Source organism: Streptomyces sp. 7N604, from assembly GCF_052245475.1.
In the GTDB taxonomy this organism is placed as follows: Bacteria; Actinomycetota; Actinomycetes; order Streptomycetales; family Streptomycetaceae; genus Streptomyces.
In genome coordinates this window covers 1-55220 of record NZ_JBQQBX010000026.1, presented here as the reverse complement: position 1 = coordinate 55220, position 55220 = coordinate 1, and the positions used below count along the sequence as shown (strand labels likewise).

Annotated in this window: 55 protein-coding genes, 1 tRNA gene and 1 pseudogene (1 of these 57 running past the window's edge); 29 read left to right on the top strand and 28 right to left on the bottom strand. The window is 69.6% G+C overall.

The features are described 5' to 3' along the window. Positions 1-624: the 3' portion of a class E sortase gene (locus tag ACTWP8_RS26840; protein WP_443324687.1), read on the top strand. Its footprint begins 105 nt before the window's first position; the window shows 624 of its 729 coding nt (coding positions 106-729); its start codon lies off the left edge, out of view; its stop codon occupies positions 622-624. A gap of 127 nt (positions 625-751) precedes the next feature. On the opposite strand, the gene ACTWP8_RS26835 is transcribed toward ACTWP8_RS26840, so the two are convergent. From ACTWP8_RS26835 to ACTWP8_RS26805, 7 genes are all read right to left on the bottom strand, one after another. Beyond that, complete coding sequence (locus ACTWP8_RS26835; protein WP_443324686.1) at positions 752-1390, bottom strand: class I SAM-dependent methyltransferase; 639 nt, start codon at positions 1388-1390, stop codon at positions 752-754. A gap of 158 nt (positions 1391-1548) precedes the next feature. Further along, complete coding sequence (gene pknB, locus ACTWP8_RS26830; protein ID WP_443324685.1) at positions 1549-3561, bottom strand: Stk1 family PASTA domain-containing Ser/Thr kinase; 2013 nt, start codon at positions 3559-3561, stop codon at positions 1549-1551. Positions 3562-3728: 167 nt separating this feature from the next. Further along, positions 3729-5186, bottom strand: a complete 1458-nt coding sequence (locus ACTWP8_RS26825; protein WP_443324684.1) for a peptidoglycan D,D-transpeptidase FtsI family protein — start codon at positions 5184-5186, stop codon at positions 3729-3731. After that, positions 5183-6574, bottom strand: coding sequence for an FtsW/RodA/SpoVE family cell cycle protein (locus tag ACTWP8_RS26820; RefSeq protein WP_443324683.1), 1392 nt, complete (start codon positions 6572-6574; stop codon positions 5183-5185). Before ACTWP8_RS26820 ends, ACTWP8_RS26825 begins: the two co-directional genes overlap by 4 nt. A 22-nt stretch (positions 6575-6596) precedes the next feature. Beyond that, on the bottom strand, positions 6597-8141 hold the full coding sequence (locus tag ACTWP8_RS26815; protein WP_443324749.1) for a protein phosphatase 2C domain-containing protein: 1545 nt from the start codon (positions 8139-8141) through the stop codon (positions 6597-6599). Between the two features lie 141 nt (positions 8142-8282). Then, positions 8283-8804: an FHA domain-containing protein FhaB/FipA gene (locus tag ACTWP8_RS26810; protein ID WP_443324682.1), complete on the bottom strand. Its 522-nt coding sequence runs from the start codon at positions 8802-8804 to the stop codon at positions 8283-8285. 10 nt (positions 8805-8814) lie between these two features. Next, positions 8815-9648, bottom strand: a complete 834-nt coding sequence (locus tag ACTWP8_RS26805; RefSeq protein WP_443324681.1) for an FhaA domain-containing protein — start codon at positions 9646-9648, stop codon at positions 8815-8817. A gap of 424 nt (positions 9649-10072) precedes the next feature. On the opposite strand from ACTWP8_RS26805, the gene ACTWP8_RS26800 reads away from it, so the two are divergent. Further along, positions 10073-10159: transfer RNA gene (locus tag ACTWP8_RS26800), tRNA-Leu, on the top strand. 196 nt (positions 10160-10355) lie between these two features. Here the strand turns inward: ACTWP8_RS26800 and ACTWP8_RS26795 are convergent. After that, the gene (locus ACTWP8_RS26795; protein WP_443324680.1) at positions 10356-11267 is read right to left on the bottom strand and encodes a hypothetical protein; all 912 of its coding nucleotides are present in this window, start codon (positions 11265-11267) and stop codon (positions 10356-10358) included. 340 nt (positions 11268-11607) lie between these two features. Here ACTWP8_RS26795 and ACTWP8_RS26790 point away from each other — a divergent pair, with 340 nt between their 5' ends. Next, positions 11608-11754 carry a hypothetical protein gene (locus ACTWP8_RS26790; protein WP_443324679.1) on the top strand — a complete coding sequence of 49 codons (147 nt, stop codon included), beginning with the start codon at positions 11608-11610 and terminating at the stop codon, positions 11752-11754. Between the two features lie 24 nt (positions 11755-11778). After that, positions 11779-12246 (top strand): helix-turn-helix domain-containing protein, encoded by a 468-nt coding sequence (locus ACTWP8_RS26785; protein WP_443324678.1) that lies wholly within the window; start codon positions 11779-11781, stop codon positions 12244-12246. Between the two features lie 175 nt (positions 12247-12421). Here the strand turns inward: ACTWP8_RS26785 and ACTWP8_RS26780 are convergent, their stop codons facing one another. The 4 genes from ACTWP8_RS26780 to ACTWP8_RS26765 form a co-directional block, all read right to left on the bottom strand. Continuing rightward, positions 12422-12931, bottom strand: coding sequence for a hypothetical protein (locus ACTWP8_RS26780; RefSeq protein WP_443324677.1), 510 nt, complete (start codon positions 12929-12931; stop codon positions 12422-12424). A gap of 1192 nt (positions 12932-14123) precedes the next feature. Further along, positions 14124-14702: a hypothetical protein gene (locus tag ACTWP8_RS26775; RefSeq protein ID WP_443324676.1), complete on the bottom strand. Its 579-nt coding sequence runs from the start codon at positions 14700-14702 to the stop codon at positions 14124-14126. Between the two features lie 326 nt (positions 14703-15028). After that, on the bottom strand, positions 15029-15763 hold the full coding sequence (locus ACTWP8_RS26770) for a DUF1775 domain-containing protein (protein ID WP_443324675.1): 735 nt from the start codon (positions 15761-15763) through the stop codon (positions 15029-15031). Between the two features lie 57 nt (positions 15764-15820). Then, positions 15821-16540: a hypothetical protein gene (locus ACTWP8_RS26765; RefSeq protein WP_443324674.1), complete on the bottom strand. Its 720-nt coding sequence runs from the start codon at positions 16538-16540 to the stop codon at positions 15821-15823. A 400-nt stretch (positions 16541-16940) separates the two neighbouring features. Here ACTWP8_RS26765 and ACTWP8_RS26760 point away from each other — a divergent pair, with 400 nt between their 5' ends. Further along, positions 16941-18944: a copper resistance CopC/CopD family protein gene (locus ACTWP8_RS26760; RefSeq protein WP_443324673.1), complete on the top strand. Its 2004-nt coding sequence runs from the start codon at positions 16941-16943 to the stop codon at positions 18942-18944. Positions 18945-19001: 57 nt separating this feature from the next. On the opposite strand, the gene ACTWP8_RS26755 is transcribed toward ACTWP8_RS26760, so the two are convergent. Continuing rightward, a complete protein-coding gene (locus tag ACTWP8_RS26755; RefSeq protein ID WP_443324672.1) occupies positions 19002-20090 on the bottom strand; it encodes a cation diffusion facilitator family transporter in 1089 nt (362 codons plus the stop codon). Between the two features lie 75 nt (positions 20091-20165). On the opposite strand from ACTWP8_RS26755, the gene ACTWP8_RS26750 reads away from it, so the two are divergent. Beyond that, positions 20166-20525 carry an ArsR/SmtB family transcription factor gene (locus ACTWP8_RS26750; protein WP_443324671.1) on the top strand — a complete coding sequence of 120 codons (360 nt, stop codon included), beginning with the start codon at positions 20166-20168 and terminating at the stop codon, positions 20523-20525. Between the two features lie 15 nt (positions 20526-20540). Here the strand turns inward: ACTWP8_RS26750 and ACTWP8_RS26745 are convergent, their stop codons facing one another. Both ACTWP8_RS26745 and ACTWP8_RS26740 read right to left on the bottom strand, forming a co-directional pair. After that, positions 20541-20711: a hypothetical protein gene (locus ACTWP8_RS26745; protein WP_443324670.1), complete on the bottom strand. Its 171-nt coding sequence runs from the start codon at positions 20709-20711 to the stop codon at positions 20541-20543. Positions 20712-20737: 26 nt separating this feature from the next. Further along, positions 20738-21424: a class I SAM-dependent methyltransferase gene (locus ACTWP8_RS26740; RefSeq protein ID WP_443324669.1), complete on the bottom strand. Its 687-nt coding sequence runs from the start codon at positions 21422-21424 to the stop codon at positions 20738-20740. A gap of 87 nt (positions 21425-21511) precedes the next feature. Between ACTWP8_RS26740 and ACTWP8_RS26735 the strand changes: the two genes are divergently transcribed. The 5 genes from ACTWP8_RS26735 to ACTWP8_RS26715 all read left to right on the top strand — a co-directional run bounded on the left by ACTWP8_RS26735 (position 21512) and on the right by ACTWP8_RS26715 (position 26187). Continuing rightward, the gene (locus ACTWP8_RS26735) at positions 21512-22171 is read left to right on the top strand and encodes a TetR/AcrR family transcriptional regulator (RefSeq protein ID WP_443324668.1); all 660 of its coding nucleotides are present in this window, start codon (positions 21512-21514) and stop codon (positions 22169-22171) included. A gap of 65 nt (positions 22172-22236) precedes the next feature. Then, the gene (locus ACTWP8_RS26730; RefSeq protein ID WP_443324667.1) at positions 22237-22674 is read left to right on the top strand and encodes a hypothetical protein; all 438 of its coding nucleotides are present in this window, start codon (positions 22237-22239) and stop codon (positions 22672-22674) included. A 120-nt stretch (positions 22675-22794) separates the two neighbouring features. Next, complete coding sequence (locus tag ACTWP8_RS26725) at positions 22795-23895, top strand: PLP-dependent cysteine synthase family protein (protein ID WP_443324666.1); 1101 nt, start codon at positions 22795-22797, stop codon at positions 23893-23895. Then, positions 23892-25166 carry an MDR family MFS transporter gene (locus ACTWP8_RS26720; protein ID WP_443324665.1) on the top strand — a complete coding sequence of 425 codons (1275 nt, stop codon included), beginning with the start codon at positions 23892-23894 and terminating at the stop codon, positions 25164-25166. Before ACTWP8_RS26725 ends, ACTWP8_RS26720 begins: the two co-directional genes overlap by 4 nt. 262 nt (positions 25167-25428) lie before the next feature. Beyond that, positions 25429-26187, top strand: a complete 759-nt coding sequence (locus ACTWP8_RS26715; RefSeq protein ID WP_443324664.1) for a beta-glucanase — start codon at positions 25429-25431, stop codon at positions 26185-26187. A 268-nt stretch (positions 26188-26455) separates the two neighbouring features. On the opposite strand, the gene ACTWP8_RS26710 is transcribed toward ACTWP8_RS26715, so the two are convergent. Then, the gene (locus ACTWP8_RS26710) at positions 26456-26791 is read right to left on the bottom strand and encodes a hypothetical protein (RefSeq protein ID WP_443324663.1); all 336 of its coding nucleotides are present in this window, start codon (positions 26789-26791) and stop codon (positions 26456-26458) included. A gap of 591 nt (positions 26792-27382) precedes the next feature. Here ACTWP8_RS26710 and ACTWP8_RS26705 point away from each other — a divergent pair. After that, the gene (locus ACTWP8_RS26705; RefSeq protein WP_443324662.1) at positions 27383-28036 is read left to right on the top strand and encodes a class I SAM-dependent methyltransferase; all 654 of its coding nucleotides are present in this window, start codon (positions 27383-27385) and stop codon (positions 28034-28036) included. Between the two features lie 153 nt (positions 28037-28189). On the opposite strand, the gene ACTWP8_RS26700 is transcribed toward ACTWP8_RS26705, so the two are convergent. Then, entirely contained in the window at positions 28190-28600 is a 411-nt protein-coding gene (locus tag ACTWP8_RS26700; RefSeq protein WP_443324661.1) for an FxLYD domain-containing protein, read from the bottom strand. A gap of 131 nt (positions 28601-28731) precedes the next feature. Here ACTWP8_RS26700 and ACTWP8_RS26695 point away from each other — a divergent pair. Then, positions 28732-29526: pseudogene (locus ACTWP8_RS26695) on the top strand (IS5 family transposase). A gap of 168 nt (positions 29527-29694) precedes the next feature. Here the strand turns inward: ACTWP8_RS26695 and ACTWP8_RS26690 are convergent. After that, positions 29695-30666 carry a GNAT family N-acetyltransferase gene (locus ACTWP8_RS26690; RefSeq protein ID WP_443324660.1) on the bottom strand — a complete coding sequence of 324 codons (972 nt, stop codon included), beginning with the start codon at positions 30664-30666 and terminating at the stop codon, positions 29695-29697. Between the two features lie 648 nt (positions 30667-31314). Here ACTWP8_RS26690 and ACTWP8_RS26685 point away from each other — a divergent pair. The 5 genes from ACTWP8_RS26685 (at position 31315) to ACTWP8_RS26665 (ending at position 34660) form a co-directional block, all read left to right on the top strand. Then, on the top strand, positions 31315-31548 hold the full coding sequence (locus ACTWP8_RS26685; RefSeq protein WP_443324659.1) for a hypothetical protein: 234 nt from the start codon (positions 31315-31317) through the stop codon (positions 31546-31548). 127 nt (positions 31549-31675) lie between these two features. After that, positions 31676-32017 (top strand): hypothetical protein, encoded by a 342-nt coding sequence (locus ACTWP8_RS26680; RefSeq protein WP_443324658.1) that lies wholly within the window; start codon positions 31676-31678, stop codon positions 32015-32017. A gap of 85 nt (positions 32018-32102) precedes the next feature. Continuing rightward, positions 32103-33359 carry a DUF7224 domain-containing protein gene (locus tag ACTWP8_RS26675; RefSeq protein ID WP_443324657.1) on the top strand — a complete coding sequence of 419 codons (1257 nt, stop codon included), beginning with the start codon at positions 32103-32105 and terminating at the stop codon, positions 33357-33359. Positions 33360-33365: 6 nt separating this feature from the next. After that, positions 33366-33929, top strand: coding sequence for a hypothetical protein (locus ACTWP8_RS26670; protein ID WP_443324656.1), 564 nt, complete (start codon positions 33366-33368; stop codon positions 33927-33929). Beyond that, complete coding sequence (locus ACTWP8_RS26665) at positions 33926-34660, top strand: ABC transporter ATP-binding protein (RefSeq protein ID WP_443324655.1); 735 nt, start codon at positions 33926-33928, stop codon at positions 34658-34660. The genes ACTWP8_RS26670 and ACTWP8_RS26665 overlap by 4 nt, the downstream gene beginning before the upstream one ends. A gap of 227 nt (positions 34661-34887) precedes the next feature. Here the strand turns inward: ACTWP8_RS26665 and ACTWP8_RS26660 are convergent, their stop codons facing one another. Then, positions 34888-35406 (bottom strand): hypothetical protein, encoded by a 519-nt coding sequence (locus tag ACTWP8_RS26660; RefSeq protein WP_443324654.1) that lies wholly within the window; start codon positions 35404-35406, stop codon positions 34888-34890. A 430-nt stretch (positions 35407-35836) separates the two neighbouring features. Here ACTWP8_RS26660 and ACTWP8_RS26655 point away from each other — a divergent pair, with 430 nt between their 5' ends. Next, positions 35837-37654, top strand: coding sequence for a sensor histidine kinase (locus tag ACTWP8_RS26655; protein WP_443324748.1), 1818 nt, complete (start codon positions 35837-35839; stop codon positions 37652-37654). Positions 37655-37683: 29 nt separating this feature from the next. Continuing rightward, positions 37684-38337 carry a response regulator gene (locus tag ACTWP8_RS26650; RefSeq protein WP_443316169.1) on the top strand — a complete coding sequence of 218 codons (654 nt, stop codon included), beginning with the start codon at positions 37684-37686 and terminating at the stop codon, positions 38335-38337. Between the two features lie 154 nt (positions 38338-38491). Here ACTWP8_RS26650 and ACTWP8_RS26645 read toward each other — a convergent pair whose 3' ends face one another. Further along, a complete protein-coding gene (locus ACTWP8_RS26645; RefSeq protein ID WP_443324653.1) occupies positions 38492-39142 on the bottom strand; it encodes an FMN-dependent NADH-azoreductase in 651 nt (216 codons plus the stop codon). Between the two features lie 107 nt (positions 39143-39249). Here ACTWP8_RS26645 and ACTWP8_RS26640 point away from each other — a divergent pair, with 107 nt between their 5' ends. The 4 genes from ACTWP8_RS26640 (at position 39250) to ACTWP8_RS26625 (ending at position 42974) form a co-directional block, all read left to right on the top strand. Further along, positions 39250-39621 carry a winged helix-turn-helix transcriptional regulator gene (locus ACTWP8_RS26640; protein ID WP_443324652.1) on the top strand — a complete coding sequence of 124 codons (372 nt, stop codon included), beginning with the start codon at positions 39250-39252 and terminating at the stop codon, positions 39619-39621. 171 nt (positions 39622-39792) lie between these two features. Further along, positions 39793-41385, top strand: coding sequence for a DUF2252 domain-containing protein (locus ACTWP8_RS26635; protein WP_443324651.1), 1593 nt, complete (start codon positions 39793-39795; stop codon positions 41383-41385). Positions 41386-41733: 348 nt separating this feature from the next. Beyond that, positions 41734-42546 carry a J domain-containing protein gene (locus ACTWP8_RS26630; RefSeq protein WP_443324747.1) on the top strand — a complete coding sequence of 271 codons (813 nt, stop codon included), beginning with the start codon at positions 41734-41736 and terminating at the stop codon, positions 42544-42546. An 83-nt stretch (positions 42547-42629) separates the two neighbouring features. Continuing rightward, positions 42630-42974, top strand: a complete 345-nt coding sequence (locus ACTWP8_RS26625) for a rhodanese-like domain-containing protein (RefSeq protein WP_443324650.1) — start codon at positions 42630-42632, stop codon at positions 42972-42974. A 60-nt stretch (positions 42975-43034) separates the two neighbouring features. Here ACTWP8_RS26625 and ACTWP8_RS26620 read toward each other — a convergent pair whose 3' ends face one another. The 6 genes from ACTWP8_RS26620 to paaA form a co-directional block, all read right to left on the bottom strand. Then, complete coding sequence (locus tag ACTWP8_RS26620) at positions 43035-44183, bottom strand: acyl-CoA dehydrogenase family protein (protein ID WP_443324649.1); 1149 nt, start codon at positions 44181-44183, stop codon at positions 43035-43037. Between the two features lie 118 nt (positions 44184-44301). Beyond that, positions 44302-45411 carry a 1,2-phenylacetyl-CoA epoxidase subunit PaaE gene (paaE, locus tag ACTWP8_RS26615; RefSeq protein ID WP_443324648.1) on the bottom strand — a complete coding sequence of 370 codons (1110 nt, stop codon included), beginning with the start codon at positions 45409-45411 and terminating at the stop codon, positions 44302-44304. After that, positions 45412-45939, bottom strand: coding sequence for a 1,2-phenylacetyl-CoA epoxidase subunit PaaD (gene paaD, locus ACTWP8_RS26610; RefSeq protein WP_443324647.1), 528 nt, complete (start codon positions 45937-45939; stop codon positions 45412-45414). Beyond that, complete coding sequence (paaC, locus tag ACTWP8_RS26605; RefSeq protein WP_443324646.1) at positions 45933-46634, bottom strand: 1,2-phenylacetyl-CoA epoxidase subunit PaaC; 702 nt, start codon at positions 46632-46634, stop codon at positions 45933-45935. Before paaC ends, paaD begins: the two co-directional genes overlap by 7 nt. Further along, complete coding sequence (paaB, locus tag ACTWP8_RS26600; protein WP_443316178.1) at positions 46631-46939, bottom strand: 1,2-phenylacetyl-CoA epoxidase subunit PaaB; 309 nt, start codon at positions 46937-46939, stop codon at positions 46631-46633. The genes paaC and paaB overlap by 4 nt, the downstream gene beginning before the upstream one ends. Then, positions 46936-47880: a 1,2-phenylacetyl-CoA epoxidase subunit PaaA gene (paaA, locus tag ACTWP8_RS26595; RefSeq protein ID WP_443324746.1), complete on the bottom strand. Its 945-nt coding sequence runs from the start codon at positions 47878-47880 to the stop codon at positions 46936-46938. The genes paaB and paaA overlap by 4 nt, the downstream gene beginning before the upstream one ends. A 208-nt stretch (positions 47881-48088) precedes the next feature. Here paaA and ACTWP8_RS26590 point away from each other — a divergent pair, with 208 nt between their 5' ends. From ACTWP8_RS26590 to ACTWP8_RS26580, 3 genes are read left to right on the top strand one after another with little or no spacing between them, the layout of a single operon-like run. Then, the gene (locus ACTWP8_RS26590; RefSeq protein ID WP_443324645.1) at positions 48089-48766 is read left to right on the top strand and encodes a DUF5819 family protein; all 678 of its coding nucleotides are present in this window, start codon (positions 48089-48091) and stop codon (positions 48764-48766) included. Beyond that, positions 48763-49983, top strand: a complete 1221-nt coding sequence (locus ACTWP8_RS26585; RefSeq protein ID WP_443324644.1) for an HTTM domain-containing protein — start codon at positions 48763-48765, stop codon at positions 49981-49983. The genes ACTWP8_RS26590 and ACTWP8_RS26585 overlap by 4 nt, the downstream gene beginning before the upstream one ends. Continuing rightward, entirely contained in the window at positions 49980-50684 is a 705-nt protein-coding gene (locus tag ACTWP8_RS26580; protein WP_443324643.1) for a TrmH family RNA methyltransferase, read from the top strand. The genes ACTWP8_RS26585 and ACTWP8_RS26580 overlap by 4 nt, the downstream gene beginning before the upstream one ends. 33 nt (positions 50685-50717) lie before the next feature. On the opposite strand, the gene paaN is transcribed toward ACTWP8_RS26580, so the two are convergent. Continuing rightward, positions 50718-52400, bottom strand: a complete 1683-nt coding sequence (gene paaN, locus ACTWP8_RS26575) for a phenylacetic acid degradation protein PaaN (protein ID WP_443324642.1) — start codon at positions 52398-52400, stop codon at positions 50718-50720. 123 nt (positions 52401-52523) lie between these two features. Between paaN and ACTWP8_RS26570 the strand changes: the two genes are divergently transcribed. Together ACTWP8_RS26570 and ACTWP8_RS26565 are read left to right on the top strand one after the other, a co-directional pair. Beyond that, positions 52524-54047, top strand: a complete 1524-nt coding sequence (locus ACTWP8_RS26570; RefSeq protein ID WP_443324641.1) for a 3-hydroxyacyl-CoA dehydrogenase — start codon at positions 52524-52526, stop codon at positions 54045-54047. Continuing rightward, a complete protein-coding gene (locus ACTWP8_RS26565; RefSeq protein ID WP_443324640.1) occupies positions 54044-54664 on the top strand; it encodes a TetR/AcrR family transcriptional regulator in 621 nt (206 codons plus the stop codon). The genes ACTWP8_RS26570 and ACTWP8_RS26565 overlap by 4 nt, the downstream gene beginning before the upstream one ends. Before the next feature lie 12 nt (positions 54665-54676). Here the strand turns inward: ACTWP8_RS26565 and ACTWP8_RS26560 are convergent, their stop codons facing one another. Continuing rightward, positions 54677-55087, bottom strand: a complete 411-nt coding sequence (locus tag ACTWP8_RS26560; RefSeq protein WP_443324639.1) for a VOC family protein — start codon at positions 55085-55087, stop codon at positions 54677-54679. Between the last annotated feature and the right edge of the window lie 133 nt (positions 55088-55220).

The window sequence follows — 55220 nt, the reverse complement described above, 5'->3', positions numbered from 1 at the left end:
CTCATCACGGCGGGCCTGGTGCTCGCCCTGTTCGTCGTCTACTCGCTGTGGTGGACGAACGTCCTCGCGGACCGCGATGCCGCGAAGAAGGGCGACGAGGTCCGCGACCGCTGGGCGGCGAAGGGGCCGGGCGAGCTGGACACCAAGGACGGGATCGGCTTCCTTCACGTCCCGGCGATGAGCAGCGGGGAGGTGCTGGTCACCAAGGGGACGGGCACCAAGGAGCTCAACAACGGTGTGGCCGGGTTCTACACCAAGCCCGTGAAGTCGGCGATGCCCTGGGACAAGAAGGGCAACTTCACGCTCGCCGCACACCGGGACGGGCACGGCGCGAAGTTCCACAACATCGACAAGATCGGCGAGGGCGACGCGGTGGTCTTCGAGACCCGCGACACCTGGTATGTCTACAAGGTCTACGCGACGCTGCCGGAGACGTCGAAGTACAACGTGAAGGTGCTCGACCCCGTACCGAAGGAGTCGGGCAGGAAGAAGGCCGGCCGCTACATCACGCTGACGACCTGCACGCCGGTCTTCACGTCGAAGTACCGCTACATCGTGTGGGCGGCGCTGGAGCGCACGGAGAAGGTGGACGCGGACCGCACGCCGCCCAAGGAGCTGCGCTAGGCACCGTCCGATGGGTTATGCCGAGCATTCCACGGCACGGTGACCGTTGCCGCCGTGCGTCTTTGGCTCCGCTCGTGCCCCCCGGACAGTCCTTCAGTGGCACGCCATCACCCCCTGTCCACCGGATCTACTGTCTGCGCATCAGCAGATGGCCCCGGCGGTACCGCTCCTCCTCGCGGGGCTCGCGAAGCATCCGGCCGACTTCGGCGAACCCGGCCGCGCGGGCCAGGCCGGCGAGGTCGTCGATCGGCCACCGGTAGGCTGTCGCCACCTTGTGGTCGAACGCTGCTACCGGCCCGCCCTCAGCCTCGAAGAAGGCAAGCAGGAGCGTGCCGCCCGGGGTCAGCACACGGCGGAACTCGGCGAAGCAGGACGGTATTTCCTGTGGCGGAGTGTGGATGACCGAGTACCAGGAGACGATGCCGCCCAGCTTGCCGTCGGCCAGGTCCAGGGCATCCATCGAACCGACCTCGAACCGCAAGTCGGGGTAAGCCTCGCGGGCAAGATCGATCATCACCGGCGACAGGTCGACGCCGAAGACGTCCAGTCCCAGGTCCCGCAGGTGCGCCGTCACATATCCAGGGCCACATCCCAGCTCGGCGACGGGCCCGCCATCAGCGGCCCGCGTTAACTCGGCGAACGCAGCGAGCACCGCGCGATCCAGCGGAAAATCGTCGAGCCCATTGCGGGCGACATGGGCATGGCGGACAGCGACGGCGTCGTAGGCATCCGCTGTCGCACGGAGGTACGAGGAGGGTTCAGTCACAGGGGACGACACTAGAACCTTCGCGATCGGGTACAGCGACTGACCCGGCAGACAGGCCCTGGCAGCCGTACGTACGCCGAAGGCCCCGGCTCCCACTCGCGTGGAAACCGGGGCCTTCGCCGTGCCGTACGGACAGGCGGGCGGGCGGTTGCCGGCCGTCAGTCCTTGCTGCGGACGGTGCCGGTCGGGCCGCCGAAGATGCCGCCGTCGTCGCCGCCCTCGTTGTCACCGTTCCCGTCGACCGTGGTGATGTTGACGGTCGTGCCCTTGGCCACCGGGCTGCCGCCCTGCGGGTCGGTCACGACCACCGTGGAGTTGTCCTCCTGCGGGCCGGTGATGGTCCCGACCGTGAGGCCTGCGTCCTCGATGGCCTTCCTCGCGTCCTTGAGCTTCTGGCCGACCACCTGAGGGACCTGGGTCTGCTCGGCGGCCTTGGCGACCTGGAGGACGACCCTGGACTCCGGCTTGACCTCCGTGCCCGCGGTCGGCGTCTGTTCCACCACGGTGCCTTCGGCGACACCCTGCTGGTCGACGTCGGTCCTCGTGACCTGCAGCCCCAGCGCCTCGAGCTGGGCCTTCGCCTCTTCGAAGGTCTTGGTGGTCACCGGAGGAACGGTGACTGTCTCCTTCTTCTTGGCGACCGTGAGCGTGATCGTGGCCGTCTTCGGCTTCTTGGCGCCCGCCTTGGGGGTCTGCTTGAGCACAACGCCGGGGGCCCGGTCGGACTCGATCGACTTCGTCAGGATCTGGTCGCGGTCGAAGCCCTTCCTCTCCAGACGGTCCCTGGCGTCCTCGATCGGCAGGTCCTCCACGTCCGGGACGGGAATCAGCTCGGGCCCCGAGCACAGCGTGACCGTGACCGTCTCGTCCTTCGCGATCCTCGAGCCCGCGGCCGGGTCCTGCTTGGTGATCTGGTTCTTCTTCTGGTCCTCGCAGGGAATGGGGTCCCCGTCGTCCTCGACGACGAAGCCGCCGCTCTCGCCCTGCTGCTGGGCGTCGTCCAGGGTGTCGCCGATGAAGTTCGGCACCTCCACCCGGTCGGCGGGGCTGTCGCTGCCGAACAGCTCACGGCCGATGAAGATCGCGCCGACGAGCACCAGTATGCCCGCGACGACCAGCAGGATCGTCGAGGTGCTGCTCTTCTTCTGCCCGCCGCCGCGGCGCCGGTCCGGCCGCTCGTCGTAGCCGAAGCCGCCGTCGTCCTCGCGCATGGGCGGCAGCATGGAGGTCTGCCCGCCGGCCTCCTGCGCGCGCAGCGCGGTCGTCGGCTGGTCGTCGCCGTAAGCGCCGTAGCCGACCGCGCCCAGGGCCGCCGTGGCCGCCACGGGCTGCTGCCCGTCGAGGGCCGCCTCGATGTCGGCGCGCATCTCGTCGGCGCTCTGGTAGCGGTAGTCCGGGTCCTTCACCAGCGCCTTGAGGACGATCGCGTCCATCGCCGGGGAGATCTCCGGGTCGTACACGCTCGGCGGCTGGGGCTCCTCGCGGACGTGCTGGTACGCAACGGCGACCGGTGAGTCGCCCACGAAAGGCGGCCGTACGGTGAGCAGCTCGTACAGCAGACAGCCGGTGGAGTACAGGTCCGAGCGGGCGTCGACGTTCTCGCCCTTGGCCTGCTCGGGGGAGAGGTACTGGGCGGTGCCGATGACGGCCGCGGTCTGCGTCATGGTCATGCCGGAGTCGCCCATGGCGCGCGCGATGCCGAAGTCCATGACCTTGACCTGGCCGGTGCGCGTCAGCATGACGTTCGCCGGCTTGATGTCGCGGTGCACGATCCCGGCCCGGTGGGAGTACTCCAGCGCCTGAAGGATGCCAATGGTCATCTCCAGCGACCGCTCGGGCAGCAGCTTTCTGCCGGAGTGCAGCAGCTCGCGGAGGGTCGACCCGTCCACGTACTCCATCACGATGTACGGGATCGAGACTCCGTCGACGTAGTCCTCGCCGGTGTCGTAGACCGCGACGATCGACGGGTGGTTGAGCGAGGCGGCCGACTGGGCCTCTCGGCGGAACCGGGCCTGGAACGACGGGTCGCGGGCGAGGTCCACCCGCAGCGTCTTCACAGCCACGGTGCGGCCGAGGCGCGTGTCATGGGCGAGGTACACCTCGGCCATGCCTCCGCGGCCGAGCACCGAGCCCAGCTCGTACCGGCCGCCGAGGCGACGCGGCTCTTCCATAGCTTCTCCAGCCCTCTTCCGTCATTCCCACGCACCGGTGGGGTCCGGCGGTGTGCTGCTCGGGCATACCGTACCCGGCACGCCGCGGTGGACCCGGCCAGCTGCCGTTACCTGATACAGGACCGGTACTGTCACAAGGGCAGTTCGGTTCAGCGGTGTGACCGGGCTCACTTCTCGCTGTTGATTACCGCCTCCATGACGTCCTTGGCGATCGGGGCGGCGAGACCGCCGCCGGAGATGTCGCCGCGATCGGCGTCGGAGTCCTCGACGACGACCGCGACCGCGACGGGCGAGCCCTCGTCGGTCTTGGCATACGAGAGGAACCAGGCGTACGGCCTCTCGCTGTTCCCCACGCCGTGCTGGGCCGTACCGGTCTTGCCACCCACAGTCACGCCCGGCATCTGGGCGCCGGAGCCGGTCCCCTCCTTGACGACGGTCTCCATGGCGTCCTGAATCTGCTGGGCGTGCTCCGGTGAGAGGGGTTCGCTCATCTCCTCGGGCTTGTGCTGCTCGACCACGTTGAGGTTCGGGGCCTGCAGCTGGTCCACCATGTACGGCTTCATCAGCTTGCCGTCATTGGCGATCGCGGCGGTCACCATGGCCATCTGCAGCGGTGTGGCCGAGGTCTCGAACTGGCCGATGGAGGACAGAGCGGTCTGCGGCAGGTCCATCTTCGTGGAGAAGGCGCTCTTCACCGCACGGACCGGGGTGTCGATCTCGGGGTTGTTGAAGCCGAACTTCTCGGCCGTCTCGACCATCTTGTCCCGGCCGAGGTCGGAGCCGATCTTGCCGAAGGTGGTGTTGCAGGAGACGCGCAGGGCCTCGCGGATGCTGGCGTTCTTGCAGGGAAGGTCGCCGTGGTTCTTCAGTGGGGTGCTGGTGTTCGGCAGGTTCCAGGGCAGCGGCGAATCGGTCTTCGCGTCGATGTCGTCGTACAGGCCGTGCTCGAGGGCGGCGGCGGCTGTGACCACCTTGAAGGTCGAGCCGGGCGGGTAGGCCTGCTTCAGAGCCCGGTTGAGCATGGGCTGGTCTTTGTCGTTCAGCAGCGACTTGTAGGCCGCGCCATCGTTCATGCCGGCGATCGTGGAGGGGTCGTACGACGGGGTGCTGGCCAGCGCGAGGATCGCGCCCGTCTGCGGGTCGATGGCGGCGACGGCGCCCTTCTTGTTACCGAGCCCCTTGAAGGCCGCCTTCTGCGCCGCGGAGTCGAGGGTGGTGACGACCCGGCCGCCCTTCTTCTGCTTGCCCGTGATCATGTCGATCGTGCGGTTGAAGAAGAGTCGGTCGTCGTCACCGGTGAGTATGCCGTCGTTGAGCTTCTCGAGCTGATTGGCGTCGTACACCTGGGACGCGTAGCCGGTCACCGGCGCCCACATCGGGCCGTTCTTGTACGTGCGCTTGTACTTGAAGTCGCCGGTGTCGGTCGTCGTCGAGCCGGTGATCGCCTTCCCGTCGACGATGATGTCGCCGCGCGGCACGCTGTAGCGGGTGATGGCGACACGACGGTTGTTCTTGTCGTTCTTGAGCTCGTCGGCCTGGACGAACTGAACCCAGTTGACGCGGACCAGCAGGGCGAGGACGAGCAGGCCGCAGAAGATCGCGACCCGGCGGAGGGGCTTGTTCACGGTCGGACCACCTGGGTCATCTCGGCGTCGGTGGACGGGGCCGGGGCGGGGGCCGGCCGGCGCGCGGTGTCGCTGATGCGCAGCAGGACGGCGACGAGCGCCCAGTTCGCGACGACGGACGAACCGCCCTGCGCGAGGAACGGCATGGTCATACCGGTCAGCGGGATCAGGGCGGTGACGCCGCCCGCGACGACGAAGACCTGGAGCGCGAAGGCGCCGGACAGGCCGACGGCGAGGAGCTTGCCGAAGGGGTCACGGGCGGCCAGGGCGGTCCGCATGCCGCGCTCGATCAGCAGCGCGTAGAGGATGACGATCGCCATCATGCCGGTCAGGCCCAGCTCTTCGCCGACGGTGGCGAGGATGTAGTCGCTCTTCGCGCCGAGGCCGCCGATGAGCCGCGAGTAGCCCTGGCCGAGGCCGGATCCGAGGATGCCGCCCGAGCCGAACGAGTACATCACCTGCGCGGTCTCGGTGACGGCGCCGTCGATGGTGGCCAGCGGGTTGAGCCAGTTGTCGACCCGGGCGCCGACGTGGGTGTTGAAGGAGGCCACGAAGACGGCGCCGCCGGCGGAGAGCAGCAGGCCGAAGACGATCCAGCTGGTGCGCTCGGTGGCGACGTACAGCATGACCACGAAGAGGCCGAAAAACAGCAGCGAGGTGCCCAGGTCGGTCTCGAAGACCAGGATCATCAGGCTGATCGCCCAGATCACCAGGATCGGGCCCAGGTCCCGGCCGCGCGGCAAGTACATGCCCATGAAACGGCGGCTGGCGAGCGCGAGGGCGTCGCGCTTGACCATCAGGTAGCCGGCGAAGAAGACCGTGATGATGATCTTCGCGAACTCGCCGGGCTGGATGGACCCGACGCCGGGGATGACGATCCAGATCTTCGCGCCGTTGACGGCGGGGAAGAACATGGGCAGGGCCAGCAGGACCAGCGCCACGGCCATGGAGATGTAGGTGTAGCGCTGCAGTACGCGGTGGTCCTTGAGGAAGGCCAGAACGCCGAGGAAGAGCGCGATGCCGAGCGTCGACCACATCAGCTGGCCGGGGGCCTTGGGACCGCCGAGCACCTCGGTGGTGACGAGCGGCTCCTGGTCGAGCCGCCAGATCAGCACCAGGCCGAGGCCGTTGAGCAGCGTCGCGAGCGGAAGCATCAGCGGGTCGGCGTACGGGGCGAACTTGCGCACCATCAGATGCGCGACGCCCGCGAGGAGGCCGAGCCCGAGGCCGTAGCCGAGCATGCCCGCGGGCACGCTCTCCTCCTTCGCCAGGCCGACGTTGAGGTAGGCGAAGACGGGGATCAGCACGGCGAAGACGAGCAGGGCGAGTTCGGTGTTGCGCCTGCTCGGTGCTCCCACGGAGCTGATGGTGGTCGTATTACTGGTCATGGCTTGGATGGCCCCCTACCGGCTACTGCTGGGTGCTATCGCACTGCTTGGCCAGCTGCTTCTCTTCCTCCGACAGCGTGGGGCCGGGTGTCGGAGTGGCGCTGGGCTTGGTCGGTTCCTCCGCGCGCGTGACGGGCGTGCTGCCTGTCGAGCCGCCGGCCTCGCCCTGCTGCTCGCCCGGCTTGGCCTGCTGGTCCTCGGCCTTCTCGCGCTGTTCTGCCTGCTCCTTGGCGGCCTTGGCCTGCTCGGCGCGCTTGTGGCAGGCACCGGCCTGCTTGCCGAGGTCCTCGACCTTGTCCTTGGCCTGGCCGAGGCTGCCGACCGCGATCGTTTCCTCGACCTGCTTGCGCTGGTAGGCGGGGAGGTACTTGAGTTCGATCTCGGGGTGGTCCTCGTGCACCTCGTTGAGGCTGATCCAGGCCAGATCCTGGCTGATGCCCTGGTAGAGCGCGACGTGCTCGCCCTTGGCGCCCACGTAGTACTGGGTCTGGGTCCAGCGGTAGCCGCCGTACCCGGCCGCGCCGACGAGGCCGAGCGCGAGCGTGATGATCAGGGACCGCTTGAGCCATCTGCCGCGGCGGCCCGGCTTGATGAAGTCCTCGTCGGTGTACGTGCCGTAGCCGCCGTCGCTGAGTCCCGCGATGCCGGGGTCGCCGCTGCCGGGCGGGCCGAAGCCGCCGGCCGCGGAGCCGGGCGCCTGTGACGGGACGCCGCGGCCGAGCCCGGCGGCGCGTCCGGCCGGGGTCTCCATGGCGCCGTTGTCGCCCAGGTGCTGCGGGTTCTCCGCGACCGCGCCGACGACGACCGGGGTGTCGTTGAGCTGCCCGGCGAGGGTGTCGCTGTCGTCCACGTCCAGGACGTCGGCGACGATGCAGGTGATGTTGTCGGGGCCGCCGCCGCGCAGCGCGAGCTGGATGAGCTCCTGCACGGTCTCGTGGGGGCCCTGGTAGCCGGCGAGGGTGTCCTCGAGCGTCTGGTGGCTGACGACGCCGGAGAGGCCGTCGGAGCAGATGAGGTACCGGTCGCCGGCCCGGACCTCACGGATGGAGAGGTCGGGCTCGACGTGGTCGCCGCTGCCCAGCGCGCGCATCAGCAGGGAGCGCTGCGGGTGGGTGGTGGCCTCTTCCTCGGTGATCCGGCCCTCGTCGACGAGCCGCTGCACCCAGGTGTGGTCCTGGGTGATCTGGGTGAGGACGCCGTCACGCAGCAGGTACGCGCGGGAGTCGCCGACGTGGACCAGGCCGAGCCGCTGGCCGGTCCACAGCAGGGCGGTGAGCGTGGTGCCCATGCCCTCGAGCTGGGGGTCCTCCTCGACCATGACGCGCAGCTGCTCGTTGGCGCGCTGCACGGCGCTGCCGAGAGAGGTGAGGATGTCGGAGCCGGGCACGTCGTCGTCGAGCTGGACGAGCGTGGAGATCACCTCGGAGCTGGCGACCTCGCCGGCGGCCTGGCCGCCCATGCCGTCGGCGATGGCGAGGAGGCGGGGGCCGGCGTAGCCGGAGTCCTCATTGCCTTCGCGGATCATGCCTTTGTGCGATCCGGCGGCGAAGCGCAGTGACAGACTCATGCGCACCTCGCCGGTCGGCTCGGGGTACATCCGCACGGTGCCCACCCTCCGGTCGGGAGCGCGCTCACGTCTGCCGCGCCGGCTGCCGGAAAGGCTGCCGGCGCGGCCAGGGCCCGCTCGCTCCGCTCGCTCATTCTCGTACTACTTCCGCAGCTCGATGACGGTCTTGCCGATGCGGATCGGCGCACCCAGCGGAATCGGTGTCGGGGTGGTGAGTCGGGTCCGGTCGAGATACGTGCCGTTGGTGGACCCGAGATCCTCGACGATCCATTGGCCGTCACGGTCCGGGTAGATCCTGGCATGCCTGCTCGACGCGTAGTCGTCGTCCAGCACGATCGTCGAGTCGTGTGCCCGGCCAAGGGTGATCGTCTGGCCCTGGAGGGTGACCGTGGTGCCGGTCAGGGAGCCTTCGGACACCACGAGCTTGGTGGGCGCTCCGCGGCGCTGGCGGCCGCCGCCCCGGTTGTTCGACGGCGCGCGCTGCTGCGGGGGCTGCTGGCGGCCGGCGGGCTGCCGGGCCTGGCCCTCCCCGCGGCGCGCGGCGCGCTGGGTTACGCGCGTGCCGAACAGATCGCTGCGGATGACCTGTACGGCCACGATGACGAACAGCCACAGTACGGCGAGAAAGCCCAGCCGCATGACCGTCAGGGTCAGCTCTGACATTGCCCCCGCTTCACCCTTCGGCTTGCCGGTAAACGATGGTGGTGCTGCCCACGACGATCCGCGAGCCGTCGCGGAGCGTAGCGCGGGTGGTGTGCTGTCCGTCCACCACGATGCCGTTGGTGGATCCCAGATCCTGGATCGTCGAGGGCGTTCCGGTCCGGATCTCGCAGTGCCGGCGGGAGACTCCGGGGTCGTCGATCCGCACGTCGGCCTCGGTGCTGCGGCCCAGCACCATCGTCGGCCGGGAGATCTGGTGGCGGGTGCCGTTGATCTCGATCCAGCGGCGGGTCTGCGCGCTCGGCATCGGGCCCGCACTCGCGCCGGGCAGCCGGGTCACCGGGGCAGGCCCTCCGGCGCGGGCGGCGGGCGGCGGCGCGGCGGGCATGGGCGGGGCGCCCGCGGGCTGCGCGGGGTAGCCGCCGGGGCGCTGGGCCGCGGCGGGGCGCCTGCCCTGCGGGGCCTGGGACTCGCTCGAGGCGAGCGTGCGGCTGCGCACCCGGTACAGCCCGGTGTCCAGGTCGTCCGCCTTCTCCAGGTGCACCTTGATCGCGCCCATGAAGGTGTAGCGCTGCTGCTTCGCGTAGTCGCGCACCATGCCGGAGAGCTCGTCGCCGAGCTGGCCCGCGTACGGGCTGAGGCGCTCGAAGTCCGGCGCGCTCAGCTCGACGATGAAGTCGTTGGGGACCACGGTCCGGTCGCGGTTCCAGATGGTGGCGTTGTTGTCGCACTCGCGCTGAAGTGCTCCCGCGATCTCGACGGGCTGCACTTCCGATTTGAACACCTTGGCGAAGGTGCCGTTCACGAGACCCTCGAGACGCTGCTCGAAGCGCTTCAGTACTCCCACGGGGCACCTCCTTCCCTGATGCGTTCCTCGAAGCCGTCCTGGTACTGCTTACTGATCGTATCCACGAGCCGCAAACACAAGTGGTTCCACTTCCCACCCCCGCCGTCGAGTGTCGCCCCTCACAGGCTGATCCGGGACGGGCCACACCGGATGGTAGAGGCCATCCCCGGAACAGTGTCGCGCAATCGCGGCGGTACGCGGGCCCACGGGGCGGGTACGGGGTGCCCGCGCTGCTCATCGGGCTGCTCCGAGGGCCGCTCCCGGGCTGCCCGCGGGCCGCCCCGGGGCCGCCCGTACGGCCTGGGAATAGGCGTGTGAACCCACCCCTGCCAGCGTGCTAACCTTCTGGATGTCGGAAGGCGCTCCCACGCGACACGGACGGATCGGTCCGGGGAATGTGAGAGAGCCGGACGACAACACCCATGCGCGGGTGGCGGAATAGGCAGACGCGCTGGATTCAGGTTCCAGTGCCCGAAAGGGCGTGGGGGTTCAACTCCCCCCTCGCGCACCACGAGGTACCGACGAAACGGGTCGTGGCCAGTGACGAAAGTCCTGGCAGGGCCCGTTTCTCGCGTTCCGGGGCGGCTCTCCTGGCAGGCCGGGCGGCTTGCGGGCGGTTCCCGCGCAGCAGGGCCCCGGGCAGTGAGATGGCTCACTGCTGGGGCCCTGCTGCGTCTTGTGGATGTTCTGCGACGACTGCTGTGAGGCTAGGCGGCTGGTGCCATGTAGCCGGCGGGAGTCCAGTTAGCCAGGGGTTTGGTCTTGCGGCGGTGGTGGGTGCGTCGGCGGGGCCGTTCGCCGCCGAGGGCCAGGGTGTCCAGCCACTTTATGATCTTTCGCCGGTTGGCGTGGGCGAGCTGGTAAGCGAGAAGGATGGTCTGGGCTGCGATCCCGCGGATGCGGCGGGAGCCGGCGGCCTCGATCCCTTCGGCCAGGGGGTCCTTTGCGTAGCCGTTAGAGCCCTCGACGCTGTTGCGGAGCCGGAAGTAGATCTTCTGCCATTCCTGGCCGCCGTACTCGTGGGCTTGCCAGTGCTTGGCGCCCGCTTCGGGGGCCACCGTCACGGTGCGCTGGCGGCACACTTTGACGGCTCCGGCTGGGTTGGGTTCGGGGTCGACGAGGGGGAGGTGGATGCCACGGCCGAGGGTGTGGGGCTTGAGGGGGCACTGGGCCTTGCCTGCTTCGGCGGGACACATCATGCGCTGGTGGCCCTCGTCGTCGGGGTTCTCCTTCGGCATGAGGCGGTAGGGCTTGCGGGCGGCGATGTACCGGGTCCAGGTCTCGCGGTCGATCCGGTCGGCGTGCAGGTCGATGGTGGCGTTGATGAGGGGCTGGGGCATGGAGGGGCAGTACCAGGTGCCCTCGACGAGGATCGCGCCCTTGGTTTCGGCCTGCTTGCCGAGCTGATCGGCGCGGTAGTCGTAGACGGGCTTGTAGCCCATGGCGCGGATGGGGAGTTGCCATTCGCCGGGTTCGGAGTTGTTGTACGCGCGGTCTCCTGTGAGGTAGCCGGGTTTGTAGCCGCGCTCGCGGAGCCGGGTGAGGATCTTCAGGCCGTTGGAGCCGGGGCTTTGGCCGGGTTTGTCGAGACGGACGCCGAGAACGAGGGCTGGAAGCACGTCGGGGTTCGGGGTGTTGTCCTCTTGGAGTACGGCGTCGTGTTCGGTGTCCCGCGTGACGATCAGGTGGGCGTCGCAGCCGAAGAGGTACTTCCTTCAGCGAGGTCTTCTTCTTGCGTTCCGTCGTGGCTCGCCGCTCCTTCGATGCTGGCTTTTGAGCGCGCATGGCCTCGGCAACGGGGGCGCTGTCGGGGTCGCGGTGGTCGCCGTCTCGTACGTACCAGCCTGCGTCAGGGTCGGTGGCGAGCTCGGGGCCGTTGGTGCGTCGGCCGCGTGCGTAGGTGCGGATGGGGGTGGCGTCCACGCCCAAAGACACTCCTGTGAGCTCGGTCAGTAGATCATGCAGCGGCCGCACGGAAGCGTCGAGGAGAAACTCGGTGTACCGGGCGAGCCGGTGCTCCCGCGCGGCCAGGTCCTCGGTGTCTGCATCCGCGAGAAGACGCTCGGCCTCCTCGCGGGAGAGGTGCTTGTTGGCCGGCAGGGGTGAGGGGTCCATCGCTTTCTTTATGGCGTGGAACATGCGGCGAACTACGGCGTAGGCCGCCTCGAAGCCTTGGTCATGATCTGGGTATTCGGGGATCTCGAGGAGGGAGCGCGTGTGCGGGCTGGTGCCGAAGAACAGGATGTCGGTCGCACGTTCCAGCACGACCCGGCCGTCGTTGGCCTGGGTGCAAAGGTGGAGACCGCCCCAAGGAGATGCCCGTCGACTGCCCCGCGCGACTACCGCGTCAGCGGCGTGTGGCCTAGGGCCGTCTTGATGGACCATCACGGGGCGCGAGTCGCTCAGGCTCTGGCCGCGCGTCTCCAGTCGGCGATCGATGAGCGCGGCTGGTCGGTGGCTGAGCTGTCGCGACGCAGTGGGGTCGCCCGGTTCACCATCGCCAAGGCGTTGGCTGGGGAGGCGTGGCCTGATCTGCTCACGATCGCCAACCTGGAGAACGCGTTGGGTGCGGATCTCTGGCCGGGCCGGGATGTGTGAGGTCCCCGCAGTGCTCGTCCACGGTGAGTGAGTCGCTCGTGGTCGATGGAAGCAGGGCTGTTCGACGCTGAACACGGAGATGGTCATCCCTTCGGGCGAAGGGCAGGATCAATTCTCGTGGCGCGTCAAGCGAGGCGATAACGTGACAGCGGCACGAGTGATCCGGCGCCTATGGCTAGGTTTTCGGAATTCGCTGCCATCGGCCGACACTTGGGCCTGCAAGCTGGGTGGCGGCCAACCCTTTTGAGGGATGGCTTTCCGATGTGCGATCTCTAGAAGGCCTGACGGCCCTCTCCGGTGCTTGGTGGGCATCCTCGTGCTTGAGCACTGCCCCAGCCCGCATCATTTCGTCCAGGGCGACGCGCACACTCTTAAGCTGCGGGTCATTCAGTCCATCGGCCACATGCCTAGCCTTCCAGCGGCGCTGCGGGTCCTGGGCCAGCAGAGAGAGAATCCGCTCCTTGCGCGTCAGCTTCGCGTCTCCGCTTCTCCCTCCCTCCTGCCGGCGGTCGTTGCCGTCCCCGCTGGGGTGGGACCGCCGGGGGTCGGGGACCCCATTCCGCTGCCAGTTCTGCAAGGTGTCCTTGCACTTCTGGACCTGGCGCGTGAGTCGCAGTACCTGCCGCACCTCGTAGAGCTCCCGCTGGAGCTCCTCTTCCCTCTTCTCGAGCGTCTGGGTATGCATACCAAGATCCCCTGCAACTCATCCCAAGGTAGATTTCCGAGCATTGCCAGACCGTATCCAAGGGTCCAGCAATACCGCCCTCCCTGCAGGGGGTATTTCACTCGAATGATCTACCTCGATAATTATGCACTTCTGCCACGTTCGGGGCGTTATCGAAAATCTACGATATGCGTGTCAGGGGGCCTGTGTTCCGAGCTGAAATGTTTCCCTGTAGCGCGCGTGGTGGCAGGGGTGTATTCGAATATGGGGGGTGGGCGGCGTCACTGTTTTACTGACGCCCATACTTGGCTGAACCCGGTTCCCAATTTGGGAACCGGAGTGCAGGGGGTAAGTCGAAATAAGCCCTTGGCGGGGTTGATAGGCAGTGCCGGGGTGACGAAATTGGGGCCCCACAGATGGCGGGGCGCTCGCGCGAGGTGTGGGAAGCAGGCAGGGCTGACCATGCGTCAGGGATAGGTGTACCTCGCCTTGAGCGCTGCATCTCGACGCCGTGCGCCGTCGCCTTCCTGCATGGAGCGAGAAGCGCAGGTCGTCTGCGGGGTGGCGGGCGAGGCAGCAGCCGGTCCTCATATACCCCCCAGAGAGGGTGTAGGCCTGACGGCATGGGAGACGAAGCCCTGGCACATTGCCCGAATTGCCAGCAACGGCGGGCCTGGTGAGCGGCGGATGACTCGCTCCTGAACGGATCCCGACTGCGTCAGGTCCTGTCAGGTACGGGCAGGGGTAGGGCGCGGCGTTCTCGCGTTGCCGTGCAGGTATCGCGGCGGGTACGGGCTGCGGCCGCATGGCGCCGAGCGCTACCTCGCGGCACTGGCGGACGCACTCGCCGCAGGGACGGAGATGGCTGCCGCGCCCTGTGAGATCAGGCGGATCCGGGGTGCAGCCTTGAGTAAGCCGGATCCAACCCCTGTCTCTTCGGGAAAGCGAGGTGGCACGCGGTGTGCGCGCCGACCGTAGCGGGCAGCGGAGACTATGCCCTGGCCTCGCCGAACGCCTGGCCCCGCCAGTGGCAGGCCTGAGCGACTGCTGCCTGGCACCCGAGCTGTACTACCCAGGTCGTCTGACGAGCTCGACCGTGCTGCTGAAGAGCCTGGACCGGGGCCACGAGCCTGAGAGTGACACCGTGTGCGAAGCGCTGCGCGACGCCGTCCGCAGCGTTGGGCAACTGAAACGACCGCGCCTCGGAGCCGTCTCACTCACAGCCCGCGGCGCGCGGGACATCCGTTCCGTGCTTCGCGAGAGCGCACAACGTCTGGAAGGAGAGCTTCCAGGTATCGCCCTGCAGCACGGATTTCCCCGGGCCGCTGGGGCGTACCGACCGACTGTCGAGCGAGAGCGTGTAGGTCACCTCGGCATCGATCGGGGACGTGAACTCCACTGATCCGACGGTGGCCCGGAGCTTCCCCGCGTGCTCGTCTTGGGCGAAACCCCGCACCATCAGCTCGTACTGCGCGCCGTCCTCGAGCACTTCGGCCTTCTCCTTCACCGAAGTCTGCGGGTCGAAGAACGTCTGCCAAGCCTCCCTGACGTCCGCCTCGGCCTCCGCTGGATCCTCCGGCGCGGTGGCGGTCGGGGTAGGGGAGACGGACGTCGCCTCGGACGGCGGTGAGTCTGTCGGCTTCGTCGTCTCGGCAGTCCTGGTGACGGATGGCGTCTGCGTGGGCCCCGGCTCCCGGTCCCCGTCGCCGTCCCCGCAGGAGACCACGCCGACGAGCAGCGCGGCCACGGCTGCAGCGCATACGCCCGCACGTCGGTTCGCCGCAGGTGTCATGTTCTCCACCTTTCGGTGTCGCCTTCGGCAGGGCTACCCGCTGCCCGTGCTTCGATGCCCCGGCTGCACGGTGGCCGGAGGGCTCTTCCGCTGCTCGGCCCAGGCGGGTGTACTGGAGGCCGCGGTACTCGCGCCTTTCTGCGCGCCGCCCGGCATACAAGAGGATGGTCCCCATGAGTCCATCGGTCCGTCGCGTCGTGCTCGCCGTAGCCGTGCTGGCCGCGGCCATCATCGCCCTGGCCGGAGGAACCTGGCTCATCGGCCAGTTCTGAGCGCGCCGGCTGCCTCGCGGCCAACGGTGTGTCGGGGCGACGGGGCAGCCCCCGTCAGGAACCTTCTGCTGCGTTACGGCGCTTCCACCACCACAGGCCGCCGATGAGCGCGAGCAGGACAGCTCCGACGGCCACCGGAAGCGCGGCGGGTGACCCGTCGTCCTTCTTCTCCTCCGCGGCGTTCGCGCCTTGCGCGGCATCGTCGGCGTTGGAGGGCGAGGTCTCTGTTTCGCTCGGAGTCGGGGACGGCGACTTTGCGGTGGGGCTCGGGTCGGCGGGTTTGGCGTCCGGTGCCGCGGGCTTCAGTTCGAGGATGGGTGCGGAGTTGCCGTGCCCGTGGCCGCTGGACTTCTCCAGCTCGATCCAGCGGTCCACCCGCCCGTCGCTGTAACTCTGCAGGGTCTTGAAGGCCAGGGACTTCGCCTCCGGCAGCTGCCGGATCGTGACGGTGTATTCGGCGTCCTCGCCCTTGGCGAGGGCAGGACCGGAGACGGTGTAGCTGTCGTCGTTGCGGGTCAGCTTCCAGCCCTTGGGCCCCTCGCCGTACGTGACGTCGTCGGGGGTAATGCCCTCGGGGAGAAAGACCTGCAGCTTGGTGATGCCTGCGCTGCTGGACTCCGACTCGGCCACGAAGGTGAGTGTTACGTCCTCGGCCAGGGCGCGGGCGTCCTTCGCGGACACCTCCACGTGCGCGAAGGCAGGGGCGGCGAGGGCGAGGGCGAGCGAAAGAGCAACGGTGGTGACGGCGGCGAACCGGCGCACAGCGCGTGCGCGGGTGGTGCGGGACAAGGGAACTCCCATGGGACGTGAGGTGGTTCCCAGGCCGACGGATGCCACCGGCCCGGGTTATGCGGCGAGGTCGAATCCCGCCGCAGGGGGGCCTCGCCGCACCACTGCGTACGTCAGTGCCACAGCCGTACGCCGTGGCGGCCGTGCTCGCGCCCGTGTCGGCCGCAGGAGACGGCGGCAGACGGTCGGCCGTACCGGTGTCAGCCGGTGCCACACCGCCATCAGGGCCGTGCCGATGGACTGCCGTGCGGCGCGCGCCAGGCGGGGCGCCGAACGGCACGCGGCGTCCGTACGGTGCAGGCACCAGCCCACGATCAGTGCCGCGGCGGTGTGCGCAGCCACCATCGCCGGACCGTGGTGCCCGGCGTGCCACGCCTCGTGAGCGTGGAGTGGAGCCTGGTGGACCAGCCCATGACCGACGTGACCGGCGTGTCCGGCGGGCGGGTGTCCGGCGGCGTGTGCAGAAAGCGCAGATTCACTGAGCCGTGCCAGCCAGAAATGCAGGCCCGCCTGGGTGCCCGCGGTGGCAAGAGCCACTGCGGGCAAGGACCGGAGAGCGCGGGCAAGGGGAGTACTGAGCGCGAAGAGCAGCCCCGCCGCGAGCATCGCGTCCTGCCATGGCACCGGGCCGCCGGACACCAGGTGGTGTCCGGTGACGGCGAGGACGACGCTGACCACGGTGAACACCGACGCCCGGGCAGCGCAGACCCGCGCACCGCCGGCCGACCAGCCGTCGGCCCGGCGCGCTGCGCGGGCAATGGAGAGCGTCCACGACATGGCCGCTCCATCATGAGGCATCCCCACGGGCCCCAGCGGCGCCCTGGACGAACGCCCGTAATGTCCGCGAGCCGTTCCCCTAGGGAACGTGTTCGGGGGGCAGTCGGGTCTGCGGCACACCTGTACCAAGCCCCGAGCCGGAGTTCCCGTCGCCGCCGCCGATGCGGCTGCCAGCGCCTCCCGCATCACCGCGCGGCTGTTTCGTGGGCTGCCAATGACTGCATGCGGACCCGGCGGCACCTGAACTGAACCGGGATCACTCCCGTACCCAAAACCGCGTCCCGTCGTACACCGCTGGACCATCGCCGATCCACATCCCCCAGCGGACCGGCTTCCCTAGGGCAGGCGTTCGTGCGCGCTGAGGTGAACCGACCAGCCGAACCTTCGAGGAGGCAGACCGATGCCCCTGACCACGACACCACGCCGTGGGCACAGGGCAGGGGGCGTGCTCGTCATGCTCTGCGCTGTCTTCGGCCTCGTAGCCTGGGTCCTGGCGGGCTCGGCATCCGCGCATGCCAAGGTACGTGCCACTGAGCCGGCGCAGGACGCGGTGCTCACCAATCCGCCCCGGCAGGTGTCGATCACCTTCACCGAGCCGATGACCCTGTCCGACGACTCCATCAGGGTGTTCGCCCCGGACGGCCGACGCGTGGACACCGGGACCACCGGTCACCTCGCAGGCGACCGCGCTACCGCCCGCGTGGCACTCGGAAGGGATCTGCCCAAGGGCACGTTCACGGTGTCGTGGAAAGCCACTTCCGCCGATGGCCATCCCATCGGGGAGGCGTTCGTCTTCTCCGTCGGCAAGCCATCACCCTCGAGTGTCGAACTCCCCGACGCGTCCCCGGGCAAAGGCGTGGCAGGCACGCTCTACGACATCAGCCGTTACGTCTCCTGCGCCGGCTATGCGCTCCTGGTCGGCACGAGCGCGTTCCTTCTCCTGTGCAGGCCGCGCCGGGCAGCCCGGCACGCGTTGCGCAGGCTGCTGCAAACCGGCTGGTCCGCCCTGCTGCTGTCCACGATCGCCCTGCTGATGCTGCACGCCCCCTACATCTCGGGCAACGGGCTGGGCGAGGCCGTGGACCTGTCGGCGATACGGAACACGCTGGACACCAGGCAAGGCACGGCCCTTGTGACGCGACTGCTGCTCCTCCCCGGCGCGATCGCGTTCCTCGCCGTACTCGCCGCAACGTCTCCACGCCAAGCCGCCGAGAACGCCGCCGACCAGCACAGCGACACAACCGTCGGTCCCAGTGACGGCGTGGGCGCTCCGGACGCCGCACCACCTGGCCCGCGCCGGGCACTGACCGGAGCCGGTGCGCTGCTCGCCGCCACGCTCGCGGGTACCTGGTCCGCGGCCGGTCACGCTTCGACGGGCATCCAGGTGGCGCTGGCGGTGCCGGTGGACGCCCTGCATCTGCTCGCCATGGCCGTGTGGCTGGGCGGCCTGGCCGCCATGCTCACCCTAATGTTCCGGGCACCCGCCGCAGCGGGCCTCGGCGCAGACATCGTGTCTCGCTTTTCCCGGATGGCCTTCGCCGCCGTGGTGATCCTCGCGGTCACCGGCGTCTACCAGTCCTGGCGGCTGATCGGTTCGTGGGATGCGCTGCTCTCCACTGCGTACGGCACGTTGCTGCTGGTCAAAGTCGTCGGCGTGGGGGCCATGCTGGCCGCGGCCGCGTACTCGCGCCGCTGGACGGCCCAACTGCGCCCAGTCCGCCCGCAGTCGACCCCACATGTTTCACGACAGGAGTCCGAGCGGACGCTGGAGCCAGTCGCTGCCACCGCTTCTTCGCCGTCCAGTAACGCCGACCGCGGGCCTGGGCCTGCGCGGCAGACGGCAGAGCTTTCCGACACTGTTGCCTCGACCGCAGGGGATCACGACAGGGCGTCGCTGCAGCGGCGTCTCCGTCGGTCTGTAGGAGTCGAAACCGTCATCGCTGTGGCCGTACTGGCAGTCACCGTCTGGCTCACCAGCACCGAGCCGGGGCGCCCAGCGACGCAGAATGCGGCCGCGCCGGGCACCGGTACGCCGGGCGCGCCTCCCGCGGGTGGCTTCGGCCTCGTCACGTTCACGGTTCCCTTCGACACCGGTGCGGCCGACGACACCGGCAAGGGGAAAGTAACGGTCAATCTCAGCCCGGGCCGCACCGGTCGGAACGACCTCCAGGCGCTCGCCCACGGTCCCGACGGCGGCATCACGACCGTACCCGAGATGCGGATCACCTTCACCAACACCACAAAGAACATTGGCCCGCTGGACGCGAAGGTCAAGAATGTAGGGGGGTACTGGGAGGCCGGAGACCTCCAGCTCCCCACGGCCGGCGACTGGGAGGTCGCCGTCACGGTGCGTACGTCGGAGATCGACCAGGCCACCGAAACCAAGACCGTGAAGATCGGCTAGACCTGAACCGTGCTCACATGGGCAGTAGCAGCGTCCTGACCACGCGCCCCTGCGCGGTCAGGCGGCGTGGTGTGCCAGCTCGGCGTGCGGGTCGGCCGCGCCCGGAGCCGGGGCCGGGTCGGCGTGCACCAGCGCGGCGGTGAGCCGGGGCACCGCGTGCAGCAGGGCGTGCTCCGCCTGTACAGCGACCTGATGGGCTTGTCGTAGGTTCAGCTCCCCGTCGACGACGACGGCGACCTCCGCGCGTAGTCGGTGCCCGATCCAGCGCAGCCGCAGCTCGTCCACGCCCCGTACGCCGGGGACCTCGAGGAGGGCGCGTTCGGCAGCGTCGACCAGGGTGGGGTCGACGGCGTCCATCACCCGGCGGAACACCTCGCGGGCGGCGTCCCGCAGTACCAGCAGAATCGCTGCGGTGATGGCCAGGCCCACGATCGGGTCGGCAAGCCTCCAGCCCATTGCGGCTCCGCCCGCCCCCAGCAGCACGGCCAGCGAGGTGAATCCGTCGGTACGGGCGTGGAGCCCGTCGGCGATCAGGGCGGCGGAGCCGATCTGCCGTCCGACGCGGATGCGGTAGCGGGCCACCCACTCGTTGCCGATGAAGCCGACCACGGCCGCGGCGGCGACCGCGGGCAGGTAGCCGATCTCCCGCGGGTTGAGCAGCCGGTCGATCGCGGTCCAGGCGGCGAAGGCGGCGGAGGCGGCGATGGTGAGCACGATGACGATCCCGGCCAGATCCTCGGCCCGCCCGAATCCGTAGGTGAACCGGCGCGTGGCCGCGCGCCGGCCCAGGACGAATGCGACGCCGAGAGGGAGGGCGGTCAGCGCGTCGGCGGCGTTGTGCACGGTGTCACCCAGCAGGGCCACCGACCCGGACAGGACCACAACCACAGCCTGCGCCACCGCCGTTGCCCCGAGCACAACGAGGGATATCCACAATGCCCGCATGCCCTGCGCCGAGGACTCCAGGGCGCTGTCGACCTTGTCCGCCGACTCGTGCGAGTGCGGCCGGATCACGTGCCCGGCCTGATGCCGCCATCGGGCCCAGCGGCTCGCGTCGCGGCCCCCGCCATGTCCGTGTCCGTGGTCGTGGTCGTGCCCGTGGTGCTGGTCGTGGGAGTGGTGGGTCTGCGGGTGCTGATCGCTCACGAGGATCGCCTTCCGACACGCGGGCAAGACTGAACGGGGGTGGACACGGGGTTCGCCCAAGGCCATTATGTGCGTATGAGCGCACGCATGCACCTATCAGGTGCGCATGGCTCGCACCCGCGAGACCCGGGCGCCGAGCAGTTCGCCCGCGCCGCCGAGGTTCTGGGCTTGCTCGCGGACCGCACCCGCTTGGCGCTGCTGCACGCCCTCGGTAAGGGCGAGGCGGATGTGACGACGCTGACCGATGCCGTCGGTGCCGCCCGCCCCGCAGTCAGCCAGCACCTGGCCAAGCTGCGACTCGCCGGTCTGGTCACCGCCCGGAAAGAGGGCCGCCGTGCCGTCTACGCCTTGACCGATGGGCACGTTCGCGGCTTGGTCACCGAGGCCCTGAGCCACGCCGATCACGAGGTCTCCGGGATTCCCCGCCACGACTGAGCGCGGCCGTCCCCCTTATTCGGACGCGGGACCGGATCCGCTCCGCACCAGCCAGCGGCGGCTCACCAGTGCGGCCCCGAGGTGGGCGGTGAATCCGGCGGCGACCATCCCGAGACCGGCCTGCGAACTGACCCACAGGTGCACCGCGATACCGGCTGCCAGCAGGAGCGCGAAAGCGATGCGCAAGATCCGGTTCAACCGAAGTGCCCGCCTCACCGCGCCGCTCCTGCAGCATCGGAAGCCGAAGCCTCTGGCCGCGAGGCCTGCACATAGCGAAGCCACGGGTGGATGTCTCCGCGCGCGTGCACGGTGAACCCGGCCTCGCCGATGAGGCCGTCGAGGAGGTTCACCGGATTGTGTTCCATGGCCGGACCGGCCAGCGCACCGACCAGGTGGCGGCCGATCCGGCTGCGTGGGGGACGGAAGTCGGCCACCAGGAGGCGCCCGCCGGGGCGCAGTACACGGAACATCTCCCCCAGGGCGGTGGGCTGGAGTTTCGCAGGGAGGTGATGGAGCATCAGGCTGGATACCACGACATCGAAGGAGCCGTCCCGCGCGTCGAGGGCTTCGGCGGTGCCAAGGGCGAACGAGCAGTGGGCGTTGCGGTTCTTGCGGCGCGCGTATTCGATGACCGTCGGCGAAGGGTCGATACCCACCGTGCTGCCGTCAGGGGCCACAGCGGCAGCCACCAGGCGGGTCAGGTAGCCGGGACCGCAGCCGACGTCGAGCACGCGGTCTCCCGGACGGGCGCCGCTCAGTGCGACCAGGCCGGAGAAGACTCGCCGTCTGCGGCCTCCGAAGAACAGTGTCCCCAGCGCCTCGTATGCGCGGGCGGGACCGATCGTGATCCCCGGCGTGGTGGCCTGCGGATCTCCATGCAGAAGCCGTCCGAGAGCCATGCCCTCCTCCTTAACTTAGTTACGACTAAGAAGCTCCCTAAGCTTAGTCACGACTAAGTTAAGTCGGCAAGGGTCTACGATGCGTTCGTGAACCCCTCACGATCCGCCGCCCGGGAGCAGAAGCCCCGGGTGCGGCTGCCTGCGGAGCAGCGGCGGGAATCAATCCTGGTCGCGGCCACCGAGGTCTTCGCCGAGTCCGGATACCGGCGGGGGAAGGTTTCCGCCGTGGCTGCCCGGCTCGGGGTGAGCGAGCCCGTGGTCTTCCAGAACTTCGGCTCGAAAGCGGCGCTGTACTCGGCCGTCCTCGATCGCGCCGTCACCGAGGTGTGTGGCACGCTCGCCGCAGCGGTCGACCGAGGTGTGGCGGTCTCGCGGCTGCTGACGGAGTTCCTGGACCCGGCGCATGTGGAACGGTTCCACGCCCCGGGGTCGCTCGGCTTCCTCTTCGCCGATGCCTCCTCGCTCACCGCAGAACCCGGAGTCGGTGACGCCGCCCGCCATGCGCTGCAGAGGTTCGCGGAAGCGTTCGCTGACCTGCTCCGCCGGGGGCAGGGGAGCGGTGACATCCGAACGGACCTGGACCCCGTAGCAGGCGCCTGGTGGCTGCTGTCGATGCTGTCCACCCGCACGTTCCGGGCCGCGGTCATGCCGGATCGGGACGCTGTGGAGGGACGGCTGACTTCGATGACGCTGGGCGCGTTGACCGCGCCGGGATCCGCCCAGGGACCGGCCCGCGGCCGGGGCTAGTCGATGGCCAGACGAGTGGGCTAATGGGTGAGCCCAGGAGCGAAACGTCCGATAACGTGCGCTTTGTGCATGATCGCGATCGCAGAGGGTTCCTGGCGCTGGTGCTGGCGCTGCTGGCGGCCTTCTGCTGCACCGCGGCAGGCTCGCCCGTACATGTGCACACCCTCCCCCACGGGCACGCCCCTTCGTACGGGCACACCCACGAGCACGAGCATGAGTACGAAGATGGGCCTCGCGATGACGACTCAGCCGACGTCGACATCCCGGCGGACCCCGCCCCGCACCAGCCCGGCGACCACTGCTCCCGGGAACCTTCGCAGCCGTCATGGGAGCATGCGGGCCACCGCACGGTGCTGAATCCCGCAACGCTGCCCGCACCTGTCGCGGATGTATCCGCCTCGCCCGAAGCCGGGCTCGGGTCAGGGCAGCTCGCCTTTGTTAGCGGGGCGCCCATAACCGCGGGCCAATCCGCACAGTCCCATCTCTGCCTCTGGCGCATCTAGAAGACAGCCGTCCGGACCGGCTCGTCGGTCCCTCACCCCTGCCTGCCCTCCGCCCCAGGCGCCCGGGGTGAGTCGCTGCTGTCCTACGGCGATCTCCTCGAACCAGAAGGCAGTCCCCTCATGAGTAACCTCTCCACCGCTCTGCTCTCCCGCGGCGCGGGCCGCGCGCTCGCCGCCGCTGTCGGCAACACACCCGTCCTGCGGATCGGGCACCCCTTCGCCCCGGCAGGACGGGGCTTTTGGGCCAAGCTCGAAGGCTTCAACCCCGGCGGGCTCAAGGACCGCGCGGCCCTGCACCTGGTCGCCCGCGCCCGCGAGCGGGGTGACCTGCGGCGCGGCGGCACGATCGTGGAGTCCACCAGCGGGACCCTGGGCCTCGGGCTCGTCCTGGCAGGCCGGATCTACGGCCATCCGGTCACCGTCGTCACGGACTCCGGCCTGGAACCGGACGTCCATCGTCTCCTGCGCGCTCACGGCGCCCGGGTCGAGGTGGTCACCTCGCCGCATCCCACCGGGGGCTGGCAGGAGGCCCGGAACATGCGGGTACGCGAACTCGTTGCCGAACATCCCGGATCGTGGTGCCCCGACCAGTACAACAACCCCGACAATGTCGATGCCTACGCGCCGCTGGCCCACGAGCTGCTGGCTCAGCTTCACCGCGTGGACGTCCTGGTGGTCAGCGTCGGGACGGGCGGGCACTCAGCCGGCGTCAGCCGGGTTCTGCGGGCATGCTTCCCCCGCCTGACCGTCATCGGGGTGGATGCCACCGGTTCGACGATCTTCGGCCAGCCGGCCCGCCCCCGGCTCATGCGTGGGCTGGGCAGCAGCATCCATCCGCGTAACGTCGCCTACGAGCAGTTCAGCGAGGTTCACTGGGTCTCGCCTGGGGAGGCCGTCTGGGCATGCCGCCAACTGGCGCGCTTCCACTGCGCCTCCGGGGGGTGGAGCGTCGGCGCCGTAGCAGTGGTGGCCGGCTGGGCGGCCCGCAGCTACCCCGCAGGGACCCGCATCGCAGCGATCTTCCCGGACGGCCCCCACCGCTACCTGTCCACCATCTACAACGACGACTACTGCACAGAACACGACCTGCTGGCGGTTCAGCCCGCAGAGGAGCCGGAGGAGTTCAAGCAGCCGGACGAGGGCGAGGCCCTCCGCTGGACCCGCTGCCTGCAGGTCGTCGACCCCCTCGCCTCCCCCGGTGCGACGGAGGCCGGCCGATGACTACGGGAATCCTCCGCCAAGCCCGCTCCTATGACCGCAGCGTCCAGCTGCTGCTCCTCAATCAGTTCACGATCAACCTCGGCTTCTACATGCTGATGCCCTATCTGGCGCAGCACTTGTCCGGCGAACTCGCGCTGGCCGGCTGGCTCGTCGGGCTGATCTTGGGCATGCGCAACTTCAGCCAGCAGGGCATGTTCCTGCTTGGTGGCAGCCTGGCCGACCGGTTCGGCTACAAGCCGCTGATCGTGGCCGGCTGCACCCTGCGCACGGTGGGGTTCGCCGCCCTCGGAGTTGTCGACACAGTTCCCGGTCTGCTGGCCGCCTCCGCGGCCACCGGCTTCGCCGGGGCCCTGTTCAACCCAGCAGTACGCGCCTACCTGGCCCGCGACGCGGGCGAGCGCCGGGTCGAAGCCTTCGCGCTGTTCAACGTCTTCTACCAGGCCGGAATTCTCGCCGGACCGCTCATCGGACTCGCCCTGACCCGGGTCGACTTCCGCCTCACCTGCCTGGTCTCCGCCGCGGTCTTCGCGCTCCTCACCCTGGTGCAGATCCGCGCCCTCCCGCAGGCGCGGGGCGCGGAGACCGGCCCGCGCGAGAGCCTGGCCCGGCAATGGCGTCAAGTGCTGACCAATCGGTCCTTCCTGCTGTTCGCCGCCTCGATGACCGGCTCGTACGTGCTGTCCTTCCAGGTCTACCTCGCCCTGCCGATGACCCTGCGGGACACGGCCCCCGACGAGACCACCGGCACGATCGGCATCGGCGCCCTGTTCGCCGTATCCGGACTGACCACCATCCTCGGCCAGACCCGTATCACGGCATGGTCCAAGCGACGATGGTGCGGGGACCGGGCCATCAGCTACGGCCTGGCGCTGATGGGTGCCGCCTTCCTGCCACTCGTGCTGCCCGTGCCCACCACCGGGCCGATGCGCTGGATCGGCACCCTGGCACCCGCGACCATCTGCGGCCTCCTTCTCGCCCTGGCCACCATGCTCGTCTACCCCTTCGAGATGGACACCATCGTCGCCCTGGCCGGGGACCGGCTCGTCGCCACCCACTACGGCCTGTACAACACCGTCTGCGGCATCGGCATCACCGCCGGCAACCTCTTCACCGGTGCCGCCTTCGACGCCGCCCGCCACGCGGGAACCCCCGCCCTCCCCTGGCTGCTCCTGACCATCCTCGGCCTGGTCTGCGCGGGCGCCGTCCACCTCCTGAGCAGATCCGGACGCCTGACGCCACAACGATGGAAACCGGCTGCCGCGACGGCATAACAACCGCGGCCATCGCGCTCGGCACCAACGGCCCGTCCCCACCCGCCGGCCCAACGCGCCATTGGTTCGCACACTCACGGCATACGACGGCCTGTTCGTGGCCGGGGCACCTGCCCGGGGCCGTCGCCCGCGGGCGTGGGCCGTACCGACATCGTCCGCGTCCTTCATCTGCCTGGCGGATAGCCGGCGTCCAGCCCGTTCCTGAGCCACTCGCGGCCGACGGGACAGGCTCGGCCCGGGAACAACCGAAAGGGAAAACATCATGCTCAATCGCGCAAACGCGCTGATCGGACGGATCAGACAGAACCGCAAGTCCAGCCCCACCGTTCTCACTCCAGCACGCCCGGCCCCGCCATCGCGAACACTGGCCTTCACAGCCGACTTCTCCTCGCAGGACCAGTGGGCCGCGAGCAGTTCCTGGGCCTCCCCGGATCAGGTCCCGACGGCAGGAGGAGCCGGAGACAACCGGCTCGACCACCGGGTGACCGACCCCACGTACTCCCGCAGAGGGACCTTCAAAGCGACCCGGCGCGGCAACGGCACGTGGCGGACGGGCCTGCTCACCACCGAAGGCAGCAATGAGGGATTCACCGTACGCACCAGCGACGTACTCAAAGCCCGGGTACGACTCCCCAGCAAACTGGGCGCATGGCCCGCGATCCGCACGTGGCGGGACGGCGGCAACGAGATCCGGATCTTCGAGTATCACCCGGACCATCCCACGGTGCTGGAGTTCTCGAACGAGGTGAACGGCGGCGGGTACGCCTACTCGAACCCATCGATCCAGCCAGGCGCATTGGTCGACCTGCAAGTCGAGTTCGGCGCCGAGTCGGTCATCTGGTGGGTGAACGGAATCCGAGCGCACTCGGACGTCGGAGGAGTCGGCATCGATTGGTTCGCTCACCTGATCGTGAACCTCTCGGTGTGCGCGGGGAAGCACCACCCTGCACCGGAACAGTCCGTGTCGTGCATGTCCTACAAGGTCGATCACCTACGCGTGTACCGGCCCACACTCTGCTGAGCACAAACACAGGATCGGCGCCGTCCGGCAGGCATGACGCACAGCAGCTGTGACGAGTTCGCGCAGAGGCGTCGGGGACGACGACCGCCGCGCGGCTGTGCTTCTCCCACAGGGAGGCGAAGGATGGTGATGCGCTCGGCCGCGGCAGGGAGGAAGTCGCCGGTGCCGGCAGGTGGGATCGATGGTCGTGTCGTGCAGGCCGCGTTACGGCTCTGCTGCGCACCAGTGCCGCTGGATGGTGCGGCTCAAGGCAAGAGGCGCAGCGCCATCAGGGCCACGGCCGCCTGAGGGCCGTTCTGCGCGACTCCCCGCGCAGGCGCATGCGGTCGATTCCGGCACGGGTAGCGGCGTTGTCCAGTGATCGCAGCGCCAATAGGAGGAAGCCGATGTCGTCGAGCAGGATCGGATCCGGCAGCAGATCGACCGGGAGTACCAAGTAGCCGACCGCTGCCCAAAAAGCCACCTTGCCCGACGCAGGAATACCCGCCTCGCGCAGGAGTCTGCGGGTGCGTAGGAGCCGTAGCAGCAACTTCACAGCGACCAGCACGGTGACAGCCACCACCACTGTGGCGGCGAGCAGCCACGCCATGCCTTTCCCGCTCATGCAGTTCCTTCCTCGTCGTGACCGGCTTCTCGGCAAGGTTGCACAGGGGCTTCCGCTTTTGCGGCCTGGGCACACCGAGACCGCGGTCGGTTCGGTCGCCGAGAGCCGCCGTAGCGTTCGGAACTTGTCCGGCCCTGATCGACCGGCGAGGGGCTCGCTCGCTGGCCTCGTCCGAGTCGCGCGACCTGGAGCCACCTGGGTGACTCATGGTCAGCGCAGGGTCCGGGCGTCATGCCCGACGTCTCCTGCATTCGGCCTGATTGAGGAGCGGCCATGAGGCGCGAGTCGAGAATCTCCCGTGCCTCTTCGGGCGTCTGCGCCGCGACGGGCTGCCAGATCATGGCCCAGTGCGCTGTAAGTGTTCGCCAGAAGCGGTGACCGCCCTCGGGAAGGAATCGCATGGCCAGCTGGCGGTCGTGGCCGAACACGCCGTGACCCTTGCCGTGCCCCGGCTGGCTGCTGCGACTGTGCATACCGGCCAAAGCCCGACCGGCAGCGACCCGGAGGCCTTCGCGCACCACGCCAGTCGGCCGAATCGTCCGGCCCAGGTGGCGGGCGGTGCTGTCAGTGACAGCTGAAAGGCTCAGCCGCATGACGAACTCCGATGCCATCACCGCCTATTGGGACGCTGCCGCTCCCAGTTTCGACGACGAGCCGGACCACGGCCTGCGGGAGGAGGCGACCCGCGAGGCGTGGTCGAAGCTCCTGGTCTCCTGGATGCCCTCGCGCCCGGCCGACGTGCTGGATGTCGGGTGTGGAACCGGGTCACTGTCGCAGCTGCTGGCCGAGGCCGGGCACCAAGTGACGGGAGTGGACCTCTCCCCACGAATGGTCGAGCAGGCGCGGGCCAAGCTCACGGCCGCCGACCTCCAGGGCCGTTTCCTGGTAGGCGATGCCGCAGCACCGCCCACGGGCGAGGACCGGTTCGATGTCCTGCTGTCCCGGCATCTGGTGTGGACCCTGTCGGACCCCAAGGCCGCGCTGAACGAGTGGGTCACCCGGCTCCGGCCCGACGGCACCCTGATCCTCGTCGAGGGCCGGTGGCGCGAGGCCGGGCAGAGCGGCGTGCCGTACGTGGCGGGAGCCGAAACGCTGCCCTGGCACCACGGCGTCGGAGCAGATGAGCTCAGGGCCGCCGTGGCCCCGCTCGTCACCGACCTGCACGTCGAACCACTCAGCGACAACCCAGACCTGTGGGGCGGCCCGGTGACCGACGAACGCTACGCGCTGATCGCCCGGATCTGACTGACTGACCCGCGGACTCCCCCCGGCGCGGGACTCCCGCTCACTTGGCCGCTGCCTGGGGGCCTACGGCTCATCGCCGCCATCCTGGTCGCGCAGGGGGGTCGGGGAGTTGTCCGGCGCGGTCGCGCCGGTGGGCTGAACTTCAGGCCCCACTCAGTCGTCGACCGTGTAGACGTCCACGATCTCCGCCCCCTTCATGTCGGATGCGGAGGGATCTGAAAGGCTCACAGGCGTACTCTCGTGCGCGGTCTGCCCGGGCTTCACGTTGGAGACCGTGGGCTCCGCCATTGCCAGCCGGTTGCCGTCGGCGTCGAGGAACGCGATCTGGACGTTGTAGTCGTGGATCTCGTCCGTGGTGTTCTTCAGAGAGAACTGGACCTCGCGCCACACCTCGCCGTCGAGGTTCTCGTCCTTCTGCCCAGTGATCTTTGCCGTACCTGCAGGAGTATCTCCCTCTGATATATCCAGCGCATCGGGCACAGCAGTGACGGTTTCGGTGACAGTGGCGGTGGGCTGGGCGGCGGCGCCGTCGCCCCCGCAGCCGGTAAGTGTGGTGGCGAGCACGACACTTACGACTCCTAACAGAAGGAGGCTTCTGGACCTCTGGGAATGACGGTGTGTCAGTTCTCGTTGATGCTGGCCGAAGGGGGTGCGAGCCAGTCGAGACGAGGAAGACCGCTGCCAGACCGTGGGAGATCGACGACGAGTTGTGGGCGCGCATCGAGCCGCTGCTGCCGGTCGTCCCACGTAATCCGCGGCGTCCAGGTCGTAAGCGTCTGGATAGTCGCAGGGTGCTGTGCGGGATCCTGTTCGTGCTGTACACCGGGATCCGCTGGGAGTTTCTGCCCCAGGAGCTGGGCTTCGGCTCGGGGATGACCTGCTGGCGACGGCTGCGGGACTGGAACGAGGCCGGGGTCTGGCAGCGCCTGCACGAGCTGCTGCTCTCCGAGCTGCGGGCCGCAGACCTGCTGGACTTCTCCCGCGCCGCGGTCGACTCCAGCCACATCAGCGCGATGAAGGGCGGGCCGGCCACCGGTCCGTCCCCGGTGGACCGGGGCAAGGCCGGCAGTAAGCACCACCTGATCGTCGAGGCGCACGGCATCCCGCTCGCGGCAATCACCACCGGCGGCAACCGCAACGACGTCACCCAACTGATCCCGCTGATCCAGGCCGTCCCGCCGATCCGCGGCAAGCGCGGCCAGCCACTGCGCCGCCCCGAGCACCTGTAGGCCGACCGCGGCTATGACCACGAGGTCTACCGGGACAAGGTCCGCCGGTTCCAGATCACCCCGCACATCGCCCGGCGCGGCACCGGGCACGGCTCCTGCCTGGGCGTGTACCGCTGGGTCGTGGAAGGAGCGATCGCGCTGCTGCACTGGTTCCGCCGCCTGCGTATCCGCTGGGAGATCCGCGACGACATCCACCACGCTTTCGTCACCCTTGGCTGCGCCGTCATCTGCTGGCGACGACTGCGCACCGCACTTTGTTGAGAGTAAGGGCGGGCGATCGCCCCAGGGGATGGCCTGCTTGGCTTTATCCGCGGGAACGGACAGCACTTCGACACTGGTCCAGGAGGTGTCTTGCCGTCGGAACTGGCTCGGAATATTCACGGGTTCTGACAGCACCGGGCCTTCCTAGCGGGCCGAGCGCGGCGGTGGTCAACGCCAGTCGTCGATCACATACGCGTCGGGGTGGCTGTACCCGGGTTCGTTGGGCCTGTGCATGGTCACGCCCTGCAACCAGGTGCGGAAACCGCGGCCGATCATGCGCCGGTAGGCATCCGGGCGACCCAGGTTCATGCCAGCGTCCAGTTGCCCCAGCCCGCGCTCGGCGGCCAACCGCTCGCATGCGTCGAGCAGTCGCTCGAACCGGTCGGCGGCCTCCGGACCAGGACGTACGGCGCCGAATTTGACGAAGCACACGTCCAGGCCAGCCTCCGACCCGGCTCCGCAGTGGCAGACGGCCAGGCCGTCGAGCTCGGAGCCAGCGCCATGGAGCAGGATGGTGTCACCGAGCCCCTGCGCGTGCGCGGCCACGATCTCGCGTTCCAGGCTCAGGCCCTCGTACACGGCTCCGGTCAGTGCGCGACAGAGGCTCAGTGCGTCGGGCCGCTCGGCGGCGGGCAGTTCGCCATAGAGCACCCGGCCGGGGACTGCGGCACCGTCTGTGACCTGCTTCTTCATGATGGCTGTGAGGAATCGAGGCCAGAAACCGTACCGGCGGTAGAGCTCAAGATGCTTGGGACTGTGCGCGAAGGTGAACAGGCCGAGGTGGCGATTCCCCCAGGCGTCGAAGCAGTCGATGACCGGCTCCATCAGACGCCTGCCGATGCCCTGGTCCCACAGATCCGGACGTACGGTCAGCGGTCCGAAAAACCCGACGCTGCCCCAGTTGGCGGCGAAGTTCGATCCAACTACTTCGCCCCCGACCGTCGCTGCGAACGCCGCCTGTGGATCGGCCGCCCAGCGGGTGCGGACGTAGTCGACGGTCCCGAACGGATCAGGTGCCCCCAGGAAGGTCCCGAAGGCGACCCTGCAGATCTCATCGGCCCGATCCAGGTCCGCCTCATCCAGCGGGCGGACTGATACCGGGGCCGCGCCACTCTTGCGCTCCGCTGCTGGTGGGACCATCACTCTCTCCTTCCTACCCCCGTTCCATCGCACCACGGAGGTGCGCCGCAGGCGAGGTGAACGGTCCGGCGACACCCCCGAGGATCGAGGACCAAGCCGGTCTGCCTTGCCTTACCGCGGGAACCGCAGCAGGTAGCCGGCGCCAGCGACCACCATGGCCGCCGGATCGTCCTCTCCGACTCCACACGATGTAGTCATCACACCGACGCGCAGAGTCGCGCGCTCGGAATGGGCGACGACGACTTTGACCTCATCCATGGGCGACCAGTACCCCGGGGATGATCGCTGACGTCACCGGGTTTATCGCGTGCGATTACGCGGCTGACCGCGTCCCGCTACCCGGCGGCCTCGTGCACGACACCGACCTCTGACCAGGTCAAGCCCACCACTTTTGTTAGGAGTCCTTATGGCAAGTACGGCGATTTCGGTGTGCATCGGCCCCCAAGGCTCGAATGTGGCGCAACGGTACGACAGAGGCGCCTCCCTGCGGGCAGCTTCTCGAAGGCTCACGACTTCCCAGGCCCATATCGGCCGAGAGGGGCTGTTAAGAGGCCCTAACAGAATGATCGCGGCGGGGTTGACCTCGGCGCCGGGTTGATCGTGCTGGGGCTGGCGCGACCGAAGCCATGGAGGCCAACGACGAGCTGTGTGGCTGCGGGCAGTGCCACCGAGCATGTCTACGGGCTTGGCGCTCAACCATGGGTCCTGCAGCGCGTCTTCGCGCTCCTGCGCCCTCCTCAGTCTCTGGTGCGCGCTCACCTGCTGGAAACAGCCTGTTGCGTTTACGAACTCTTTACTTACGCCTTGATTGTTGTTGCCAATACGATCAGCGCGTTTCTCGGCTTTGACGTGCGCATGGTGGTTTGTCTGTGCGTGTGCTGAGGATGTCCTCATAAGAGAAGAAGAGGGACTCATGCGTCCGATAGGTGCGAAGCTCAAGGCTGCGCTCGTTCTCAGCGCCAGCGCAGTGCCACTGCTGGGAGCAGGCACAGCCGCACAGGCTCATGGCATGACGGACTACCTGTGGCGGAGCTACTGGTACAACGCTACAGAGGGGATGGAGTCCCGGTACTGGGAGGACTCGCAGTTCACGGAGATCATGTATGTGACCTGCTCAAGCAGTAGCAACACCTCAACCGACGTTGAGCTGTGGAAGGAGATCAACAACTGGCCGGATGAGAGCCGCGGTGACCGAAGATTCACTGCCTGCTTCAACGGCTACATGTCCCACAGTGACGGGGAGTGGCACGATCTCCCGTCTGACAAGTACTACTTCGAGATCTCCGACATCGCCGGCTCGAGCTGGCTTGATGTGGATGACGTGCTGGTCGACAACACCCTGGCCGACTAACCAGCACACCAAAGCAAGGAGACGGCCTGGCAGCTCACTATCGCTGCCGGGTCGTCCTCCTGCTGTCAACGAAGGACAGTCATCCGTGAGACTTGGCACCCGACTGCGCACATCCTCGGCACTGCGTGCTGCACCGTTCGCCCTTGCTCTTCCGCTTTTCTACTACTTCAACGGCTCTGGGCAACCGCCGTTCGACCCCTACGGGCATGCCCCGACCATCACTTCCTATGCTCTGGCGTTCGCCACCTCTTTCGCCTACGCGGTCGCATCCGCGCTCGGCGCGTGGGAGGCCGGCGCGCTCAAGCACGGTGGTATCTGGCAGTTGGCGCCGTTCCGGTCTCGCTACCGAATCGCTGCGGAGTCCCTGGCTCCTGTCATCGGCCTTGCCTGGCTAATGGTGCTCGTTCCCGCCACTCTGGCGCTGGCACGCGCACAGGTGTGGCCCACGGTAGCGAGCCTTGGGCCACTCGGGGTCGGCCTCATCGTGTCGGTCGCGCATGCGGTGATCGGGTTCGCTATCGGACTGAAGGTGCCCCGGACGATAGCTTCTCCGGTGTTGGCCGTGATGGTCTGGATCTTGGTTGCCTTCTCCAGGGCTATGGATTCTCCGTGGCCGCGGCATCTGTCAGGGCAGCATGCGGAACAGCTGATGTTCGGCGAAGCAGCCACCCTTGCCGGCTTGTGGCCGCACGTGGCGTTCACCGGAAGCCTCGCACTCGCCGCGTGTCTGTTGTGGCTGCGCAGCCGTCTCGTCGCCGTTGTCACCGCTCTTGTGGTCGCCGCAGTCGGCACGACAGGAGCATGGGCGGCAGTCAAGGACTGGGACTACAACCCGAAGCTTGCCATCGGCCAGACCTCCATACGCTGTCTTCCCAGCGAGCCCGGCAGCGGACTGAGGGTATGTATGCCAGCAGCAACCTCATCCGCTCTGCCGGATGTTCGAAGGGAAGCCCTCTCGGTGCTGGAGGACTTCCGTTCCGCTGGAGTCAGAAGGAGCCCGAGTCTGATCACGGACAACCTCGTCTATGGGCGCTTCGCTGTTCCTTCCACAGAGCGGACGTGGCGTATCCCGCTGACCAAGGCCGCCAAGAGCAAGCAGCTGCGCTTCCAGATCGTCCTCAAAACGGTCGGCTTCACATGCTCTCGACCGGATCCAGCACTGCGCCGGTCGGCGATCGCCTGGGCTGCGCACATCACGGGCACGGGAGGCGACTGGGAGAAGATGCGGCAGGCCATCGGCGGAGGACCATCCGAGGAAGAGATGAAGCGCATCGTCGAGCTTCCTCACCACGAGCAGGCCGTCTGGTTCACCCGTACAGTCCGCGACGCTTGCGAGAGGTGAGGCACGGTGTGGTGGTGGATCAAAGCACGTCGCGCGCACACGGTCGCCCTTACCGGGTGGGTGGTCACACTCGGCCTCGGCCTGGCGATCGGAGACAGCACCGTGGAGCTGCCCTCACTTGTCAGCGTCACCTACCCCGCTGTGCTGACCATGTTCATCCCCATCCCACTGGTCTCCGCGCTGATGCTGTCCCTGGAATCCCGGATCCCGGCTGCGGAGGCCAGCGGGGTGCGACGGTTGAAGCAGCGGGACGCGGCACTCGTCTCCACTGCTGTGGTGGCGCTCCTCGCAGCTGCTGTGGCAACGTCCTCCGAACCTGTAGCGGCGGTAGGCCGTAACGCCGCGTTCCTCATCGGGCTGATGCTGGCTGCTCGTCCGTTCGGCCAACTGGCCGTCATGCTGCCTGTCGCCTGGACCATGCTGGTGGTGTTTATCAGTCGCCCGGCCCCTGACCCCTCACCCTGGTCCGTCCTTCCCGAGGCGGCCGGCGTTCCACACGCTTCTGCCGCCGCCGCGGTCATGTTCTCTGCCGGTATCGCTGTTCTCTTCCTTCCCAAGGAGCACCGTTGAGCCTGTGCCTGTCGTCTTGCACCTACGCCTACCGCAGATGGCGTCAGCCCGTCCTCGACCACCTGGATTACCGCCTTCCCGAGGGGTTGACGATCCTGCTGGGGCCGAACGGCGCGGGAAAGTCGACGCTGCTGAAGCTCGCTGCCTCCGTGAATCGCCCGCAGTCCGGGACCATTGCCTTCAAAGACATTCCGTCGTCCGCGCGGGCCTACCGGCAGCAAGTGGCGTGGATGCCACAGACCATCACGGCGATGCCGTCATTGACCGCACGTGAGTACGTCGCCTACTGCGGCTGGCTGAAGGGGATGAACCGTTCCGACGCCTGGCAGCGAGCTGCTACAGCGTTGGCGAGGGTTGAGCTGGCGGACCGTGCGGGCATGAAAACGACACAGCTGTCCGGTGGACAGCTTCGGCGTGTCGGCGTCGCAGCAGCGATCGTCCACGATGCGCGGGTACTGCTTCTCGACGAGCCGACCGCGGGAATGGATCCACGTCAGCGGCGTGTCTTCTATGACCAGATCAGGGGGTTGGTCGACGAGGTGTCCGTCATGATCTCAACCCATGACATCGCTGATCTGGCGGAAGAAGCCGATCATGTGACGGTCCTGACCGACGGGAAAATCGTCCACACCGGAACGACCAGCAGCTTCCTCGATCATGCGTCCGATGATGTTGCAGAGGGACGCCGGGCTGAAGCCGCCTACACCGCGCTTGTCGGCGTCGACAGCTGATGCAGTGCCCCTGTCTGCGTGGTCTGTTCTCTCCGCAGGCAGGGCCATGACCGCGGCGCCAGCGCAGATGATCAACCCGGCGCCGAGGTCAACCCCACCGCGATCATTCTGTTAGGGCCTCTAAGAGCTGGGCATCGGCCGGTGGCCGCGGCGGCACGCAGGGCTCGACGGTGGAGAACGTTCTCAGCTGATCTGCGTGAACCACACCGTCTGTCTGCTCTCGTGGGTTAGCTGAAGCCGACGATGGAGACCACCTGGCGATGAACCAGCTCTTCGAGGAAGGGATTGGGTCGCAGACACGGGCCGTAGGCCCACTCCATCACGTTGAGATGCCAGGGCTTGTCCCGATGGTCGAGGATGCGGTGGGCCGTGATCACCTGTGCGATGTCACCGAAGGTCTCAAGGCGAGTGAGGAACTGGTCGGCAGCGCAGACCGCGGCGGCTACACGGAGAGGGTCCCTCCACGCTGCACCTACCCGGTTCGCCCGAGGTGCACGTGTCGTCCGCAGGGCATACAGGAGCGCAGGGTCCCCCCGGCGATACATGGACGGTGTGAGAAGTGGGATGAGCACAGCCGACAGGGAAGCCAGGCGTCTGGCGGCGGTGGTCGGAACTTCCTCGAGCCAGGCATTGATCCGTGCTTGCAGGGTGAGGACATGCTCATCGCTCACGGGCACCGGCAGGGAACGGGCGAAGGGGAAGCCGCACTCTTCGTCGTACCCGTATCTCTGGACGTGGTCGGCCACTCTGCCGTCGCACGTCTCGCGCAAGGTCGAATTGACTCCGAAGTATGCGGGTGCGTGGCAGCACTGGCATTCACTGACCAAGTAGGCGCGGTGCTTGATGCAGGCGAAGGACCAGGGGAGCATCCACCGGATCGGCCAGCGCCCGCCGTCATCGACGGCTATACGTAGCCCCTGATCAGCGCATTTCGTCGGTGCCCCACCACGAGAAGCTCCGCAGGTCCGCGGATCTGCGGAGCTTTTGTCTTGTCTGCTGCCGGTCAGATGCCGGTCAGCTGTCTGACGGGAGCCTGGCCGCGGTCCGTTCGCCCGGTGGGCGCGACTGGTGGGTGCGCCTGGTGAGTGCGCGTGGTGAGTGCGACTTTCGTCGCATGGGGGCGCGACGAAGGGGGAGTGCGCCGGTGGGCGGGCGCTGCCTAGCGTGTGCCGCGTGATGGCGAGCGAGAGGGCACGCGCCGTGTGGAGCCGCCTGGTCGTACCGGGGGCGTGGCCGCGGCGGCGGATCGTCGGTGAAGTGGTGCTGTCCCTGGCCCTGGCGCTGCTCGCGGCCGGTCTTGAGAGCGTGACCAGCGGCGGCGGACTGCGAGTTCTCGCGACTGCGGTGGCGGTGGGGCTGCTGTCGCCGCTGCGGCGCGTACTGCCGGCGACCGTGTTGGTTGTCACAGGCGCGGCGGCCGGTGGGCTCGGCGGGTTCGCGCCGCTGCTGATCGTCGCGGGCTGGTCGGCCGGGCGCGGCATCGCGTCGAGGGGGCGGGCGGTCGGGTCGTTCAGCGCCGCCATGGTCCTGCACGCGGCGCTCAGCGCGTACACCGAGGCCCCGGCCCTCTCCCCGGTCGCGACACTGATCTTCTCCACCGTCTTCTTCCTGGCCACGACCGTCGTGCCGGGCCTGGCGAGTCGCTACTGGAGGCAGCGCCGCAGGCTGCTGGACGCGCTCCGGGAGCACAACGCCCAGCTGCTGCGCGAGCGCGCGATGATCGCCGGTCAGGCGCGGATGCGGGAGCGCCAGCGGATCGCGCAGGACATGCACGACAGCCTTGGTCACCAGCTGGCCCTGATCGCCGTGCACACGGGTGCCCTGGAGGTCGACCCCGAGCTGACCGAGCGGCAGCGCGAGGCGGTGGGTGTGCTGCGGGATGCCTCGGTGGCCGCGATGCACGAGCTGCGCGAGGTCGTGGGCATCCTGCGGGACGGCACGCCGGAGCCGCAGCCCGTGGAGGGCGCGCAGCCCGCCTCGCGGGGTGCGGTGGGCATCGAAGCGCTCGTGGAGGCGTCGCGGGCCGTGGGCGCGGCGGTGGAGCTGCTGCGCTCGGGCGAGCCGCGGCCGCTGGCACCGGCGGCCGACCACGCGGCGTACCGCATCGCCCAGGAAGGTCTGACGAACGCTCACAAGTACGCGGCGGGGGCGCGGATCACGGTGGGGCTGCGCTACGAGCCGGACTCGCTGGTCGTGGAGGTCGCCAACGGGCCGGTGCCCGTGCCGGCCGCGGGCGCGGGACAGGCCGGGAACGGCGCGGCGGTGCGCGGCGGCCAGGGCCTCGTCGGGCTGCGCGAGCGGGCCCGGCTGATCGGGGGGATGGTGCACGCGGGGCCGACGGGCGACGGGGGGTTCCGGGTGGCGGGCGTGCTGCCGTACGGGCCGGATGGGGGCGGTGGCGGGCGCGGTGGCGGGGGTGCCGGCCCTGGTGGTGCGCCGAGTGGGGGCGAAGGCGGTGCGGCGGGCCGGGACGTGGGCGGTGCGGCGAGTGGGGTGGCCGGTGTGGCCGATCCCACGCTCTTCGTGGACGGGGCGGACGACTTTTGGACGCGGGGCGAGGGGGCCGTGCTCGGCGACTCGTACGCGGGCGGCCCGTACGCCGAAGGGGCGGGCCTGGTGGCGAAGAGCTCGCGGGGCCGGAACCTGGCCCTCGGCTGCGCGATTCTCTCGGGGATCGCGCTGGTGATGGTTGCACTGGTCGTCTGGGGCTTCGCCCTCGTCGTGGGGGAAGCCGACGAGAGCATGATCGACCCCTCGGTCTACGAGTCGGTGCGCATCGGCGACCCCGAGGCGGAGGTGCGGGACAAGCTGCCCAAGGGTTCGTTCATGACCGGGGGGCTGCACGAGAAGGGCCCGGCGAAGCCCGAGGGCGCCGCCTGCCTGACCCTGATGTCGACCGAGACGCCGAAGAACTGGGATACCCAACCGGCCTTCCGCTTCTGCTTCCGGGACGGGAAGCTGATCGAGAAGCGGTCATTCGCGGTCAGGGAGTAGTAGGCGGGTGCGAGGCGGGTGGGGGAGTCGTGATCAGGGTTCTCGTCGCGGACGACGAACCGCTCATACGGGCGGGCATCAGGATGATCCTCACCTCGGCCGAGGACATCTCCGTGGTCGCGGAGGCGGCGAACGGCCGTGAGGCGCTCGAGCTGGCCCGGTCCCATTCGGTCGATGTCGCCCTGCTCGACATCCAGATGCCGGTGATGGACGGGCTGTCGGCGCTCGCCGAGCTGCGCGCCGCCGCCCCTGCCGTACGGGCCCTCATCCTCACCACCTTCGGTGAGAGGGAGAACGTGCTGCGCGCCCTGAGCAGTGGCGGCGCGGGCTTTCTGCTGAAGGACTCCGCGCCGGGTGAACTGATCAGCGCGGTACGGGCCGCGGCGGGCGGCGACGCGTATCTCTCGCCGGGGGCCACCCGGCACGTGGTCGACTCGCTGGCCTCGGGGCGGGCGGCGGCGCGGGGCGAGGAGGCCCGGCGGCGGCTCGAGGTGCTGACCGCGCGGGAGCTGGAGGTGCTCGCGCTGCTCGGCGAGGGGCTCTCGAACGCGGACGCGGGCGAGCGAATCCATATGAGCGAGGCGACGGTGAAGACGTACGTCAGCCGGATCCTCGCGAAGCTCGGGTGCGGGAACCGGGTGCAGGCGGCGCTGCTGGCGCGGGACGCCGGGCTCGGGGAGTAGACCCGGGCCCGGCGTCCTGTGCGGCCGCCGCCTGGTCAGCGGTCGTCGGCGGTCGCTGGCGCACGGCAGCGGACGTCAGCGGACGTCAGCGGACGTCGGCCGTCGTCAGCGGACGGCAGCGGATGGCAGCGACGGTTGCGCCAACGGCGATTCCTCAGGCCGCGAGGCGGGTGGCGAGGGCCTTGGCCTTCTGCACCGCGTCTTCGTGGGCCTTGGCGCGGGAGGCATCGGCCAGGTCGACGAGGTCCGCCATCGCCGGGGTCGCCCTGGCCATGGTCAGCTCCGGGACGATGAAGTCGACCTCGAGGCCGAGCAGGCCGTTCAGCACCTTCTCCAGGTAGGTCTGCACGAACTCGAAGTCCTCACGCGGAGTGCCCGGCGCGTACGAGCCGCCGCGGCTGGCCACCACGGTCACCGGCTTGCCTGCGGCGGACTGGGTGTCACCGGCGGTCCGCCCCATGATGACCACGTGGTCCAGCCAGGCCTTGAGGCTGGACGGGATCGTGAAGTTGTACATCGGGGCGCCGATGAGGACGGCGTCGGTCTGCTCCAGCTCCTCGGCGAGGGTTGTGCGCAGGGCGAAGGCGGCCTGCTGCTCGGGGGTGTGCTCGGAAGGGTCCGAGAAGCCCGCGGAGATGGCGACGGCGTCGATGTGCGGGATCGGGTCGGCGGCGAGGTCGCGGTAGATGACCTTGCCGGTCGGGTGCTGCTCCTCCCAGGCCTTGCGGAAGGTGGCGGTGACGTCACGCGAGGCGGAGCCGTCCTGGGGGAGGGCGGACGAGTCGAGGTGAAGAAGTGTGGGCATCGGGGACCTCCGACAAAGAATCCGGGTTGCATTCCGTACGTAGCTAGTTTTAACACAGCCACTAACTTTTCTGCAGCAGATGACCGGAGCCCAGTACCCTGGTGGGCATGGACGGTGGGGTGGACCACAGCGAGCAGGCGTGCAAGGAAGTCGATGCGGGCATGACCCGCGTCTTCCAGCTCCTCGGAAAGCGCTGGACCGGACTGATCGTGTCCGTGCTGCTGCAGCGCGCGGTGCACTTCGTCGAGCTGCGCCGGGCGATCCCCGGTATCAGCGAGCGCATGCTCTCGGACCGGCTGACGGAGCTGGGCGCGGCGGGGCTGGTCGTTCGGGAAGTGGACGAGGGGCCGCCGCTGCGGGTGGCCTACCGGCTGACCGAGGCGGGGCGGGCACTGGAGCCCGCGCTCAAGGAACTCGGGCGGTGGGCGGAGCAGTATCTGCCGGACGGGGGCCAGTGCCCGAAGAACCTCCGCGGCTAGCCCGGGAGGGCGGGGTGAAGCCGGGCCGGGGTTGGGGAGGTCGACCGGTCCGGGGGTGGGGCAAAGCCGGTCCTGCAGTGTGGTGAAGCCGGTGCGGGAGTGGGGAAGGCCGGTCCGGAATGGGGGGCGTTGGGGGACCGGTTGGGGGACCGGGGGAGTTATCCACAGGGCATGCGGCCCCGCGGCGAGCGAGGGTACGGTCATGGCCAGTCGTTGTCGGGACGGAACGGGGGGCTGATCGTGTCGACGGACGGGCAGGGCGTGGAGGGGCGAGGCACGGAGGAGCAGGGCGCGGAGGGGCAGGGCGCGGAGGGGCAGGGCGTGGTGGCCGACGAGCGGATTCCGTACGTGGCGGGGTTCGCGCAGTGGTCCGAGGCGTCGGCTGCGCCGAAGCAGCGGGGGAAGGCCCTGCGGGCGCGGGTGCCGCGTGCCGCGCACGCCGAACCGCCGTCGGACGCCGGGCGGCCGGACGCGGTGGCGGCGGTCGAGGAGTCCAGCGCCGGGCGGCTGCCGGAGCTCGCTCCTATACGCGTGGGCCGGATGGCCGCGACCCCCTTCGCCTTCCTCCGCGGATCGGCCGGGCTGATGGCCTACGACCTCGCGGGGACGCCCATCACGGGGATCGGTGCGCAGATATGCGGGGACGTGCACGCGGCGAACTTTGGGCTCTACGGCGACGCCCGCGGCAGCCTCGTCATCGACATCAACGATTTCGACGAGACGGTGCACGGGCCGTGGGAGTGGGACCTGAAGCGGCTCGTGGCCTCGCTCGTGCTGGCGGGCCGCGAGGCCGGGGCCGACGAGGACACCTGCCGCGCCGCGGCCCACGACGCCACGGGGGCGTACCGGCGGACGATGCGGCTGCTGGCGAAGCTGCCTGCGATGGACGCATGGAACGCGATCGCGGACGAGGAGCTCGTCTCGCACACCGACGCGCACGACCTGGTCGGCACGCTGGAGCGGGTCGCGGAGAAGGCGCGGCGGAACACGAGCGGGCGGTTCGCGGCGCGGGCGACGGAGCTCGTGCCGGACGGCGAGGGCGGCGGGGCGGGCGGCGGCGGTGCCGGGGGCGGAGCCCCGCGGCGGCGCTTCACGGACGCACCGCCGGTTCTGCGGAGGGTGCCGGACGTCGAGGCCGCGGCGGTGGCGAAGGCGTTGGGGGGCTATCTCGAGACGCTTCCTGAGGACCGCCTGCCCCTGCTCGCGCGGTACGCCGTGCAGGATGTCGCCTTCCGGCTCGTCGGCACGGGCAGCGTGGGCCTGAGGTCGTACGTGGTGCTGCTGCTGGACCACCGGGGCGAGCCGCTGGTGCTGCAGGTGAAGGAGGCCCGGCCATCGGCTCTGCTGCCGCACGTGGCGAAGGCGGGCTTCGAGATACCGGATGCCGGGCACGAGGGGCGTCGGGTGGTGCTCGGACAGAAGCGGATGCAGGTGGTGAGCGACATCCTGCTGGGCTGGACCAGCGTCGAGGGACGGCCGTATCAGGTGCGGCAGTTCCGGAACCGCAAGGGCAGCGTGGACCCGGCGGCGCTGACCGCCGACCAGATCGACGACTACGGGCGGATGACCGGCGCTCTCCTGGCGCGGGCCCACGCGCACAGCGCGGACCCGAGGCTGGTCGCGGGCTACTGCGGTAAGGGGGAGGAGTTGGACGACGCGATGGCAGCCTTCGCGGTGGCGTACGCGGACCGTACGGAAGCGGACCACGCGGAGCTGGTGGCCGCGGTGCGGAGCGGCCGCATAGCGGCTGAGCTCGGGGTCTGACCGGCGAGCTGCAGCCGGTGCGGTCGGTGGCTGAGCCCCGATGAGCGCCCAGGTCGGGTGCGGGGCGGCGGTCGGCCACGTGCCAATCGGACTGGGGGCGCGGGTGGCCGACCGGGACGGCGGGTGGCCGGCTCGTGAGGCGGGTGTCGGGGACAGCCGGGTGGCCGGGCTCCGGAGGCGGGTGTCGCGGACGGCCCGGCGGCGGGGCTCGGCAGGCGTGTAGCCGGGCCGGACTGCGGTGGCCGGGACGGGCGGGCGCGGGTGTCGTTGCCCTGCCCGTAGGCTGGCCGGGTGACTAATCCGGAAGCCGAGACGAACCCGGGAGCCGAGCAGGCGGGAGCCGACCAGATGGGCGGGGAGGGGGTGGGGGCGGGGGCCCCAGAGGAACCCCGGCCGGAAGCCCGCCTTGAGCAGGCGGTGCGCGCCGCCGAGCAGGCCCTGATCGAGTTCGAGATCGCCGTCGAGACCTTCCGGGTCGAGGTCGAGAACTTCTCCCGGCTGCACCACCAGCGGCTGGGCCCGATGTACTCGCGGCTCGACGAGCTGGACGCGCAGATCGCGGAGGCCGTCGCGGCCCGGACCGGCGACCCCGAGGACATCCGCAAGGCCCGCGAGGCCCGCGGGCTGGTGCTGCCGATGCCGCGGGTGGAGGAGCTGTTCCATGGCTGGATCGACTCGGAAGGCCTGTCGCCGGAGGCTACGGCGATGCTCACCGAGCGTCCGGTGCGGCCGCCGCAGCGCGTGCGGCCGAGTGAGGAAGCCCGCCGTGTCTACCGCGAGCTGGTCCGCCAGGCCCACCCGGATCTGGCGCGCGACGACGCGGAGCGGGAGCGGCGCAGCGCGTTCATCGTGCGGGTGAACGAGGCGTACGCCCGCGGGGACGAGGAAGTGCTGCGCGAACTGGCCGACGAGTGGGCTGCCGGGCCGCGGCCCGATGAGCGGCCGCTGAGCCGGAGCGAGGAGCTGTACGCCCGGCTGGAGTGGCTGGCCGAGCGCAAGGAACTGCTGGCCGCGGTCGCTGCCGAGCTGGAAGCCAGCGCGATCGGGGCCATGCTCAAGATGGCGCCGGAGGATCCGGACGGGCTGCTCGAGGAGATCGCCGAGCAGCTGCTGGCGCAGGTCGCCGAGCGGGAGGCCCGGCTGGCGGAGCTGGTTGGGTAGCGCTGGTTGGGTAACGTGCGAGGGACGGCCCCGCCGCCCTTCCGGGCACGGGCCGTGCCCGGAAAGAGACTGAGAGGCTGACCATGCACTTCGCCCAGCTGCCCGCGGTGGACGCCGCGTCGGTGCCGTCCGACGGCTTCCTGCTGGACGTCCGCGAGAACGACGAGTGGGCCGCCGGCCACGCCGAAGGCGCCCTGCACCTGCCGATGAGCGAGCTCGTGGCCCGGTACGGCGAGCTGACCGAGGCCGTCGCCGACGGCCGCCGGGTGCATGTGGTGTGCCGGGTCGGCGGCAGGTCGGCGCAGGTCGCGCAGTACCTCATCGGGCAGGGGCTCGACGCGGTGAACGTGGACGGCGGCATGCTCGCCTGGGAGGCCGCGGGTCGTCCGCTGGTCGCTGACAGCGGCGAGCAGGCTTTCGTCCTCTGACGCTCTCGTCCTCTGACGCTTTCGTCCCCTGACGCGTTCCGGCGTTGCCCGCGCCCGGCGTCAGCCGAGGGGGTGGGCGGCCAGCAGGTCGCCCAGGGCCTCCTCGTGGGCGGCGGCCGGTCCGAGTGACAGCTCCAGCTGCTTGGCCCAGGCGTGGTAGCGGTGCAGCGGATAGTCGACGTCCGCGCCGAAGCCGCCGTGCAGGTGCTGTGCGGTCTGCACCACCCGGCGTGCGCCCTCCGAGGCCCAGATCTTGGCGACGGCCACGTCGGCGGCGGGCGGGAGCGCGCCCGCGGTGCCGGTGGCGCTCTGTGCGGCGGTGAGCCGCCAGGCGGCCTGCCAGAGGGTGGCCTCCATGGCCCGCAGGTCGATGTAACGGTCGGCGGCCTGGACGGCGACGGCCTGGAACGTGGCCACCGGGTGGCCGAACTGCTCACGCTTGCTGGTGTATTCGCCGGTCATGCCGAGTACGCCCTCCCCCAGGCCGAGCGCGAGCGCGCAGGTCCCGGTGGCGAGCAGATGGCGTAGCCACTCCCACGCCCCGTCGGCGGTGAGCACATCGCGGCCGGCGAGCCGTACGGCTTCGAGGCGGACTTCGGCGTACCGCTCGCCGCTGGTGGACACCTGGTCGGCGAGGGTGACCCCGTCGTGGAGCCGGGGGACGAGCGCGAGTACGGTGCGGCCGTCGCCCGTGCGGGCGGGGATCACGAGGAGATCGGCGGACTGCGCCCAGGGCACGGCCGTCTGCGTGCCGTCCAGGGCCCAGCCGTCGCCGTCCTGCCGGGCGTCGACGGCGAGTTCGGCCGGGTCGTGGCCGGTGCGGCCGTTGGCGGCGACGGTCAGGACGAGTTCGCCGCGGCCGACCTGCGGGAGCAGGTCGTCGCACAGCTCCGCAGGGGCGTACGTCCGCAGGGCGAGGGCCGCGGCGCCGGTCTCCAGCAGCGGGACGCGGGCCAGCACCTTGGCCGACTCGCGCAGTACGAGGCACAGCGCGATGGGGTCGAGCCCTGCCCCGCCGTGCCGGGGGTCCAGCACCAGGCTCAGCAGGTCGGCCTGGGCGAGCTTGCGCCACAGCTGCCGGTCGAAGTCCTCGGCGACCGCCCCGGGGGTCAGCGCCGGGCTGGGCACTCCGTCGGGTGCGACTCCGGAGAAGACCGCCTTCGCCGCTTCGACGGCCGCCTGTTGCTCCTCGGTGAAGGTGAAGTCCACTGCCTGTCCTCCCGCGCGCCCGGCACATACTTCTGACGAGGCGTCAAGGTAGAACAGGTTTCAGGAATAGGGAATGGTGCCGCCGGAACCAGTCCGGTACCCGGCGGATCCGGCCTGGTCAGCGGTCGAAGTCCAGCTCCACCTGCTCGGTGACGGGATGAGACTGGCAGGCCAGTACGTACCCCGCGCCGACCTCGTCGGCCTCCAGGGCGAAGTTCCGGTCCATCCGCACCTCGCCCGAGACGAGAAAGGCCCGGCAGGTTCCGCACACCCCGCCCTTGCAGGCGTAGGGGGCGTCGGCGCGGTTGCGCAGCACCGCCTCCAGCAGCGATTCGCCGTCCTGTACGGGCCAGCTTCCGGAGCGGCCGTCCAGCGTCGCGGTCACGGTGGCGTGCGCCGGGGCGGCGACGCGGGCGGGTGCCGTCGAGGCGCCGTCGTCCACATGGAAGATCTCCTGGTGCACGCGGCCGCGCGGTACGCCGAGGGCGCGCAGCGCCCGCTCGGCGCCCTGCACCAGCCCGTATGGTCCGCACAGGAACCAGCCGTCGACCGCCTCGACCGGCAGCAGCGCGGGCAGCAGTCCGGTGAGCCGGTCCTCGTCCAGCCGCCCGGAGGGCAGTCCGGTCTGCTGTTCCTCGCGGGAGAGGACATGCACCAGCTGGAGCCGGTCGGGGTAGCGGTCCTTGAGGTCGGCCACCTCCTCGAGGAACATCGTCGAGGCGGCGGTGCGGTCGCTGCGTATCAGGCAGAAGCGGGCTTCCGGCTCGCGCGCCAGCAGCGTCGAGACGATCGACAGCACGGGGGTGATGCCGCTGCCGCCGACCACGCCGACGAAGTGTCCCGGCCTCGGCTCGAGTACGAACCGACCGGCTGGTGCCATCACCTCGACGGTGTCGCCGACCGTCAGCTTCTTGAGCGCGAAGGTCGAGAACTCCCCGCCCTCGACCAGCCGTACGCCGACCCGCAGGGTCTCCGGCCCTTCCGGGTCCAGGGCCGGCCCGCAGATGGAGTAGGTGCGGCGGATCTCCGCGCCGCCTCCGGCCCGGCGCAGCGCCAGATGCTGCCCTGGCGTGTAGCGGTAGGTCTCGCGCAGCTCGGGCGGCACCGCGAAGGTGACGACGACCGAGTCGTCGGTCAGCCGGTCCACCGCCGCCACCCGCAGCGAATGGAACGCGCCGTGGCGGGCGGCCGGAGCGGAACGGGCCGTCTCGGTCGCGGGGCGGGCCATCTACAACTCCTTGAAGTGGTCGAATGGTTCGCGGCACGACTCGCAGCGGCGCAGCGCCTTGCACGCGGTGGAGGAGAAGCGGCTCAGCAGCGTGGTGTCGGTCGATCCGCAGTGCGGGCAGCGGACCGACAGCTGGACCATGACCGGCCCGCTGCCGCCGCCCGGGCGGGGCGGTGCGATTCCGGACTCCTCGAGCTTGCGGCGGCCTTCGGCGCTGATGGCGTCGGTGGTCCATGGCGGGGAGAGGACGGTACGGACCGCGACCTCGGGTATGCCGTACTCGTGCAGCACCCGCTCGATGTCGGCCGACATCGACTCGACCGCCGGGCATCCGGTGTAGGTCGGGGTCAGTTCGACCTCGACCCGGCCGGGGCCGACGACCTGCAGGCCGCGCAGCACGCCCAGCTCCTCCAGCGTGACGACCGGCAGCTCCGGGTCCGGCACCGAGCCGGCCAGCTTGCGGAGTTCCTCTTCGAGGGCGGTCGTGGCAGCCGTGTCACGGGCCTCTGTGTCGCTGGTGGTCACCATGTCGCCCCCGGGTGGCTGCGGTGCAGATGCTGCATCTCGGCGAGCATCCGGCCGAACGGTTCGGTGTGCAGACCCTGGCGGCCCGCGCCCGCCGTCCAGGCACCGCTCTGCGGCCCGCGGGGCAGGGCCAGGGTGGCCCGCTCCAGGATGGCCGTCACGGACGCCAGCCAGCGCTGACGCAGTGCGTCCCAGTCCACGGCCACGCCGTCGACGGGTTCGAAGAGCTCGCCCGTGTATCGCCACAGCGCGTCGAGGCCGCGCTGCATCCGGTCGTGGCTCTCCGGCGTGCCGTCGCCCAGCCGCAGCGTCCAGTGCTCGGCGTGGTCCCGGTGGTACGCGACCTCCTTGACGGCCTTGCGCGCGAGCGGTGTGAAGTCGCTCTCGCCGCCCGCCAGTTGCCCGTAGAGCAGCTCCTGGTAGGTCGAGAAGTAGAGCTGGCGGGCGATGGTGTGCGCGAAGTCGCCGTTCGGCTGCTCGACCAGCTGGACGTTGCGGAATGCGCGCTCTTCGCGGAGATACGCCAGCTCGTCCTCGTCGCCCGCCATCGACAGCAGTACCCGGGCCTGGCCCAGCAGATCCAGCGCGATGTTGGCGAGCGCCACATCCTCCTCGAGCACCGGCGCATGCCCGGCCCACTCCCCCAGCCGGTGCGAGAGCACCAGCGCGTCGTCGCCCAGGGCGAGTGCGGCCGTCACAGGTGCTTCACCCCTTCCGGGATCTCGTAGAACGTCGGGTGCCGGTAGGGCTTGTCGGCGGCCGGCTCGAAGAACGGGTCCTTCTCGTCGGGCGAGGAGGCGGTGATCGCCGAGGACGGCACCACCCAGATCGAGACGCCCTCCGACCTGCGGGTGTAGAGGTCGCGGGCGTTGCGCAGCGCCATCTCGGCGTCCGGCGCGTGCAGGCTCCCCGCGTGGGTGTGCGACAGGCCGCGGCGGCTGCGCACGAACACCTCCCACAGCGGCCAGTCGGCCGCCCCACCGGTACCGCTCGTCGCGCTCATTCCTTCCCCTCCCCGTGCTTGGCGGCGTAGGCCGCAGCTGCCTCGCGCACCCAGGCGCCTTCCTCGTGCGCCCGCCGGCGCTGGGTGATCCGGTCCTCGTTGCAGGGGCCGTTGCCCCGCAGCACCTCGCGGAACTCATCCCAGTCGATGGCCCCGAAGTCGTAGTGCCCCCGCTCCTCGTTCCACTTCAGGTCCGGGTCGGGGAGGGTGAGACCGAGGGTTTCCGCCTGCGGGACGCAGATGTCGACGAAGCGCTGCCGCAGTTCGTCGTTGGAGTGCCGCTTGATCTTCCAGGCCATGGACTGGGCGGAGTGCGAGGACTGGTCGTCGGGCGGGCCGAACATCATCAGTGAGGGCCACCACCAGCGGTCCACCGCGTCCTGCGCCATCGCGTGCTGCGCTTGGGTGCCGCGGCTCAGGGTGAGCAGCAGTTCGTACCCCTGCCGCTGGTGGAAGGACTCCTCCTTGCAGATCCGGATCATCGCGCGGGCGTAGGGGCCGTAGGAGCAGCGGCAGAGCGGCACCTGGTTGGTGATGGCCGCGCCGTCCACGAGCCAGCCGATGGCGCCGACGTCGGCCCAGGTCAGCGTGGGGTAGTTGAAGATCGAGGAGTACTTCTGGCGGCCGGAGTGCAGCTTGTCGAGCAGTTCGTCCCGCCCTGTGCCCAGGGTTTCCGCCGCGCTGTAGAGATACAGCCCGTGTCCGGCCTCGTCCTGCACCTTGGCCATCAGGATCGCCTTGCGCCGCAGCGAGGGGGCGCGGGTGATCCAGTTCGCCTCCGGCTGCATGCCGATGATCTCGGAGTGGGCGTGCTGCGCCATCTGCCGCACCAGCGTCGCGCGGTATTCGTCCGGCATCCAGTCGCGCGGCTCGATCCGCTCGTCCGCGGCCACCGCGGCGTCGAACTCCGCCGCATACGCGCCCGCGCTCCCGGACTCCATCACCGTGGTCACCAGGCGCCCCTCTCCGTCGATGAGCCCGACTCCCCGCCGATCAATCGACCAGCCGACCGACCGACCGATCGTTCGGTTCAATGGTGCTGTGGCGGCTCGTAGGGTGTCAAGGCTGTGGATAACTCCATGAGCGCTGTGCCGGGCGGGGCGCTCTGAGTACCGTTCCCCGGAGATCCGGGGACGCGGGAGGGCGGGTATGGAGAGGGACGAGGACGAAACAGCGGCGGCGCCGAGCGGCGTAGCCGCACTCTCGCTGCCCTCGCGAATAGTGATAGCGGTGGCGGTCGCGGTCGTGGCCGTCGCCGCCGCCGTGCACGTGTCGATGGTCTTTCTGCACGTCGCCCCCTCCAACACGATCACCAAGCGGCACGGCGCGGCGGTCGACGAGTACGTCTATCCGGAGTTCGAGCAGAACTGGAAGCTGTTCGCTCCCAACCCACTCCAGCAGAACATCGCCGTACAGGCCCGCGCCGAGGTCCGTACGGCGGACGGCGGGATCGCGACCACGGAGTGGACCGACCTGTCCGCCCAGGACGGCGCCGGGATTCGCCACAACCCCCTGCCCAGCCACACGCAGCAGAACGAGCTGCGCCGGGCCTGGGACTTCTTCACCGGCTCGCACGACGCCGAGAACAGGCCGGACGGCCTGCGCGGCCAGCTCTCCGAGCGCTACATCCGGCGGATCGTGATGGACCGGTTCGGCTCGGAGGAGAACGGCGGCAGGGTCGAGCGGATCCAGGTGCGCTCGGCCACCACCCCTGTCACCCCGCCCCCGTGGAGCGACGAGAAGATCGACACCAGGACCGTGCATCGCGTACTCCCGTGGTGGACGGTCGCCGCCGCTGACCTCCCCGAGGGAGCCGACAGCCCGTGACGCCGAACCTCACCGTCCGCCGGACCGAGCGCGGGCTCGCGCGCGGCATCGCCCGTGTCACCGGCAGCGCCCTCGGCCCCTACCAGACCGCCGTGGTCCGGATCGGCTTCTCCTTCACCTGGCTGTTCTTCCTGCTGCGCGAATGGCCGCACCGCCACGAGCTGTACGGGCCCGACGGCCCGTGGAGCTGGGATCTGGCCCGGCAGATGATCGACGGGAACGGCGCCTTCACCGTGCTCATGTGGTCCGACGGGCGACTGTGGTTCGAGTCCGTCTACGCCTTCTCGCTCGCCGCGAGCGCCCTTCTCATGCTCGGCTGGCGCACCCGCACCATGTCCGTGCTCTTCATGGCCGGGGTCCTGTCGCTGCAGAACCGCAGCATCTTCATGGGCGACGGCGGCGACAACGTCGTCCACCTCATGGCGATCTATCTCGTCCTCACGCGCTGTGGCCAGGTGTGGTCGCTGGACGCGCGGCGGCGGCGCAGGAGGGAGCAGGAGGGAGCCCTTGAGCCGGGGCGGGACCCCGCGGGCATCGCCCTGTGGTCGGTCCTCGGCGCCGTTCTCGCCGCTGCCACCCTCCTGGACCGGCTGAGCTGGGGATGGGCGCTGGCCTTCTGGGGGCTGTGGATCATCCATGCCCTGCGGTGGGCGGTGCGCCGGTACGCGCGCGTGGAGTCGGCGGTCGGGCGGGAGACGGCGACCATGCTGGATGTCATCGCCAACCTGGCCCACAACGGCGCCCTGCTGGTGATCATGGCAGAGGTGTGCCTGATCTACGCGACCGCCGGCTGGTACAAGATCCAGGGCTCGCGCTGGCAGGACGGCACGGCGGCCTTCTACCCGGTCAACCTGGACTACTTCGCGCCCTGGCCCCTGGTCTCCGACCTCGTGGGCAGCAGCGGCGTGCTGGTGATGCTCATCACCTACGGCACGGTGATCGTCCAGGTCGCGTTCCCGTTCACGCTCATGAATCGGCTGGTCAAGAACGCGCTGCTGGCCGTGATGATGCTCGAGCATCTGGCGTTCGCCGTGGCCCTGGGCCTGCCGTTCTTCTCCCTGGCCATGATCGCCGCGGACGCGGTTTTCCTGCCGACCGGCTTTCTGCGCCGGGTCGGTGGCCTGGCCGCCCGCCTGCGCCTCCGCCGGTCGTCCCGCGCGGACTCGGAGCCCGAGGGACGCGGCAGCGCGGAACCCGACCGTACCCTCGTCGGGTGAGCACCGTGAGCAGCCTCAGCAGCCCCGGCCGTGCCGGTGCCGGGGACACCGAGGCCATCCAGTACGACGACGGCTACACGCCTGCTGAGGTCGGCGTCGGGCCGCACCCCCGGCCGTGGCCGACCGGCGATCACTACGACCCCGAGCTGCTCGCGCACGGCGACCGGCGCAATGTCGTCGACCGCTACCGCTACTGGAAGCGCGAGGCGATCGTCGCCGACCTCGACACCCGCCGTCACGACTTCCATGTGGCGGTGGAGAACTGGGGCCACGACTTCAACATCGGCTCCGTCGTACGCACCGCCAACGCCTTCCTGGCCAAGGAGGTCCACATCGTGGGGCGGCGCCGCTGGAACCGGCGCGGCGCCATGGTCACCGACCGGTACCAGCACGTGCGCCACCACCCGGACACGGCCGGCCTGACCGCCTGGGCGGCCGCCGAGGGGCTGCCGGTCATCGGGATCGACAACCTCCCCGGGGCCGTCCCGCTGGAGACCACCGAACTGCCGCGCCGCTGCGTGCTGCTGTTCGGGCAGGAGGGACCCGGCCTGACCGAGGAGGCCAGGAAACACGCGGCCCTGGTGTGCTCGATCGCCCAGTTCGGCTCGACCCGCTCGATCAACGCGGGCGCGGCGGCCGCCATCGCGATGCACGCCTGGATCAGCCGCCACGCCCGCGTGGAGACCCCGGAAGTGCTGTAGCCGGGATCCGGATCCGCAGCCACGCCTGTGCGTCTACGCGGGCCGTCGCACCTCGACCGTGCGGAAGCGGTTCGCCACGAACGCCCCGTCGCACAGCGCCGCATTCGCCGCCGGGTTGCCGCCCGAGCCGTGGAAGTCCGAGAACGCCGCGGTCTGGTTGACGTAGACCCCGCCGGTCAGGTTCAGCGACAGCTGGGCGCACTCCTCCCAGCACGCCTCCTCGACCAGCCGCTCGATCTCGGGCGAGCTCGTGTACGCGCCGACGGTCATCGCGCCCTTCTCCCGGACAGTGCGGCGCAGCAGCTCCACCGCATCGGCCGTCGAGTCCACGGCCACCGCGAAGGACACCGGCCCGAAGCACTCCGCCAGGCAGGCCGCCTCGTCGTCCGGCTTGGCTCCGTCCAGCTTGACGATCACTGGCGTACGGACGGTGGCGTCCGGGAAGTCCGGGTGCCGCACCGCGCGCGAGGGGAGCGCGACCTTCCCGAGGCCGGGCGCCGCCTCGATGCGCTCCCGCACCTGCGGGTTGACGATCGCGCCCAGCAGCGCGTTCGCCCGCGCGTCGTCGCCCAGCAGGCCCTGCACCGCGCCCGCCAGGTCGGTGACGACCTCGTCGTACGACTTGTGGCCCGCGTCCGTGCCGATCCCCTCCCGCGGGATCAGGAGGTTCTGTGGGGTCGTGCACATCTGGCCGCTGTAGAGCGACAGCGAGAAGGCGAGGTTGCCCAGCATCCCCTTGTAGTCATCGGTGGAGTCGATGACGACGGTGTTCACCCCGGCCTTCTCGGTGAACACCTGCGCCTGGCGGGCGTTGGCCTCCAGCCAGTCGCCGAAGGCGGTCGAGCCGGTGTAGTCGATGATCCGGACCTCGGGACGCACGGCCAGCGCCTTGGCCAGGCCCTCGCCGGGCCGCTCCGCGGCCAGCGCCATCAGATTGGGGTCGAATCCCGCGTCTGCCAGCACCTCGCGGGCGACGGCGACGGTCAGCGCCAGCGGCAGCACAGCCCGCGGATGCGGCTTGACCAGCACCGCGTTACCGGTGGCCAGGGATGCGAACAGACCGGGGTAGCCGTTCCAGGTGGGGAAGGTGTTGCAGCCGATCAGGAGCGAGATGCCGCGGGGCACGGCGGTGAACTGCTTGTGGAGGTTGAGCGGGTCCCGCTTGCCCTGCGGCTTGGACCAGTCCGCCGCGTCAGGGGTGCGGACCTGCTCGACGTACGCGTACGCCACCGCCTCCAGGCCGCGGTCCTGGGCGTGCGTCCCGCCGGCCTGGAAGGCCATCATGAACGCCTGCCCGCTGGTGTGCATGACCGCATGGGCGAACTCGTGGGTGCGCGCGTTGATCCGGGACAGGATCTCCAGGCACACCATGGCCCGTGCCTCGGGCCCGGCCTCCCGCCACGCGGGCATCGCCGCGCGCATGGCCGGGAGCAGCACATCGGCGTCCGGGTGCGGATACTCCACGCCCAGCTCCAGGCCGTAGGGGGACACCTCGTCGCCCACCCAGGCGTCGGTGCCCGGCTGGTCGAGGTCGAGCCGCTTGCCGCGCAGGGCGTCGAAGGCGGCCTGTCCGTCACCGGCGGCGCTCTCCCCGTAAGCCTTCGGGTGCTCCGGGTGCGGTGACCAGTACGCGCGCGTGCGGATGGCCTCGAGCGCCTGGTCGAGCGTCGGGCGGTGCTTCTCGATCAGCTGGACAGCGGTGAGATCGGCGGCCATGACTGACCAACTCCTCGTTGAGCTGGGCCGGAAAAGGGCAACAGGGTTAGAGTAACCGAACGATCGGTCGGGACAAGGGGGCCTGTCGAGCCTGTGGACAACGTGTACGAGAGGATCTCGGCCATGACGGCAATCGACCGGACGGGAACCGTCGGCGTCGTCGGCACCGGGACCATGGGCCAGGGAATCGCCCAGGTCGCGCTGCTCGCAGGACACCCGGTGAGGCTCTATGACGTCGCCCCCGGCCGGGCCGGGGCGGCCGCCGACGCCGTCTTGGCGCGGCTCGACCGGCTGGTGGAGAAGGGCCGGATCACACCCGCGGAGCGCGAAGCGGCCTACGCCCGCCTCGATCCGGTCGGGGACATCGCCGGCCTCGCGGACGCGCAGCTCGTCGTCGAGGCGATCCTCGAGGATCTGGTCGCAAAGCAGCAGCTGTTCACGGCGCTCGAGACGGTCGTCTCCGGCGACTGCCTGCTCGCCACCAACACCTCGTCGCTGTCCGTCACGGCGATAGCCGGCGCGCTGCGCCGCCCGGGACGCGTCGTCGGGCTGCACTTCTTCAACCCCGCGCCGCTCCTCCCTCTCGTGGAGGTGGTGAGCGGCTCCGCCACCGACGAGGCCGCGGCCACGCGCGCGTACGACACGGCCGCCGCCTGGGGCAAGACGCCCGTCCGCTGCGCCGACACCCCCGGGTTCATCGTCAACCGCCTCGCCCGGCCCTTCTACGCCGAGGCCTTCCGGCTCCATGAGGAGCGGGCGGCCGATCCCGCCACGATCGACGCGGTGCTGCGCGAGTGCGGCGGCTTCAGGATGGGACCGTTCGAGCTGACGGACCTCATCGGTCAGGACGTGAACGAGGCGGTCACCCGCTCCGTGTGGGAGGCCTTCTTCCAGGACCCGAAGTTCACGCCGTCCATGGCCCAGCGGCGCCTCGTCGAGGCCGGGCGGCACGGTCGCAAGTCGGGGCGCGGGTGGTTCGGCTACGGCGAGGGGGCGCAGAAGCCGGAGCCGCACACCGCGGAGCAGTGCAAGGCCCCGGACACGGTCAGGATCCACGCCGGCCTGGGACCGGCCGCGGTCCTGCGGGAGATGATCACCGAGGCGGGCATCGAGGTCACGGGCGACGGGGCGCCGGAGCCTTCCAGGGGCTTCATCGCCCTGCCCGACGGCACCCGGCTCACGCTGACCGACGGCTCGGCCGCCACGACCGATCCGGCCGGCAACTGCATCCGCTTCGACCTCGCGCTGGACTACCGCACCGCGACCCGTATCGCGCTGGCGTCCTCGGACACCGTCCGCCCCGCGGCCCTGCAGTCGGCGATCGGCCTCTTCCAGGCGCTGGGCAAGCAGGTCAGCGTGATCGACGACGTCCCGGGCATGATCGTCGCCCGCACTGTCGCGATGCTCGTGGACTTCGCCGTCGACGCGGTCGGCCGCGGCGTGGCCGGTCCACAGGACATCGACACCGCGATGCGGCTCGGTGTGAACTACCCGCGGGGCCCGCTGGAGTGGGGGGACGAACTGGGCGCCCCATGGGTACGTGATGTCCTGCGGAACCTCCACGGCGCATATGGCGCGCCCCGCTATGCGCCCTCCCCGCTCCTGTGCCGCCGTGCGGCGGCCGACGAGAGGCTGCTTTCATCATGACCATGATCAAGCGCGACACCTATACGCCCGAGTCGCTGCTCGCGGTCGCCGTCGAGGTCTTCAACGAGCGTGGCTACGACGGCACCTCCATGGAGCACCTCTCCCGCGCCGCGGGGATCTCCAAGTCGTCCATCTACCACCACGTCCGCGGCAAGGAAGAGCTGCTGCGACTCGCCATATCCCGTGCCCTGGACGGGCTGTTCGGGATCCTTCAGGAGCCGGAGGCCACGGAGGGGCGGGCCATCGACCGGCTCGAGCACGTGACGCGGCGCACGGCGGAGGTGCTGATGGCGGAGCTGCCGTACGTGACGCTGCTGCTGCGGGTGCGCGGGAACACCGACACCGAGCGGTCGGCCATGGCGCGCCGCCGCGAGTTCGACCAGCAGGTCGCCGAGCTGCTCAAGCAGGCCGCGGCGGACGGGGACCTGCGGGACGACGTCGACGTACGGCTCGCCACGCGGCTGCTCTTCGGAATGATCAACTCGATCGTGGAGTGGTACCGCCCGCACGGCGGCCACGCGGGCCACGCCGACGGCGAGGAAGTGGCGGAGGCGGTCGTGCGGATGGCCTTCGCGGGTCTGCGCACCACCCGAGGAGCCGTACGGCAAGGCGGTTGAAGGTGAGGGTGCTCAGCCCTGTTCCTGCATCGCGGACGGATCCATGGAGAAGATCTCCCAGAGGTGGCCGTCAGGGTCCTGGAAGGTCCGCCCGTACATGGGGCTCTGGTCGTCGGTCTCCCTCGAAGGCTGCGCGCCGGCCGCGAAGGCCTTGTCGGCCAGCTCGTCGACCCGCTCCCGGCTCTCGACGCCCAGCGCCACGATGGCCTCCGTGCTTTTCCTGGCGTCGGCGATCTCCTTGCCGGTGAAGGTCTTGAAGAACGGCTCCGTGAGCAGCATGGCGTAGATGTCGTCGCTGATCACCAGGCATGCCGCACGGTCATCGGTGAACTGCGGATCGAACGAGAAGCCGGTCCTGGTGAAGAAGTCCTTCGACTTGGCGAGATCCTTCACGGGGAGGTTGACGAAGATCTTCGTGGACATCAGGGGTCCTTAAGAATGTTGGCGGTCCGGGAGGACCGGGTGTGGCTGATCAGGGGTTGCCGTTGATGGCTCTAGGAGAATGGCCGCCCGGTCCTCCGGGACGCTCCGACTGCTGATTGAGAGCTGCGGGCAT

Excerpts from the sequence above, each read along its gene's own strand:
- pknB (WP_443324685.1), bottom strand. The coding sequence starts at position 3,561 with ATGGAAGAGCCGCGTCGCCTCGGCGGCCGGTACGAGCTGGGCTCGGTG.
- ACTWP8_RS26820 (WP_443324683.1), bottom strand. The coding sequence starts at position 6,574 with ATGACCAGTAATACGACCACCATCAGCTCCGTGGGAGCACCGAGCAGG.
- ACTWP8_RS26815 (WP_443324749.1), bottom strand. The coding sequence starts at position 8,141 with ATGAGTCTGTCACTGCGCTTCGCCGCCGGATCGCACAAAGGCATGATC.
- ACTWP8_RS26810 (WP_443324682.1), bottom strand. The coding sequence starts at position 8,804 with ATGTCAGAGCTGACCCTGACGGTCATGCGGCTGGGCTTTCTCGCCGTA.
- ACTWP8_RS26790 (WP_443324679.1), top strand. The coding sequence starts at position 11,608 with ATGCAGCGGCCGCACGGAAGCGTCGAGGAGAAACTCGGTGTACCGGGC.
- ACTWP8_RS26780 (WP_443324677.1), bottom strand. The coding sequence starts at position 12,931 with ATGCATACCCAGACGCTCGAGAAGAGGGAAGAGGAGCTCCAGCGGGAG.
- ACTWP8_RS26775 (WP_443324676.1), bottom strand. The coding sequence starts at position 14,702 with ATGACACCTGCGGCGAACCGACGTGCGGGCGTATGCGCTGCAGCCGTG.
- ACTWP8_RS26765 (WP_443324674.1), bottom strand. The coding sequence starts at position 16,540 with ATGTCGTGGACGCTCTCCATTGCCCGCGCAGCGCGCCGGGCCGACGGC.
- ACTWP8_RS26760 (WP_443324673.1), top strand. The coding sequence starts at position 16,941 with ATGCCCCTGACCACGACACCACGCCGTGGGCACAGGGCAGGGGGCGTG.
- ACTWP8_RS26750 (WP_443324671.1), top strand. The coding sequence starts at position 20,166 with ATGAGCGCACGCATGCACCTATCAGGTGCGCATGGCTCGCACCCGCGA.
- ACTWP8_RS26740 (WP_443324669.1), bottom strand. The coding sequence starts at position 21,424 with ATGGCTCTCGGACGGCTTCTGCATGGAGATCCGCAGGCCACCACGCCG.
- ACTWP8_RS26725 (WP_443324666.1), top strand. The coding sequence starts at position 22,795 with ATGAGTAACCTCTCCACCGCTCTGCTCTCCCGCGGCGCGGGCCGCGCG.
- ACTWP8_RS26720 (WP_443324665.1), top strand. The coding sequence starts at position 23,892 with ATGACTACGGGAATCCTCCGCCAAGCCCGCTCCTATGACCGCAGCGTC.
- ACTWP8_RS26715 (WP_443324664.1), top strand. The coding sequence starts at position 25,429 with ATGCTCAATCGCGCAAACGCGCTGATCGGACGGATCAGACAGAACCGC.
- ACTWP8_RS26710 (WP_443324663.1), bottom strand. The coding sequence starts at position 26,791 with ATGAGCGGGAAAGGCATGGCGTGGCTGCTCGCCGCCACAGTGGTGGTG.
- ACTWP8_RS26705 (WP_443324662.1), top strand. The coding sequence starts at position 27,383 with ATGACGAACTCCGATGCCATCACCGCCTATTGGGACGCTGCCGCTCCC.
- ACTWP8_RS26690 (WP_443324660.1), bottom strand. The coding sequence starts at position 30,666 with ATGGTCCCACCAGCAGCGGAGCGCAAGAGTGGCGCGGCCCCGGTATCA.
- ACTWP8_RS26680 (WP_443324658.1), top strand. The coding sequence starts at position 31,676 with ATGACGGACTACCTGTGGCGGAGCTACTGGTACAACGCTACAGAGGGG.
- ACTWP8_RS26655 (WP_443324748.1), top strand. The coding sequence starts at position 35,837 with ATGGCGAGCGAGAGGGCACGCGCCGTGTGGAGCCGCCTGGTCGTACCG.
- ACTWP8_RS26645 (WP_443324653.1), bottom strand. The coding sequence starts at position 39,142 with ATGCCCACACTTCTTCACCTCGACTCGTCCGCCCTCCCCCAGGACGGC.
- ACTWP8_RS26640 (WP_443324652.1), top strand. The coding sequence starts at position 39,250 with ATGGACGGTGGGGTGGACCACAGCGAGCAGGCGTGCAAGGAAGTCGAT.
- ACTWP8_RS26635 (WP_443324651.1), top strand. The coding sequence starts at position 39,793 with ATGCGGCCCCGCGGCGAGCGAGGGTACGGTCATGGCCAGTCGTTGTCG.
- ACTWP8_RS26630 (WP_443324747.1), top strand. The coding sequence starts at position 41,734 with ATGGGCGGGGAGGGGGTGGGGGCGGGGGCCCCAGAGGAACCCCGGCCG.
- ACTWP8_RS26625 (WP_443324650.1), top strand. The coding sequence starts at position 42,630 with ATGCACTTCGCCCAGCTGCCCGCGGTGGACGCCGCGTCGGTGCCGTCC.
- paaE (WP_443324648.1), bottom strand. The coding sequence starts at position 45,411 with ATGGCCCGCCCCGCGACCGAGACGGCCCGTTCCGCTCCGGCCGCCCGC.
- paaD (WP_443324647.1), bottom strand. The coding sequence starts at position 45,939 with ATGGTGACCACCAGCGACACAGAGGCCCGTGACACGGCTGCCACGACC.
- paaB (WP_443316178.1), bottom strand. The coding sequence starts at position 46,939 with ATGAGCGCGACGAGCGGTACCGGTGGGGCGGCCGACTGGCCGCTGTGG.
- paaA (WP_443324746.1), bottom strand. The coding sequence starts at position 47,880 with ATGGAGTCCGGGAGCGCGGGCGCGTATGCGGCGGAGTTCGACGCCGCG.
- ACTWP8_RS26590 (WP_443324645.1), top strand. The coding sequence starts at position 48,089 with ATGGAGAGGGACGAGGACGAAACAGCGGCGGCGCCGAGCGGCGTAGCC.
- paaN (WP_443324642.1), bottom strand. The coding sequence starts at position 52,400 with ATGGCCGCCGATCTCACCGCTGTCCAGCTGATCGAGAAGCACCGCCCG.
- ACTWP8_RS26570 (WP_443324641.1), top strand. The coding sequence starts at position 52,524 with ATGACGGCAATCGACCGGACGGGAACCGTCGGCGTCGTCGGCACCGGG.
- ACTWP8_RS26565 (WP_443324640.1), top strand. The coding sequence starts at position 54,044 with ATGACCATGATCAAGCGCGACACCTATACGCCCGAGTCGCTGCTCGCG.
- ACTWP8_RS26560 (WP_443324639.1), bottom strand. The coding sequence starts at position 55,087 with ATGTCCACGAAGATCTTCGTCAACCTCCCCGTGAAGGATCTCGCCAAG.